A 54,727-nucleotide genomic window follows, 5' to 3' on the forward strand; every position below is an offset into this window, starting at 1 on the left:
AGCAATGCGGTGCGACAAGACAGACAGCAGCTTTGAAGCGATGATCTATCTCGCCACCGCCGTCATCCATTCTAGATGAATCTCAACAGACCCTAATACAGCAGTTTCTCGGCCGATTTCGCCACGAGCTGCGATCGCCTGCGCGGGCCGCGCTCGACGAACAAGAGGCTCTGGCCGAAGATGAAGCAGTAGAACAGGAAGGCCTGTGCGTCGGCCTCCTCGGCCATGAGCCCGGTGGCGCGATAAAGTTCGGCGACGTGCTTCAGCCGCGCCGTATCCACGCCGGCAACCGCGGCGGCCGCGTTCTCGTCCGAACGGGCCCATTGCCGGATCGCAAGCTCGATCGCCATGCCCTCCGGGTTCAGCCGCTCCGAATAGAGGTGGATCAGCGCCTTCAGCCGCTCGCGAGGTTCTTGTCCGTCGAGGCTCGTCTGCTGGGCGATCGCCGCCGCGCGGCCCTCGCGCCAGCGCCCCAGCATGGCATCCAGCAGCGCGGCGCGGTCGGCGAAGCGACGGTAGAAGCCGCCCTTGGTGACCCCCAGGTTCTTGGCGAGCACCTCGACCCGCACCCCCTCGACCCCCGATTTCGCGAGTTCGGCAAACCCGGCCTCGACCCAGACATCGCCCCTGCCGTCGCTCATGAAGGAAGCCTCACCGGTTCTTGATACGGTGCCGTATTGCTAACGCGTCCCGGCATTGATACGCTACCGTATCAAAATCAAAAGGGCAGGAATTGCGATGGCTGCGTTCGAGCCGAAAAACCCGGGCTATCGCGCGGCGGCCATCGCGATGTTCGACGGCCAACCGGCGATGCGCACGCTCGGTATCGTGATCGTCCGCCTTGGGCCGGGCGAGGTCGAACTGGCAATGCTGCATTCGCCCGCCTTCACGCAGCAGAACGGATTTGTCCATGCCGGCATCATCACCGCAGGGCTCGACAACGCCTGCGGCGTCGCCGCCTTCACTCTGATGCCGAGCGAGGCCGACATCCTCACCGTCGAGTTCAAGACCACGCTGCTCGCACCCGCCCGCGGCGAACGTTTTGTGTTCAAGGCGGAGGTCGTCAAACCCGGACGTACGCTCACCTTCTGCGAGGCCAAGGCGTTTGCCGAGCACGAGGGCAAGACCACGCTCATCGCCACAATGACCGGGACGCTGATGGCGATGCTGCCCCGCGTCGCGGCTCCAAGAGCCGGGACGAAAGTCCACGCATAGTGCGGCAATTGACAAGGCCCGCGGCGCATTCCTTGATGCGTCATGCTTGCAAGTCTCAGCCTCATCCTGCTCTGCCAATTGATCGGCGAGGCCGTGGTCCGCGGTCTCGGCCTGCCGCTGCCGGGCCCCGTGCTTGGCCTGCTCTTGCTCCTGATCCTGCTGCTTGCGCGCGACCGTTTCGCCCTGCTCGCGCGCGGGCCGCTACGAAACGACGGCGTGGAGAGCGCGAGCAAGGGCCTGCTGGCTCATCTCTCGCTGCTGTTCGTGCCCGCCGGCGTCGGCGTCGTGCAGAAGCTCGACCTGCTCGCATCCCACGGCGTCGCGATCATCCTTGTGCTCGCGCTCTCGGTGATCGTGACCTTGCTCGCAACCGTCCTGACCTTCCGCCTGGTCAGCCGCCTGCTCAGGCAACAGGACGCGCGATGACGGACAATCCGTTCTCGCTCTGGGTCTATCTCTCGCAGTCACCGCTGCTCTGGCTGACCGTGACGCTATCGGTCTACGCGACCGCGGACGCCGTGTCGCTGGCGACGCGGCGCCATCCGCTCGCCAATCCTGTGCTGCACGCGATGTGGATCATCGGCGCGTTCCTGCTCGCGACCGGCACGTCCTACTCCACCTATTTCGCCGGCGCGCAGTTCGTGCACTTCCTGCTGGGCCCCGCCACCGTCGCGCTGGCCGTGCCGCTCTATGAGAACCGCCAGCGCGTGGTTGCCTCCATCGTGCCGATGCTGATGGCGCTGGTTGCAGGCTCGGTGACGGCGGTAGTGTCGGTCGTGGTGCTGGCCGAACTCGCCGGTCTGCCGCGCGATGTGGTGCTGTCGCTGGCGCCGAAATCAGTCACGGCCGGCGTTGCCATGGGCATCAGCGAATCCCTGCACGCCGATCCCTCGCTGACCGCGGTCTCGGTCATTCTCACCGGCATCATGGGGGCGATCATCGTGACGCCGTTGATGAACCGCACCGGCATCACCGATTTCCGCGCCCGTGGTTTTGCCGCCGGCCTTGCCGCGCACGGTATCGGCACGGCCCGCGCCTTCCAGGTCGACGAGATCGCGGGCGTATTCTCCGGCATCGCCATGAGCTTGAATGCTTTGGTGACCTCGTTTCTGGTGCCGATCGCGGTGACGCTGCTGGTGCGATGACATCGCGGCCGCGACACTCTATATGGTCTGTAACAATTCCCGGTCCTGGGCCGTATTTGCGGCGATGGGACCGAAACGGGGCGAGATATGACTGGATTCGGGAATAAGGGCTTTGGGCCCACGCGCCGTGCCGCGCTGACGCTGATCGGGGCCGGTGCGCTGGCTGTCGGTGGAGCCACCTTCGCGCGTGCGGCCACCGACGATGATGAGGTGCTGACCGAAACCCGGGTGCTGCGCGATCCCGATGTTCCCGTCGCCGGCAATCCGGACGGCAACATCAGCATTGTCGAATGGTCCGATTACAACTGCCCCTATTGCAGGAAGCTCGAACCCGAGCTGCGCCAGGTCGTCCAGGATGACGGCAAGGTACGGCTGGTGATGAAGGACTGGCCGATCCTCGGTCCTGCCTCCGTTACGGCCGCGCGGATCGCGCTCGCGGCTAAATATCAAGACAAGTATCATCAGGCCCATGACGCCATGATGGGCGTCAGCTCGCGCCTGACCGAGCCGCGCATCAACGAGCTGCTCGCGGCTGCCGGCGTCGACATGAACCGCCTCAAGGGCGACCTCGCGGCGCATGGCAAGGACATCGACGCCATCCTCAAGCGCAACAACGACCAGGCCGAGGCGTTCGGCTTTCGCGGCACCCCGTCCTTCATCGTCGGCAAATACCGCGTGCCCGGCGTATTGAGCATGGCCGAATTCGAGCAGGTCATCGCCGACGCCCGCAAGGCCAAGATGAACTGACGCGCGAAGCGCTGATCGCAGCCAGCACAAAGGCGCCGCCGCAGACCGCGACGGCGCCTTGTTCATTGCCGGCCGAAATTATTTCGACGAGATCCGGACCCAGTCCTTGTGCGCGCGATCCTGCAGCGCGTTCCAGTCGGCCTTTGCGACATCCCAGTTCACGATGGTGCGATTGGCGGTTGCGACCTCGCCATTGGCGACCGACGACGTCTGCATGGAGTCATAGACATACACGCCGCAGCCGAGCAGCAGCGCGCCCAAAATCATTCCGAAAAAAGTCTGCATGGCGAACCTCCGGTGACGGGCGGATAACGTCGGCCCGGAGTGATGGTTCCGCGGCAGTGCGGCACAGGTAAGGACGGTTCGTTCATCCCCCATTCAGCCATTGCAGCAAGTCCGCGTTGATCTCGCGCGGATAGGCGTGGCTGAGGTCGTCGATCTCGCGATAGATGACGTCGGCGCCGGCAGCCGAAAGTGCGGCCCGGGTCTGTCGCGCGGTCTGCACCGGAAACATCCAGTCGAGCTTGCCATGGGTGATGAAGATCGGCAGGCCCAGTAGGCGCGTAGCATCGGCCATCTCCGCCATCAGCGGATGGAAGGTCGCCGACACCGGCGCGAGATGGGTAAAGGGCGAAGCGCCATCGAGCCCGCTGACGTAGCTGAAGGTGCCACCGTCGCTCATTCCGGTCAGCAGCAGGCGCGAGGTATCGATGGACCAGCGGCCGCGCACGGTTTCCAGGACGCGCATGAGATTTGGCGTATCAGTATCGTCGCCCATCAGTGCCCAGGTCTGGCCAGTCGCAGTCGGTGCCACCAGGATCGCACCAAAGCTGCGGGCATCGCGCAGCCAGCTCCACAGAAAGCCGCGGCCGTTGCCGCTGCCGCCATGCAGCGCCATCACCAAAGGCCAAGCGTGATCGCGCGTGTAATATTCGGGCACATAGACCGAGAAGCCGCCGCGACTGCCGGGCTCGTTGTGATCGTGGAAGATACCGGTGTGCTCGCTCGCGCCCGTCTCCAGCCGCGCCAGCAAGTTCGCATCGTCGCGCGTCGCGGCGTTGAGAAAGAAGTTGCTCACCGGCGGAAACTGCACCGCCAGCGGATACAGTGCCTCCTGCGCGCGGGGCACGTGGCGCAGGGTGCGGAAGACCGCGACCAGATCGCCATTGCCGCGCTCGACCTCGCGCAGGCCGGCGAAGGCCGCGAGCGTTTCGTTGCAGGCCTCATCGAGCCGGTTGCGCAAGCCGACAAATTGTTCGGGCCATTCGCCGATCGCCGCGCGCGCCGTTTGCAGCGCTTCGTCTGGCGCGCCGATCGCGTTCATCACGGAAGCGAAGGCCGGCGGATGCAAATGCCGGGCGAAGAAGCCGAGCGCTTCCAGCGCATTGAGCAACGGCGGCAGCACGGCCACGATGTCATCGACCACGGCCTCGGTCATTGCCGCTTCCTCTGCTTGGAATCAGTGCAGCTTCGGCGCCTTCAACAGCTTGAAGCGATCGGTCGACGTCACCGTGACGTCGAAGGTGACGCCTTCATGATGCGCGGTGCCTTGATGATGCACGGTGAGCGGCACGTCGACGCCGGCGGCGCCGAGCCCCCACATCTTCTTGTAGAAAGCTGTCTGGCTCGTGACCTTCTCGCCGTCCACCGCAAGGATGACGTCACCGGTCTTGAGCTCGGCGCGGGCGGCGGGACCGCTGGCGGAGATCCCGATCACCACCACGCGGTTGTCGATCTCTGTCGAATAGAGCCCGAGCCACGGCCGTGCCGGCTTGTTGACGCGGCCGAACTTGCGCATATCGTCGAGGATCGGCTTCAACAGATCGATCGGCACGATCATGTTGACATGCTCGGCCTTGCCGTCGCGTTCACGCTCGAGCTGGAGCGAGCCGATGCCGATCAGCTCGCCGCGCGCGTTGATCAGTCCCGTGCCACCCCAATTCGGATGGGCCGGGTGGGTGAACAAGGCCTCGTCGAGCAGATACTCCCAGTAGCCGGCGAACTCCTGCTTGGCCACGATCTGGCTCGCGACCGATCGCGTCCGCCCGCCGGCGCCGCCGACCACGACGCGATCGCCGAGCCGGGTCTCCGCCGACGAGCCGAGCGGCAATGGCTCGATGTCGAGCCGGCCGAGCGCCTGCACCAGGCCGAAACCGGTGACGGCATCGAAGCCGAGCACATGTCCTTCCACCACGCGCCCATCACCGAGATGCAGCCATACTGACTCTGCTTCGGTGATGAGATAGCCGATGGTCAGCACCAGCCCGTCGTCGATCACGACGCCATTGCCGGCGCGTTCGGTGCCCAGCGTCTCGGCGCTGAAGGCGTCCGGCGGGATGATGGCATGCAGGCCGACGACGGAGGCGAGCGCACGGTCGAGATCGAAGCCGTAGTCGCTCGCACGCGGCTGATTGGCCGGCGGCACTCTCCATTCGGTCAGAGCGGGCATCGAGTTCTCCTGGCTGAGAGCATCGCTCCGCCATTGCTGCGGAACGAGGCGCGAAGCACACATAATTTATGCCGGAGGCGGCCGTCTTGAAAGCCTCGACCCCCAACTATTCCGGATGTCGCCGTATGAAACTGTCAAAAAAGACAGGAACAGCGCGCAAGCTCGGCAGGTATCCCTCACGCGGCATCGCTCGCATGGCTGATGTCCAGCCAGCCGCTGGTCGTTCTCCAATGAAGCTGCTAACCATTGCCGCCTCGTTTTGACCAAGAGATCATGGACCGAAGCATGGACAACCGCAGCGATATCTGGCGTGGCATCGACACGATCAAGGCACGTTTCATCGACCTCAGCGACAAGGTCTGGGGCATGCCCGAAGTGTGTTACACTGAGGCGCGGTCGGCCGCCGAGCATCTCGCCGAGCTGCGCCACCAGGGTTTCCGTATCACCGAGAACGTCGCCGGCATCCCGACCGCGGTGATGGGCGAATGGGGCAAGGGCGGACCGGTCATCGCCTTCATGGGTGAATACGACGCGCTCCCGGGTCTCAGCCAGGAGGCGGGCGTCGCCGAGCACCGTCCGGTCGAGACCGGCGGCCACGGCCATGGCTGCGGTCACAATCTGCTTGGCTCCGCCGCGCTGCTCGCCGCGACCGCGGTGAAGGACTGGCTGACCGAAAACAAGGTGCCGGGCCGCGTGCGCTATTACGGCTGCCCGGCGGAAGAGGGCGGCGCTGCCAAGGCCTTCATGGTGCGCTCCGGCGCATTCGAGGATGCCGACATCGCCATCACCTGGCATCCGCACAGCTTCTGGGAAGTCGCGGTGACGCCGTCGCTCGCCAACACGCGGGCCGATTTCATCTTCACCGGCCGCACTTCGCATGCGGCGGCTTCGCCCCATCTCGGCCGCTCCGCGCTCGATGCGGTGGAGCTGATGAATGTCGGCGTGAACTACATGCGCGAGCACATGCCGAGCGACGCGCGCGTGCATTACGCGCTGCTCGACACCGGCGGTATCGCCCCCAACGTGGTGCAGGCCCATGCGCGGGTGCGCTACTCCATTCGCGCCCGTGATCTCCCCGGCATGAACGAGCTGGTTGGGCGCGTGAACAAGATTGCCCAGGGCGCAGCCCTGATGACCGAGACCAAGATGGAGATGAAGATCATCTCCGCGGTCTCCAACATCCTGCCGAACACGCCGCTGGAGCAGGCGCTGCACCGGGTCATGGAAGAGCTCGGACCGCCGCATTTCGACGACGCGGACAAGAGCTTTGCCAGCCAGATCCGCGCGACGCTGACCGACAAGGACATTGCCTCCATCTATTATGCAATCGGCATGGAGCCGACCGATCGGCCGCTGGCCGACTTCCTGGTGCCGCTCGACGCCAAGCGCAATCCGCTGGTCGGCTCGACTGACGTCGGCGACGTGAGTTGGGTGGTGCCGACCGTGCAGGTCCATGCACCGACGGTTGCAATCGGCACGCCGTTCCACACCTGGCAAGTGGTGGCGCAGGGCAAGAGCGCGCACGCCCACAAGGCCATGGTGCAGGCGGCCAAGGCGATGGCCGGCCTCGGCATCAAGGCGTTGACGGAACCGGAGCTGATCAAGGCCGCGAAAGCGGACCTCGAGAAGCGGACGGCCAAGACGCCTTATGTTTGCCCACTGCCGGACCACGTCGCGCCGCCGCTCGACATGTCCGTGGCGTAGAATTTCGTCTCGATACTTCGTCTGATCTGGCGAACAAATTTTTCGCAGTGCAATGCGGTTTCCGGCGTGTTTTGACGCCGGAATGCTGAACGCTTGGGCTGCGGAACGCGGTTTTGCCCAACTGACAGCCAGAACACCGTTTGCATACACACGGTCGCAGTTGACGTGTGCCCTATTCGGTGTGCCATCTACCGCCAGCCAAAACCCGGCGGCCGACTTGCGGCCGCCTGCATCCATACGGGAACCAGACGGGGGACAACCATGCTGGATAAAGAACTGCGTTCGATGATCGGCGACGTGAAGGACGGACGGATGGATCGTCGCGCCTTCATCCAGCGGCTTGCCGCCGTCGGCCTCACCGCTCCCCTCGCGAACCAGATCCTCGCCATCGGTGGCGTCGCCATGGCCCAGAGCCCGTCTCCCTATCCCCCAACCAAGCGCGGCGGCGGCGGCCCTCTCAAGCTGTTGTGGTGGCAAGGGCCGACCTTGCTCAATCCGCATTTCGCTACCGGCACCAAGGATCAGGACGGCTCGCGCATCTTCTATGAGCCGCTCGCGAGCTGGGACGTCAACGGCCATCTCAATCCGATCCTCGCCGCTGAAATTCCGTCGATCCAGAACGGCGGCCTGTCCGCCGATGCGAAGTCTGTGATCTGGAAGCTGAAGCCCGGCGTCAAATGGCACGACGGCAAGCCCGTCACCGCCGACGACCTCGTGTTCAACTGGGAATATGCCAGCGACCCCGCAACCGCGTGCGTCTCGATCAGCACCTATAGCGGCCTCACCGTCGAGAAGGTTGACGACCTCACCATCCGCATCACATTCAAGGACCCGACGCCGTTCTGGGCCAACGCCTTCGTCGGCGCTTACGGCTGCATCATCCCGAAACATCTGTTCGCCGAATTCAAGGGCAGCAAATCCCGCGAGGCGCCGAACAATCTGAAGCCGGTCGGCACCGGCCCCTACAAATTCGTCGAGTTCAAGCCGGGCGACATGGTGCGCGGCGAGATCAATCCCGACTACCACATGGCCAACCGGCCTTATTTCGACAGCGTCGAAATGAAGGGCGGGGGCGACGCGGTCTCGGCGGCGCGCGCGGTCATCCAGACCGGCGAATATGACTTCGCCTGGAACATGCAGGTGGAAGACGAAGTTCTGCTGCGCCTGGAAAAGGGTGGCAAGGGCAAGACCCTCTACGCCGTCGGCGGCGACATCGAGTTCATCGCCATCAACTTCACGGATCCCAACACCGAGGTCGACGGCGAGCGTTCGTCGATCAAGACCAAGCATCCAATCCTGTCAGACCCGGCGGTGCGCCAGGCGCTCGCGCTGCTGGTGGATCGTGACTCCGTCAAGAAAGCGATCTACGGCCGCGCCGGCCGCACCACCGCTAACTACCTCAACGGCCCCGAGGAGTTCGTGTCCAAGAACACCAAATGGGAATTCAGCATCGAGAAGGCGAGCGCGCTGCTCGAGAAAGCCGGATGGAAGACCGGCGCCGACGGCATCCGCGAAAAGGACGGCAAGAAGCTGAAGCTCGTGTACCAGACCTCGATCAATGGCCCGCGCCAGAAGACCCAGGCGATCGTCAAGCAAGCCTGTCAGAAGGCCGGCATCGACGTCGAGCTGAAATCGGTCGTGGCCTCGGTGTTCTTCTCTTCCGACGTCGCCAACCCCGATACCTATCCCAAATTCTACGCCGACATCGAGATGTTCCAGATCCCGATGACGCAGCCCGATCCGGGCCTGCACATGCGTCGCTACCATTCGCGCAACGTCGCCACCAAGGAGAACAAGTGGCAGGGACAGAACTTCCCGCGCTGGGTCAACAAGGAGTTCGACGCGGCGGTCGATGCTGCCGACACCGAAATCGATCCGATCAAACGGGCGGCGCTTTACATCAAGTGCAATGATCTGATGTGGCAGGATACGGTCGTCATTCCTGTGATGCACCGTCTCGCAGTGGAGGCAAGTGCCAACACGCTTCGGCCGGCGCTGTCGGGCTGGGCCAACCAAACCGACAATCTGCAGGACTGGTACCGCGAGGGCTGAGGACGGACGGTTAAGCGGATTGTTCGCTCATGAGTCAGTACGTCCTGCGTCGTCTGATGATCGCGATTCCGAGCCTGCTCGGAATCTCGCTCGTCCTGTTCGTCGTCCTCGCGCTTGCGCCAGGCGACCCATTCAGCGAGCTTGCCACCAATCCGAACGTGCCGCCCGAGGTGCAGGCCGCGCTTCGGGCCCGGTTCGGCCTCGATGATCCGATCTACCTTCGCTACCTGCACTGGCTCTCCGCGATGGCGCATGGCGATTGGGGCTTCTCTTTCGTCAGCCGGATGAACGTCGATCAGCTCATCCTCCAGCGCCTGCCGGCCACCCTCTACGTGATCGGCTCGGCGCAGATCCTGGCGCTCCTGATTGCGATTCCGGTCGGCGTCTATGCGGCCACAAAACCCTATTCGCTGTTCGACCAGGTCGCGAACACGCTAGCCTTCGTCGGCTTCTCGCTGCCGACCTTCTTCACTGGCATCCTGTTCATCCTGATCTTCTCGGTCACGCTGGACTGGCTGCCCTTCGTTTATACCACCGACATCAAGGGTACCGGCATCCACTGGGTGCTCGAGATGATCCGTCAGGCGATCATGCCGGTCGCGGTGCTCGGCCTGTTCCAGGCCGCGTCGATGACGCGCTTCGTGCGCTCGGCGATGCTGGATGTGATCAGGCTCGATTATGTCACCACGGCGCGTGCAAAGGGCCTTGGCCAGACCAAGGTGATCGTCAAGCACGTCATGCGCAATGCGATGATCCCGGTCGTCACGCTCATTGCGTTGCAAATGCCGGCGGTGTTCGGCGGTGCCATCGTCACCGAGCAGATTTTTCGCATCCCCGGCATCGGCTCGCTGCTGATCTCCTCCATTCTCTCCAATGACACCCCGGTCGTAATGGCAGTGACCTTTGTGTTCGCCTGCCTGGTGGTGCTCTTCAATCTCATCGCGGATGTGCTGTATGGCTGGCTTGACCCTCGCATCTCCCTCCGCTGAGCGGCGGGTCTACTCGCCGTGGCGCGAGACGTGGCGGCGCTATAGCCGCCACAAGCTTGCCGTCGTCAGTGCTTTCCTGCTTCTCGTCCTCATCCTCGCCGTTGTGGTCGGGCCTTTCATCTGGCGCGTCAAGATCGACGATATCGACATCGTGGCCGGCCTCCAGGGGCCGTCGCTGGCGCATCCCTTCGGCACCGACGATCTCGGCCAGGACATTCTCGCACGCATGATCTACGGCGGGCGCATCTCGCTTGCGGTCGGCCTCGCCGCGATGCTGGTGTCGGTGTTCGTCGGCACGCTGATCGGGGCGCTCGCCGGCATGTCACGTGGCGCGCTCGGGCACGGATTGATGTGGCTCACCGATCTCTTCCTGTCGCTGCCGCAACTGCCGCTGCTCCTGCTGCTGATCTATCTCTTCCGCGACGGGCTGAAGGCCGTGTTCGGTCCCGAAGGCGGCATCTTCGTGCTGATCGTGCTCGTGATCGGCGGCCTGCGCTGGATGCCGGTCGCCCGCCTCGTGCGCGCGCAGTTCCTGTCGATCCGCGAAAAGGAGTTCGTCGAAGCCGCGCGCGCGCTTGGCGCCAGCCCGGTACGGCAGGTGGTGAAGCACATCCTGCCCAATGCACTCGGTCCGGTGATCATCGCCGGTACCATCGACGTCGCCGCCGCGATCATCGCGGAGTCGACGCTGTCCTTCCTTGGCCTCGGCTTTCCGCCGGATACGCCGACCTGGGGCCGGTTGCTGTACGATGCCAAGGATTTTCTCGACATCGGCCCGCACTGGGCGCTGTTTCCGGGCGGCGCGATCTTCATCGCGGTGGTCGCCATCAACTTCATCGGCGACGGCCTGCGTGACGCGCTCGATGCGCGACGGGTGATCTGATGGCGCCGCTGCTCGAGATCAAGGGCCTGAAAACCCACTTCTCCACCGACGACGGCATCCTCCAGGCCGTCGACGGCGTCGACATTTCCATCAACAGGGGCGAGACGCTCTGCGTCGTCGGCGAATCCGGCTGCGGCAAGACCGTCACCGCGATGTCGATCCTGAAGCTGATCGCGATGCCGCCTGGCCGCATCGCGGCGGGCGAGATCATCTTCGAGGGCCGCGATCTGGTGCCGCTGACGAGCAACCAGCTCGACGAGATCAGGGCCAAGGAGATCGGTTTCATCTTTCAGGAGCCGATGACCTCGCTCAATCCGGTGCTCACCGTCGGCGAGCAGATCGCCGAGAGCCTGCGCCGGCATGAAGCCGTGACCAGGAAGCAGGCGATCGAGCGTACCATCGAGATGCTGAAGCTGGTGCAGATCCCGAACGCTGAAGGCCGCGTCAATAATTATCCGCACCAGTTCTCCGGCGGCATGCGCCAGCGCGTGATGATCGCGATGGCACTCGCCTGCAAGCCCAAGCTGATCATTGCCGACGAGCCCACCACCGCGCTCGACGTCACCATCCAGGCGCAGATCCTCGATTTGCTCCAGGACATGAAGGAACGCTTCGGCATGGCGGTGATGCTGATCACCCATGCCATGGGCGTCGTGGCCGAGACCGCTCAGCGCGTCGTCGTGATGTATGCCGGCAAGGTGGTGGAGGAGGCGGGTGTCGACGATCTCTTCGCCGCGCCCGGCCATCCCTATACCCAAGGCCTGATCCGCTCGATCCCGCGCATTGATCTCGACAGCGAGCACAAGATACGGCTTGAGGCGATCGGCGGCACAGTGCCGATCCTGATCAACCCGCCGGTCGGTTGCCGCTTTGCGCCGCGCTGCCGTCACGCCATGAGCATCTGCAGCGAAAAGGAGCCGCTGCTGCGCGAGATCGCGCCCGGCCACCGCATGGCATGTCACTTGGGAGATTCGCATCTGGGAGACGCGGCATGAGCGAACCCCTGCTCCGCGTCAGCGGCCTGAAGAAACATTTCCCCGTGCTCGGCGGCCTGCTGTCGCGCCAGGTCGGCAGCGTCTATGCGGTCGACGGCGTATCGTTCTCGGTCAATCGCGGCGAGACGCTCGGCCTCGTCGGCGAATCCGGCTGCGGCAAATCGACGACGGGGCGCTGCGTGCTGCGCCTGATCGAGCCGACCGACGGCGAGGTCACCTTCGACGGCCAGGACGTGCGCAAGCTCAGCGGCAACGATCTGCGCGCGATGCGACGGAACATGCAGCTGGTGTTCCAGGATCCGTTCGCCTCGCTTAATCCGCGCATGACGATCGGCGCCATCCTTGGCGAAGCCCTTATCATTCACAATCTCGCGCCGTCTGCGAAGGAGCGCGAAGAGCGTGTCGCAAGCCTGCTCGTGAAGGTCGGACTTAAAGCCGAGCATATGCGCCGCTACCCCCACGAATTCTCCGGTGGCCAGCGCCAGCGCATCGTGATCGCGCGCGCGCTTGCGGTCGAGCCGAAGCTGATCGTCTGCGACGAGCCGGTGTCTGCGCTCGACGTCTCGATCCAGGCACAGGTCATCAACCTGCTGGAAGATCTCCAGGCCGAGTTGAACCTGACCTATCTCTTCGTCGCGCACGACCTGTCGGTCGTCGAGCATATCTCCGACCGCGTCGCGGTGATGTATCTCGGTCGCATCGTCGAGCTTGCGAAAGCCAGCGACCTCTACCGCAACCCGCAGCATCCCTATACCAAGGCGCTGTTGTCCGCGGTGCCGGTGCCCGATCCCAAGTTCAAGCGCAATCGCATCCGGCTCAAGGGCGACGTGCCGAGCCCGATGAACCCGCCGAAGGGCTGCCACTTCCATACCCGTTGCCCGGTCGCCGAGCCGCGCTGCGCGGAGAGCGCGCCGGAGCTGAAGGAAGGCGCCGGCGGGCATTTCGTGGCGTGCCATCTGGCCTGAAGCGGTGAACTATAGGGTGGGCAAAGCGAAGCGTGCCCACCATTGCCCGAGGCTGGAGCTGGATGGTGGGCACGGCGCTTGCGCGCCTTTGCCCACCCTACGATCCGGTGCGCGGTCTACCCCTCCAGCGTGAACCCGACGCGGAGCGTCACCTGGTAGTGGCGCACGGCGCCGCTCTCGATGTGCCCGCGCGTCTGGGTAACCTCGAACCATTTCATGTCGCGGATGGTCTTGGCGGCTCGGCTGATCGCGTTCTTGATCGCATCCTCGATCGACGTCTCGGACGATCCGACCAGTTCCAGGATCTTGTAGACGTGATCCTTCTCGGCTGTGGGCATTGTGGGCCTCCCTCGGTTGCGCCGCGGCGCTCGCCGCCGCGTGGCCTCCCATCTGAACGGGCGCCGCCCCTTCCGGTTCCGTCGTGCACGTGCCGGACGAAGTTACGCGGGCTCGCCGTGCAGGCGGACCGCCGCAGGCTTGGCGCCGCGCAGCAGGAACCACAGCAGCATCGCTAGCACCACCATAAGCGCGAATCCGCCGACCGCTGGCGTCATATAGCGCTCCAGGCCGCGCGCGCTGACGTTGTCCGCGGCCAGTCGCGCCGATTGCAGCAGCCCGTAGGCGTTGGCCAGCAGGATGGCCCCGTAGATCGCGCCGCGTTCGCGCGGGCTCGTCAGGCTGGAAAGGTCGGGAAGCAGCAATGCGAGGCCGATCCCCACGATCGGCAGGTCATAGTCGTAGGCGTACGGGCTGATCATCACGGAAGCGACCGCGACGACGCCGAGCGCGAAGCGTGGCGACGGTCCGCGAACGACGGCGAGTGCGACAGCGACGAGCGCGAGGCCTGCCATAACCATCTGCCCCCAGAACGCCCCGGCGGCGGGGAGGCCGGCGTTGTACAAGGCCGCATACGCCGAGATCATCCGAAACAGCTGGTAGCGGCCTTCCTCCAGATAGCCCGTGGCTTCACGGATGCCGCCGAGCCACGCGATCCAGATCTGCGGGCCGAAGAGGAGCGTACAGACGAGCGAGCTTGCGACCACCACCGCCGCGGCCGTCAGGACCGCCGGCCAGCGGCGCGTCAACAGCATGTAGATGCCGGCTGCAATTGCCAAATGCGGCTTGATGACCATCACGCCGAGTGCGATGCCGGCAAGCGCCGGGCGCCGTTCCGCGTTGATGCAGACCAGTCCGATCAGGGCTCCGGTCAGCAGACCGTTCTGGCCGCCCCCGATCGTGATCGCGATGGCCGGAAACAGGATGACGAGCAAGAGCGCAAAATTGTTTCCCGCGATGGCGCGAAGCGTCATCAGGTAGGCTGCGAGCGTGATCGCCGTGAAGAGAAAATAGGCGGCCCAGCCCGGCAGGAATGCGAGGGGCGCAAGAAGCAGGTCGAATTGCGGCGGGTAGGTCCAGGGCATGAGGCCGGTCGTACCGCCGGCTGCCGCGAGCTGCATCTTCGTGAACGACGAGAACTGGTAGGTCAGGTCGAGATCGCCAAGCCAGATCCGCTGCGCGACAATATGAAATGCGGCGAAGTCAGCGGTCTGGCCGCCGTACCAGAGTCCTCCCTCGAAGAACCGGAAGGTCTTGAAGGCGAGTATGACTGCCAGCAGCGTGAGAGTGACGCAGACATAAATAGCTCGCTTCCGTGGCGAGGTTTGAATCTGCTCCAACGTTGCGGTGAGCATGGGATGGAACGACCTGGCTCGGTTTGACAGAGGATCGAAAAACGGAGAGCGCCGTGGCGCATGGGGGGCGAGCTTGCCGCCTGAGGCTTAACGGACGGTAACGGATCGTTCATGCACCCCCAGAATCGCGGTGACCCGTAACAATGAGGCCCCGGCGTTTATCGCCGTTAACGAAATGCTGACGCAATGATCCGGCGCGCGCTGGCGGAAATCCGCGATTAAACTCTTGATTGTATTGGCTACGGAGGGCGAGCGCCGGGGACTGTCATGGGCTCGGCTTGGACTGAGGGGAGAGTTATGTGACGATTGCCGTAAATCATTGCGATCGCCTCAAGCAGATAGGCGGGCTGTCGTCCGCGAGCTCCGGCGCCGGTGTGTGGACCCGTCCTTCGACCGTAGCCGTGCTGCTTTGGTTGGTGCTGTTTGCGGCGGAGTTCGTCGCGATCGTGGCGCAGTGCGACTTCAGGCTCGTCTTCGCGCTGGACGACGCATATATCCATCTCGCGGTGGCCGACCAAATCCTCTCTGGCGGATATGGTGTCAACGTCGGCGAATATTCGTCGCCAAGCTCCTCGATCATCTGGCCGTATTTTCTCGCGTTGACCGAAATGTTCCACCTCGGTGCATTCGGCCCGCTGCTGATCAACGGCGCTGCCGCATGTGCAACGGTGTTTGCTCTCCTGCGCGTGCTGGAAACGAGCGGGCTGTTCGATGACGCCAGCGACCGTCCGTTCAGCTATCTGATCGCGCTGCTCGTCGTTTTCAACGTCAGCGCCGTCGCGCTGCCCATGACCGGCATGGAACACAGCGTTCACGTGTGGGCGTCCATCGTAACCTTTGTCGGCCTCGTCGCGGCGGCTCGCGGATGCGCGCCAACGCCGCTGCACTTCGTCGCTCTCGTGCTGCTTCCCCTGATCCGCTTCGAAGGAGCTGCATTTGCCTGTGCGGCAATTGCCGGCTTCGCGCTCCTTGGCCAGCGGCGCTTCGCCGCGGGCGCCGCGATCGTCATCATCGTCGGCCTGTCTGGCTATTTCGCGCTGATGGCATCGCGCGGGCTTCCGCTGCTGCCAAGCTCTGTACTGCTGAAAGGCTACCTCGCCAATCTTGATGAGTCCGCGAGCACGTTGCCTGCAGTCGTCAAGAATCTGATGCGGAGCATAACCAGCTCCTATGGCCTGCGGCTCATTCTACTTGGTCTTGCCCTCGCCGGTTACGCCTCCCGGCTGCGGGCCGATCGCAAGGCGTTGATTGTCTGCCTGACCGTTATCGCAGCTATCGGCGCGCATCTGGTGTTCGGTCAATATGGCTGGTTCAACCGGTATGAGGTCTATATCATGGCGCTTACGGTGGCCGCGCTGCTTTGGGCGGCCGCGCAGGTTAGGCCGCGCTTGCCAGCGCTGCAGTGGTCGTTCACGAAGGCCGCGCTGGTCCTTGGGCTCGGCGTCGCGGCAATGCCTTACGTGACGACCGCGCTGGTCACGCCGATCGCTGCGAGCGATATCTACGAGCAGCAATACCAGATGGCTCGCTTCGCCCAATCGTTCTACAGGCGTGCGGTCGCGGTCAACGATCTTGGCCTGGTCGCCTACGGCAATACCCACTATGCCTTGGATCTCTGGGGCCTTGGTTCGGAACAGGTGCGGAAGGCAAGGACCGCGGGGCAGTACGGGCCCGCGGAAATGGAAGCCCTCGTCAGCGATCACGGCGTCGGCCTGGTGATGATCTACGACGCCTGGTTTCCGAAAGGCGTACCGTCGAGCTGGACGAAGGTCGCCGTGCTACGAACGCCAACGGTGACCTTGTCGCAACGGGACGTCACTTTCTACCGCACGCAATTGGCCGATGCGGCGGAGGTGACTTCAGCGCTTGAGGCATTCAAAGCGACAATTCCGCCGCGGGACAGGCTGGACATCATCGCGCCGTAACCCCGTCGCATCGCTCTTGCCCGCTCGAAGCGGGACGAGTTATTCTCGCTGCGTTCCCCCCGGGATGTTCGATGTGCGGCGATGATCGATCGTTGGACGAGGAGCGCTTTGGTCGCGATCTGGTTGCTCCTGGCGTCGGCGCCGGGTGTCGCGCAGGACGATCTCGATGAAGCGCCAGCCAGTATATCCCTGCAAGTGACGACCGATCCATCCACGATCGAATGCCGCAAGCTCGAGACGGTCAATCCCGGCTCGCTGATCTTCCTGCCGCTGCGGCGGACCTTCAACGAGGATTTCGACGAGCATCCGCTATCGAGCGGACGCTGGGTGTCGCATTACGCCGGCGGCGCGGCCTGGCCGGAGGCCCGCTACTGGGGTGGTGACGGCTCCGACTTCAAGCGCAAGACCAGCGCCAATGGCGAGCAGCAGATCTATGTCGATCCGCGCTATGCCGGCCGCGCCACGACGCCGCTCGGGCTCGATCCGTTCAGGGTGAAGAACGGCGTGCTGTCGATTGTGGCAACCCGCACGCCACCAGATCTTAAGCCGGTGCTGTTCAACAATGAGTACATCTCGGGCATCCTGACCACGCAGGGCGCGTTTTCACAAAAGCACGGTTATTTCGAAATCCGCGCCAAGATCCCGGTCGGCCATGCGGTGTGGCCGGCGTTCTGGATGCTGGCGGATGACGGCGGCTGGCCGCCGGAGGTCGATGTGCTGGAGGGCCGCGGCGAGCGGCCGGGCGACATGGTGATGACGACGCATTGGCGGATTCCATCGACCCAGAAGATCCAGTCCTGCGGCTTCGATTTTTCGGTTGGCGACGCGTCGGGCACATTCCACAATTACGGTGTGCTGTGGGAGGAGGATCGCTTGGTCTATTTCATCGACCGCAGGCCGGTCTCCGACATCAAGGTGCCGATCGGTTTCGACGATCCCATGTACATGATCGTCAATCTTGCGATCGGATCGAAATTCTTTGTCGGTGTCGGTCCGGTCGACGCGGAATCGCCGCCGACCGTCGTCTTCGAGATCGACCGGATTTCCGCCTATCAGATCGATATGGAACAGGCGCAGAGGTGACGATGTTGGCTTCCTTCTCGCGCCGCTCCATTGCGAAGCTCGCCGGCCTTGCTGCGCTCGGCTTGACGGCGCGCGCCGGCGCCGCCCAGAGCGAGACGCCGCCGCCCGCGCCCTTCCCGAAAGATTTTTTGTGGGGCACGGCGACCTCGTCCTACCAGATCGAGGGCGCCGTCGACGAGGACGGCCGCGGCAAGTCGATCTGGGATACTTTCAGCCATACGCCGGGCAAGATCGAGGACGGCTCAACCGGCGACCGCGCCAACGAGCATTATCGTCGCTACAAGGACGACGTCCGGCTGATCCGGGAGCTCGGCGTCAAGGCTTATCGTTTCTCCATTGCATGGCCGCGCGTGTTTCCGGACGGAACGGGCCGGCCCAATCCAAAAGGGCTCGATTTCTACAACCGCCTCGTCGATGAGCTGCTCGCGAACGGCATCGAGCCTTATGCCACGCTCTATCATTGGGACCTGCCGCAGGCGCTTCAGGATCGCGTCGGCGGCTGGCAGTCGAGTGATACGTCGAAGGCCTTTGCCGACTACGCCGGCTATGTCGCCGCACGCCTGACCGATCGCGTCAAAAACATCTTCACCGTGAACGAGGTCGGGCGCTTCGTCAATTTCGGCTATGGCTGGGGCATCGACGCGCCCGGTCTCAAGTTGCCGATGGCGCAGCTGAACCAGGCCCGCCATCACGTTGCGCTCGGGCACGGCCTCGCCGTGCAGGCGATCCGCGCCTCGGGGCGCGCTGGTACAAGGGTCGGCGCGGCCGAGAACATCGCGGCCTGCGTGCCCGCGATCGCGACGCCAGAGAACATCCGCGCCGCCGAGATCGCGACGCGCGAGCTCAATGCCGGCTTCCTCGGCGTGGTGCTGGAGGGCAAATACACCGACGGCTTCCTCGCCTATGCCGGCGCGGCCGCGCCGAAGTTCACGGCAGAGGAGCTGAAGATCATCGGCACGCCGACCGACTTCGTCGGGCTGAACATCTACGCGCCGCAATTCTACGTCACGGCGTCCGACCGCGCGCCGGGCTTCAACGTGCTGCCGTTCCCGGCCTCGTTCCCGCACATGAATTCCGATTGGCTGCGGGTCGGGCCCGAGGTGATCTACTGGGCGCCGCGCATAGCCGCGAAAATCTGGAACATCGAAAACATTTACATCAGCGAGAACGGCACCTCCTCGGAAGACAAGCTCGCCGCCGATGGCCAGGTCTACGACCTCGACCGCATCATGTTCCTGCGCAACTACCTCACCCAGATGCAGCGCGCCATCGCCGAGGGCGTGCCGATCCGCGGCTATTTCCTGTGGAGCCTGATGGACAATTTCGAGTGGATTTTTGGCTACGGCAAGCGCTTCGGCCTCTACCACGTCGACTTCGAGACGCAGGCAAGGGTGCCGAAGCTCAGCGCGGCGTTCTATCGCGACGTGGTGGCGCGCAACGCGATCGGGGTGTGAGGCGTAACGCCACCCCTACGGATCCAGCTCCGTATCCCAGTAGAGATAATCCAGCCAGCTGTCGTGCAGATAGTTCGGCGGGAACAGGCGGCCGTTGCGGTGGAGCTGGTGCACGGTCGGCGCGAAGGCGTGCTGGCGCGGAAACATTTTTGCTTGCGCCGGCGTGAGATTGCCCTTGCGCAAATTACACGGCGAGCACGCCGCGACCACGTTCTCCCAGGTAGTCTGGCCGCCTTTGCTGCGCGGGATGATGTGATCGAAGGTGAGGTCCTCGGGCGAGCCGCAATATTGGCAGTTGAAGCGGTCGCGCAGGAAGACGTTGAACCGGGTGAAGGCGGGGTGGGTGGTCGGCTTGACGAAGGATTTGAGCGAGACCACGCTCGGCAGCTGAATCTCCAGCGTCGGGCTTCGCACCGCCTGATCGTAGTGCGCGACAATGTTGACGCGATCAAGAAACACCGCCTTGATCGCGTCCTGCCACGACCACAGAGACAGTGGGTAGTAACTCAGCGGCCGGAAGTCCGCATTCAGCACCAACACCGGCCAACTGCCTTGCGAGACATGTGCGTTCAAGTAACGCTCCCGGCCTCCATGTACGCTGCGAAGCAGCATGTATTGACATACTACATGCAGCGTGACGGGATTGTGAAGCCCGTTGAGCGACTTATTCAGGCGCAAGCAATGCGGCGGCGGGGTGGCAGAGCGCTCAAAAACGCCGCGATTTGGGGGATCCATGCGAGGGTGGCTCGCTATGCTGCTTGTGGCCGTGCTCGCTGCGGCGTCGATTCGGTTCGCCGCGGCCGAAGACTATCCCACGCGTCCCGTCACTATGATCGTGCCGTTCCCGGCGGGCGGCGCCACCGATACGCTGGCGCGGTCCCTCGGCGAGCGCCTGAACGCGGTGCTGAAGCAGCCCATCGTGATCGAGAATGTCGGCGGCGCCGCCGGTTCGCTCGGTGTCGGCCGCGCGGTGCGCGCTGCTCCCGACGGCTATACGCTGTCGATCGGAACCTCGACCACGCACATGCTGACCGGCGGGCTCTATGCCCTGTCGTTCGATCTGTTGCGCGATCTCGAGCCGGTCATCCTGATCGGCAGCGAGCCGCTTCTGATCGTCGGCCGCAAGGATCTGCCCGCCGATGATCTCAAACAATTGATCGTGTGGCTGAAGGCCAATCCAGACAAGGCGTCAGTCGGCATCGCCGGCGTCGGCGCCACCGGCCACCTCGCCGGCATTGCGCTCCAGAAGGAGACCGGCACGCAATTCCAGTTCGTGCCTTATCGCGGCAACGGGCCGGCGATGCAGGACCTCGTTGCCGGCCAGATCGATGCGATGATCGAACCGGCCTCGAACTTTAGGGCGTTGGTTGCGGCCAGCAGCATCAAGCCGTTCGCGGTCACGAGCATGTCGCGCTCGCCATCCTGGCCGGACATTCCGACGGCCGACGAAGCCGGGCTGCCCGGCTATTCCGCTTCGCTCTGGTACGGCCTGTGGGTGCCGAAGGGCACCTCGAAAGACATCGTCGCGCAGCTCAACGCTGCGATGGTGCAGATCCTGGCAAGCCCGCAGGTGAAGCAGCGTTTCGCCGAACTCGGCATCCAGGCCTCTCCGCTTGCGCAGCAATCGCCGGAAGCGCTGCGTGCTTACCAGAAGGAGGAGGCCGAGCGCTGGTGGCCGATCATCAAGGCGTCAGGGATCAAGGTGGAGTGAGGGGGTGGTCTATTCCCGTACCCGCTCCAGCTTTTGCAGACACCGCGTCGCGCGTACCGCGGCCGGCATCTCCTCGTCCGGAAAGCTCGTCTTCCAGTTGGTGACGCCGACCTCGCCGACATAGATGTCGCCTTTCGAGTCCAGCGCGATGCCGTGCGGTGCCAAAAACTTTCCGCTGGCAACACCCGGACCCTCCTCGCCGCCGAGCCGCGCGATGCGTTTGCCTTGCGCATCGACGATCGACAGCCGTGGGCCAAGATTGGGCACATTGCGGTTGATATCGAGGCCAGGGCCGAGCTCACCGATGACGAAGGTCGGACTCTTGCCGCCGCCACAGCAGCACAGCGCGCAGGGCCGGTGCAGGTTGTTCCATTGCGTTTCGTATTTGCCCTCGCCATTGAACACCTGCACGCGATGGTTCTCGCGGTCGGCGACGTAGACCCAGCCGTCGGCGTCGGTCGCGATATTGTGCACGATGTTGAACTGGCCGGGGTCGGTGCCGGGCTCGCCCCAGCTCTTGATCAGCTTGCCGTCCGGCGTGAATTTGTGCACGCGCGCATTGCCATAGCCGTCGGAGACGTAGATCTCACCCTTCGGCGACAGCGCGGTGTGGGTGCAGCGGTGGAAGGGATCGCCGCTCATGAACGGCGCCGGCTTTGCGGGGATGCCGATCGTCAGCAACACCTTGCCGTCGGTGGTGCATTTGCGCACGGTGTGGTCGCCGTCATCGGTGCAATAGAGATTGTCGTCGGCGTCGATGTGCAGGCCGTGCGCGCGCGAGAACAGGTCTTCGCCAAAACTGCGCAGAAAATTGCCCTCGCGGTCGAGCACCACCATCGGATGGGCGCCGCGGTTGAAGACGTAGACGCGGTCCTTGCCGTCGACCGCGACGGAGGCGACGTCGGTGAGCTGCCAGCCGTCGGGCAGCTTCGCAAAATTTTCGACGACGCGGTAGCGGTGCTCGCCGGTGCCAAGAATGGCTGGCATTGGGCTCTCTCCTTCTGTCATTCCGTGGCGCGCGAAGCGTGAGCATCCATCGGGCCGCGTATTCCGGGGGTGGATGGATTCTCTGATGCGCAATTGCGCATCATAGTTCGCGCTGACGCGCGTCCCGGAATGACGAGTGCTTTACGTCCGCTCCAAAATCCCTTCCTCGATCGCCTTGATCTGGAGCGCGAGATATCTTGAATTGATCCGGCACTGCGCGAGGCTGCCGGCGATGAACCACAGGCCGGGCTGCTTCGTGCGCGCATACATGTTGCGCAGCTCGAAGCCGTCGCCAAAGCCCCAGACCGGGCCGACGCGGTCGGCGATGCCGTCGCCGAACAGTTTTCGCACCAGATATTCCTGTGGCTTGTAGCCGGTGGAGAGCACGATGAGATCGGCGGTGATGGTCGCGCCGTCCTTCATCCGCGCACCCTCAGTGACTAAGCCCTCAATGTCGGCAAACTGCTTGAGCTTGATCGCGCCCTCGGCGATGAGGTTGGAGCAGCCGACGTTGAAATAGTAGCCGCCGCCGCGAGTGAGGTATTTGAACTGCCAGCCGGTGCCGGCCTCGCCGAAATCGAGCCTGAAGCCGACGTGCCGCAGGCCGTCGAGCAGCTCCTTGTCGAGCTCCTTCGACTGCTCCGTCAGCATCACATGGGTCTTCTTCGCGAGTGGCGTCGGCATCGAGGTCGCGATCAAATCGTTGTCCTCGAGCGTGCCCTCATTGTAGGTGGCATACGCCAGCTGCGCCGAAGGCTCGATATTGGTGACCAGCGTCGGCGAACGCTGCATGAGCGTCACCTCGGCGCCGCTGGAGTAGAGGTCCTGCGCGATGTCGTGGCCGCTGTTGCCGGTGCCGATGACGATGGCGCGCTTGCCCTGCCAGTTCTCGCCGTCTTCGTAGCGGCTGGAATGCAGCAGCGTGCCCCTGAAATTGGTGAGGGTCGGGATGTCCGGCACATTGGCGATGCCGCTGACGCCGGTCGCCATCACCACGTGGCGTGGAAGCATGGTGTGTCGGCTGCCGTCGGCGCGGCGCAGCGTCACCGTCCAGTGGCCCTTGGCGTCGTCGTAAGCGCCGTCCTCGAATTCGGTGCCGGTCCAGAAGTTCAGCTCCATCGCATCGACATAGGCCTCGAACCAGTTCGCGAGCTTGTCCTTGGGAATATAGGTTGGCCAGTTCGGCGGGAACGGCATGTAGGGCAAATGATTGACCTGCACCTGGTTGTGCAGCGTCAGTGCGTGATAGCGCCTGCGCCAATTGTCGCCGATCCGCGTCTCGCGATCGACGATCAGCGTGTCGACCCTCAACTGTTTCAGCCGGGCTGCGATGGCGAGCCCGGCCTGGCCGCCGCCGACCACCAGCACAGCCGGATCGCGATCGGCGTAGTCACGCGATGCGTTGCGCAGATCGAGCCAGTTCGGCCCGCGGAAGTCACGTGAATAGGCCTGGCCGCGCGGGCGCGATGTGCCGAGCTGTTCTTCAAATCCCTTGAGCTCGTCGAGTGCGGTGAGCAGCGTCCATGCCTTCAGCCGGTCGCTGTCTGCCGGATCGGGCACGAGTCGCACGATGCCACTGCCGCGGCCAAGCGCGGTTTCGAAATCGAAGATGGCCTCGATATTGTTGGTACCGGCGCGGATCACCCAGCGCGGCAGCGCGCGGTTCGGTGCGATCTTGAAATTGGCCGGTACCGCCTTGGACGCGAGCGAAATCAACGCTTCCGTGACTGCATCGCGACCGGCGGACGTTTGCAGGTTCCAGCTCAGCGCCAGGACATCGCGCCAGAAGCATTCGGCAACGAAGAGGTGGTCCAGCGCAGCGCGATCGGGTTTGCCAAGTGCACGCTCGAACGTGTCGAGCCAGGCTTGCGCGGAGACGGCAATATCCTTCGTCCTGTCCAGCATACGCGACCTCGTGGCCGTCTTCGCGGCGTTTCCTTTGAGGTCGAACGCTATACTGGATCAGCTTACGTCGAAAGCGCTTTACCCGAGCAGTGAAAGCATGTGGCCCTGCTCAGGCGGAATGCGCCCCTTCAGCGTGTCGAGATAGACCTGCCGCACCGCCTCCGGTCCGCGGCTTTCGACGATGGAGAGGCATCTCTCCAGTCGCGGCGCGAAGCCCGACCATGCCGCGCCAAAGCGCTGCTCGATGCCGCCCGGACCCCATTGCTTGGCGCGCTTGCGGATCTGGTCGGGTGCGAAGAACCAGCGTGGCTTTGCGCCGGGCAGTTCGCCTTCGGCGGGTTCGGTGGCGCGATGGGTCAATCCGACGCGCACGGAGCACTTCATCTGGTCGCCGAAGTGCCGGTGCAGTTCGGCACGCAACGCGCTGTTGCCGGCCATGTCGACGAAGGCGACCGGCGTATCTGACGGCATCGACGTCACGCGGTCATAGGTGGTGACGTCGTCATAGCAGCCGAGTGACGAGACGAAGCCGGTATTGCCGGCCGATGTCAGGCCGATCACCTTGCGCCCGCGCGTGTGCAGGAGATGCGCGAGCCCGAACGCAGTCTTGCTCGAGGCGCTCGAGAGCAGCACGGTGCGCGCGCCGAAATCATCGTTTTCGGCAAGGAAGTCATCGACCAGGAAGGACAGCATGAACAGCGGCCGCAGCAGCGCCTGGTAGTCGCCCTGCCGCCCGGCATAGGCGGGATCGCCGCTGACGCGCGCATAGGCATTGTAGACCGGCGCCACGCCCTGCCTGTGCGCGGCACCGTCGCGCAAGCCTCGCTTGCTGACGTCGGTGGCTTCGATGACGAGATGGCTCGCCATCGGGAAATAGCCGAACAGCCGCTCGCCAACAGCGACATTTTGATGTTTCGAGGCGATCACCAGACCGAAGCCCCATACCGGAATGTTGCCGAAGCCGTGTGGTGCGGGAAACAGCTGCCAGTATTTCAGCTCGTCGCCGAGCGCGGCATAGGTGATGTTATTGGCGGTGAGGGCGAAGCGGTCCACCTTCACCAGCAGCGCATCCTGCGGCAGCGCGTCGCTCTCGGGAAGCGAGGTTGCGATCGTCTTGCACGTTTCGAAATCGTCTCGTGCAACGATGAAGTTGGTGGATGTCATGGTTCGATCCCGGTTCTTGCCCGCGCCGGCATCTCATCGGTCACGCGCACGCCGTTTGCAACAGCAACATAGTTTTAAACGTTGTTCGGCAGCTCTCACGCCGTGAGCACGCCCTCGCGCTTCTTCACCGCGCGGTAATAGCTCCACCACAGATGCGCAGCCGCGCCGCGCAGGGGACGCCAGGGTTCGGCGAGCGGCGCCATCTGCTTCTCCGTCGGCCGCGCCTGCAAGCCCAGCCCGACGCGGATGCCTTCCTGCACGGCGAGGTCGCCCGCCGGCCAGGCATCGCCATGGCCCAGACAAAACAGGAGATAGACGTCCGCGGTCCACGGCCCGATTCCGGGCAGCGAGATCAGCGTGTGATGCGCGGCATCCGCATCTTCTTCGGCGAGCACGTCGAGGTTCAGCCGCTCCGCGATGATCTCGCGCGCGAGATGCTTCAGGGTCTTGATCTTCGCGGCGGAGAGGCCGAGCCGCCCCAGCCGGTCGGTGCGGGCGCGGCGCACCGCCTCATGATCGAACGGATCGAAGGCAGCCGACAGCCGTCCCCAGATCGCCGCCGCGCTCGCGGTCGAGAGCTGCTGCCCACAGACGATGTGGGCAAGCCCCGCAAAGCCCGGCTCGCGCCGCCGCAACGCCGGCATGCCCGCGATCTCAAATACGGGTTTGAGGCGCGGATCGCGCTTGATCAGCGTGTGGACGGCCTCTTCGAGGTCGGATTGGGATTCGAGGTGGATGGTCATTGTCGCCTAACTCGTCATGCGCGGGCTTGCCGTCTCTGCTAAAGCTTCGCCGGCCCAACACCAAAAAGCCCGCCGAAGCTTTCGGCGAAGGCGAGACTCGCGCATTCATCTCCTATCGTAACAGAGTCCTGGAAGACGGATTGCTGGATCAGGCCTGGCAATGACGAGTACCATGAAAGCGATGCCACCCGTTTTCCGATTTGCCCCCAGCCCGAACGGCTACCTGCATCTCGGCCACGCCTATTCCGCGCTGCTCAACTTCGATCGTGCACGCGAGACCGGTGGGCGGCTCCTGCTCCGCATCGAGGACATCGACGCGACGCGCTGCCGGCCGGAGTTCGAGACGGCGATTGACGAGGACCTCGCCTGGCTCGGGATTGCCTGGGAGACGCCGGCGCGGCGGCAGTCGGAGCATTTTGCCGATTATCGCGCCGCGCTGGAAAAACTCTCCGCGCTCGGCCTCGTCTATCCCGCCTTCGAAAGCCGCGCCGAGATCGCAAAGCTCGTGGCTGCGCGCGAGGCCGATGGCCTCTGGCTGCGCGATCCCGACGGCGCTCCGCTCTATCCCGGCGATGCGAAATCGCTGCCCGCCGACGAACGCGCGCGGCTAATCGAGACCGGCGTGCCTTACGCGCTCCGGCTCGACATGGCGGCCGTCTGCCGCTGCGTCGCCGGCCTGACCTGGAGCGAGCTGGGCGAGGGTCCCGGCCGCGAGCATGGACTCGTCGCGGCGCGGCCGGAGGCCTGGGGCGATGTGATCCTGGCCCGGAAGGAGACGCCGACGAGCTACCACTTGTCTGTGGTCGTGGACGACGCGCTCCAGGGCGTGAGTGAGGTGGTGCGGGGCCAGGACCTCTTTCATGCGACCTCGGTCCACCGCCTGCTCCAGGTTCTGCTCGATCTGCCGGCGCCCACCTACCGCCACCACGCCCTGATTTGCGACGAAGCCGGCCGGAAGCTGTCGAAATCGAGCCGCTCCACCGGCCTGCGGGAGTTGCGCGTGGCCGGTGCCTCGCCCGTCGATATCCGTGGGTTGGTGGGATTAGGTTAAGTTTCTCTGGGGGTTAGCAAAACGTCGCCGTGACTCCGGGGGTTCCTCCGTGCCATGCTCGCCTGAGAGCCCGGGGTTCGAAGGGATACTTCGAAGGGGATTTATGGCGGCGAAAACGCGCACTACGCGGACGTCCAGGCGACCGCCTCGGAAGCGGTCCGGGGCGGCCGGCAAGGTGCGCAAGCGCGGCGCCAAGGCGGACGCACCGGATGTGGTCCAGGCGGCACTCGCCGCCTTTGCCCACGAGGTCCGCACCCCCCTGACCGGCATTCTGGCGATCAGCGATCTGCTCGCGACCTCCGATCTCGGCGAGCGAGAGCGGCGCTGGGCCGATACCATCAAGGCCGGCGCCGAGCATCTGGCGAGCCTTGCCACCTTGTTCGTGGATGCCGCCAAGACCGGCAAGGGGGCCGGGAAGGGCGGCAGCACGCTGCGGCAGGACTTGTTTGACTTGCGCGCGCTCGCCCGCAGCATCGGCGACTCCCTCGCCGGACGCGCCGCGGCCAAGGGCCTTCAGGCCGAGGTCGAGATCTCCGAAAAACTTGCCGGTCTCGTCGTCGGCGATCCCGTCCGCCTGCGCGCCGCGCTCGAGAACCTGATCGACAATGCCGTCAAATTCACCGACCAGGGCGGCGTGGCGATCTCGGCGACGCCCTGGCGTCCCGCCAAAGACCGCGGAAACGGCAACGCGAAGGACAAGCGCAGCGTCGGCGTTGCCTTCGCGGTGTCCGACAGCGGCATCGGCCTGACCATGGCCGAGATCAAGCGGCTGTTCCGCCCGTTCACCCAGGCCAATGTCACTATTGCCTCGCGCTTCGGCGGCGCCGGACTCGGGCTGTCCTCGGTGAAGCAACTGGCGCGCGCGATGGGCGGCGACATCTCGGTCGCGCCGCGGCGCGGCGGCGGCGCCACCTTCACGCTGACGGTCTCGCTCGAAGCGGCCGGACCAGCGAGGTCCCGTAAGTCGGGCGGCGGCGAGGCGGAGGCGCTGGTGGCGTTGCGCGTGCTGAGCGTCGAGGACAATCCGTTCGGCCGCGTCGTGCTCAACACCATTTTGACCGAGCTCGGCCATCATGCCGAATTCATCGGGCGCGGCGAGGATGCGGTGGACCGGCTCGCGCAGGGCGCCTTCGACGCGGTGTTGATGGACATGGTGCTGCCGGGCATCGACGGCGTCGAGGCGATCAGGCAAATCCGCAACATGCAGACGCCGCTCGCTCAAATCCCCATCATCGGGGTTTCCGGTCGCGGCGAGGACGAGGCGGCCTCACGCGAAGCCGGCGCCGACGCGTTCCTGGTCAAGCCTGTGTCCCCGCGGGCCTTAGCGACTGCGCTGCTTGAAGCGACACGCCGTGAGGAAGTCGCGACTTGATGATCGCGGCGTTGAGCTCGCCGCCGAAAACGAAGATCGCGGCGATGAAATACAAAAACACCAGCGCGATGATCACCGAGGCGAGCCCTGCATACATCGTCACGTAATTGTTGGCGAAGCGCGCCAGGTACTGGCCGAACACGATGCCTGAGATCAGCGACGCCACGATGGTGAAAACGATGCCGGGCAGGATCTGGAGGAAGCCGCGCCGTCCCGCCGGCAGCCATGCGTGCAGGATGAGCAGCGCCACCACCAGCGCGCCGACGGTGATGCCGTAGCGCAGCCAGGTGAGGATGCTCTCGTTGGACTCGACGACAAGGGGGATGTGGCGCCGCGCCGCCTCGATGAAGAGCGGGCCGAGCACGATCAGGAAGGCCATGGCGAGCGCAGTGAAAGCCGCGACCAGCGTGTAGCCGATCGATTCCAGCCGCAGCCAGTACCAGCGCCGCATCTCCACCACCGCATAGGCGCGGTTGAGCGCAACCCGAAGTGCCTCGACGCCGTTCGAGGCGAAATAGACCGACAGGACCGCGCCGATCGTCAGCACGCCGGTGCGGGTGGTGGTCAGCACGTCGTGGATTTCGCCGGACAGCGAGTCGGCGACCTGCTTGGGCCAGACCTGGAGCATCAGCCCGGCCGCCTGGTCGGCGAGTTCCTTGGAGCCGAAGAAGCCGGCGAGCGATGTCAATACGATCAGGAACGGGAACAGCGCCATCAGCGTAGACAGCGCGATATGGCTCGCAATTGCCCAGCCGTCATCGGCCAGGAACGTGTAGAACGCATCCATCACGACGACGTAGATGTAGCGGATTGCTTTCACGCGCCACCTACACCGCTGCTCATGCTCCCTCTCCCCGCCTGCGGGGAGAGGCGAGGAAATCGGGCAATTGGCGCAAATCGGAAATCATCCCGCTACCTTCTGATATTATTGGCCTAAAAGCCAGATCGCGAAGCGCCATCGTCGTCATTCCGGGGCGCGCGCAGCGCGAGCCCGGAATCCATTCGGCCACGGCGCAAGCGGGAAGATGGATTCCGGGCTCGATGCTTCGCATCGCCCCGGAATGACACTGGTGGCCGAAGCGCCGCCGTAGCGAACCGGCGCACACGGTGTTATCTACCGGCGATGGCATCCCTTTTGAGTACCTTCATCCTGCCGGTGGCAGCCGGCGCCGTGGCGATTGTGCTGCTGCTCGGTCTCGTCAACATGATGCGCGGTGGTTCGCCGAACACCTCGCAGAAGCTGATGCGCTGGCGCGTGCTGCTGCAGTTCGTGGCGATCGTCATCGCCATGCTCGCGGTCTGGGCGATGGGGCGTTAGGGCATGATCCTGACCCGAAGGGCCGCGTTAGCGCAAAATGTGCAGCGGTGTTCCGACAAGATCATGCCCTAAGATCAAGGAGGCCATCATGGTCACGTTGAACCGCATCTATACGAAAACCGGTGACGATGGCACGACGGCGCTCGGCTCGGGCGAACGCCGTCCGAAATACGATCTGCGCATCGCGGCCTATGGCACGGTCGATGAGACCAATGCCGCGATCGGTGTGGTGCGGCTCCACACCAGGGATGCGCCCGAGCTCGATGCAATGCTCGGCCGGATCCAGAACGATTTGTTCGATCTCGGCGCCGATCTCGCGGTGCCCGAACGTGAAGGCAAGGAAACCAAAAAGGCAGAACGGCTGCGGGTGGTGGCGGGCCAGGTCGAGCGGCTCGAGCGCGATATCGACGCGCTTAACGACAAGCTGGCGCCGCTGACCTCTTTCGTGCTGCCGGGCGGCACGCCGGCCGCCGCCTACCTCCACGTCGCCCGCACCATTTGCCGCAGGGCGGAACGAGTGATGGTGGAACTGGCGGCCCAGCCCAATGAGCCGGTCGGCGCGCCTGGCATCCAGTATATGAACCGCCTGTCGGATTTCCTGTTCGTGGCGAGCCGTGCCGCCAACTATGATGGAGCCGGCGACGTGCTCTGGGTTCCGGGCCAGAATCGCTGACCCATTGAGCGGCGCATTTCAGGGGGCTAAAATTAGACCCCTTCGCGCGTTGACCGGGCCGGATCAGGCCTTTAGGTTCCGCGCCAGTTGATAACCCCCTCCCAGATTGAGTGAAAGAGGATCGATGAAGGTCTTGGTGCCGGTAAAGCGGGTGGTCGATTACAACGTCAAGGTCCGCGTCAAGAGCGATGGATCGGGCGTTGAACTCGCCAACGTCAAAATGTCGATGAACCCGTTCGACGAAATCGCGGTCGAGGAAGCGCTGCGCCTGAAGGAAGGCGGCAAGGCCACCGAGGTCGTGGTTGTCTCCATTGGACCCGCGCAGGCGTCGGAGACGATCCGCACCGGTCTCGCCATGGGCGCCGACCGCGGCATCCTGGTGAAGGCCGACGGCATCGTCGAGCCGCTCGCCGTCGCCAAGATCCTGAAGAAGGTTGCTGAAGAAGAGCAGCCCGGCTTGATCATCCTCGGCAAGCAGGCGATCGACGACGACAGCAATCAGACCGGCCAGATGCTGGCCGCGCTGCTCGGCTGGTCGCAGGCGACCTTCGCCTCCAAGCTCGAGGTCGAAGGCTCTGACTTCAAGGTCACCCGCGAAGTCGATGGCGGCCTCCAGACCGTGAAGCTGAAGGGACCGGCGATCGTCACCACCGATCTCCGTCTCAACGAGCCGCGCTATGCGTCGCTGCCCAATATCATGAAGGCCAAGAAGAAGCCGATCGCGGACAAGACCGTCGCCGACTACGGCATCGACATCACCGCGCGCCTCGAAGTTCTGAAGACGACGGAGCCCGCGGGCCGCAAGGCCGGCGTCAAGGTCAAGGACGTCGCCGAGCTGGTGTCGAAGCTCAAGAACGAAGCCGGGGTGCTCTGATGACGACGTTGCTGATTGCCGAACACGAACACGAGGTCCTCAAGGACTCCACCAACAAGGCGCTCACCGCGGCTTCCCAACTCGGCGGCGACGTTCACGTGCTGGTCGCCGGCGGCGGGCAGGGCACCAAGGCTGCGGCCGATTCTGCCTCGAAGCTTGCTGGCGTTGCCAAGGTGCTGGTCGCCGAAGGCGAGACTTACGCGCACGATCTCGCCGAGCCGCTGGCCGCGCTGATCGTTTCGCTGGCGCCCGCCTATGATGCGATCGTGGCGCCCGCGACCTCGCGCTTCAAGAACGTGATGCCGCGCGTCGCCGCGCTGCTCGACGTCATGCAGGTCTCGGAGATCACCAAGGTGGTCGCACCCGACACCTATGAGCGTCCGATCTATGCCGGCAACGCCATCCAGACGGTGAAGTCGAAGGACGCCAAGAAGGTCATCACGGTCCGTACCTCGACCTTCGCTGCGGCAGCTAGCGGCGGCACCGCGCCGGTCGAGAGCGTCGCGGCTGCGGCCGATCCGGGCCTGTCGTCCTTCGTCGGCGAGGAAGTTGCCAAGAGCGACCGCCCCGAGCTGACCTCGGCGAAGATCATCGTCTCCGGTGGTCGCGCCATGCAGAGCCGCGAGAACTTCGCCAAGTACATCGAGCCGCTTGCCGACAAGCTCGGCGCCGGTGTCGGCGCCTCGCGCGCGGCGGTGGACGCCGGCTATGCGCCGAACGACTGGCAGGTCGGCCAGACCGGCAAGGTCGTGGCCCCCGAGCTCTATGTCGCGGTCGGCATTTCCGGCGCGATCCAGCATCTGGCCGGCATGAAGGACTCCAAGGTGATCGTCGCGATCAACAAGGACGAGGACGCGCCGATCTTCCAGGTCGCCGATTATGGTCTGGTCGCCGACCTCTACCAGGCGGTTCCGGAGCTCACCGAGGCGCTCGGCAAGCTCGGCAAGTAAAAACGCGGTAAAAACACCGGCCGGAGTGGTACACTCCGGCCGGTGTTTCTTTTTTGCGGCGTTTTCTTTGGCGTGGGGCACGCCGGGGAAGCGATCCAATCTAGGTTTCGAGCCAAGATTCTGGTTAGATCAAGGTTCTGATTAAATCAGATTTCCCGGCTTGGGGGATTAGGCAGGCGCGGTATGCGCGCCGTTCCGGTGGATGACATTATGGCGGCAGTGATCAAGAAGGTCGGCGTGATCGGCGCGGGGCAGATGGGCAATGGCATCGCGCATGTCGCGGCGCTGGCCGGCTTCGACGTGGTGCTCAACGACGTCTCGTCCGATCGCCTCAAGTCGGGCATGGCCACCATCAACGGCAATCTGGCGCGCCAGGTCTCCAAGAATGCCGTCAGCGAGGACGACAAGGCCAAGGCGATGGCGCGCATCAAGCTCGCCGAGAAGCTCGACGACCTTGCCGATTGCGATCTCGTGATCGAGACTGCGGTCGAGAAGGAAGAGGTCAAGCGCAAGATTTTTCACGAGCTCTGCGCGGTGTTGAAGCCGGAGGCGATCGTCGCCTCCGACACGTCCTCGATCTCGATCACCCGGCTTGCCGCCGCCACCGACCGCCCCGAACGCTTCATCGGCATTCACTTCATGAACCCGGTGCCGCTGATGGAGCTGGTCGAGCTGATCCGCGGCATCGCCACCGATGATTCGACCTTCGAGGCGTCCAAGGAATTCGTCGCCAAGCTCGGCAAGCAGGTCGCGGTCTCCGAGGATTTCCCGGCCTTCATCGTCAACCGCATCCTGCTGCCGATGATCAACGAGGCGATCTACACGCTGTATGAAGGCGTCGGCAACGTCGAGGCAATCGATGCCGCGATGAAGCTCGGTGCGCACCATCCGATGGGCCCGCTGGAGCTCGCCGATTTCATCGGCCTCGATACTTGTCTGTCGATCATGCAGGTGCTGCATGAGGGTCTGGCCGACTCCAAGTACCGCCCGTGCCCGCTGCTGGTCAAATACGTCGAGGCCGGCTGGCTCGGCCGCAAGACCCAGCGCGGCTTCTACGACTACCGCGGCGCCAAGCCGGTGCCGACAAGGTAAGGCAGTCTCGTGCCCCGGACACAGCGCAGCGCTTTCGCGATGCGCTGCTGAGCCGGGGCCCAGAAGCGGCGAGCATGCTGAAGCATGGGTCCCGGCTCTGCGTCGCGTCATTGCATGCCGCGTCCGGGACACGGACAGCGCCACCCTACGCGCATCCGCTCTGTGACAATTCATGTCGCGTTAACCGATCGCGCCTAGGTTACGGGCGCGTACGAGGATTTGCGTAATGGATACGATGGCGATGGTCAGCACCATGCTGGCCGCTCAGCAAGGCGCGCTGCAGTCGAATATCTCGGCGACGCTGATGAAGCAGAACGCGGATGCGGAGAAATCCACCGTCCTGACACTGCTCGGCGCCGGTCAGCCCTCGCTCGCCAATGTCGGCGCCGGTGTCGGCGGCAATTTGAATATTTCGGCTTAAAGAGCTGCCGCGGCGGGGCCCAGTGCCGCCCGGATTAGTTTGAGCGCGTCATCGCTCGCCCATTCGGCAGGTCCCGCGATCGTCGCGATCTCGCAGCCCTGCGGGTCGACCAGCACCGATGTCGGCATGCCCAAGGCCCGGCCTATCGCCTTAAGATCCTGGAAAACCTTGGCTTTCTGGTCGTTAAAATAGCCGAGCCGGGTCAGGCTGGCGTCTTTCAGGAAATTCTTCGGCTTCTCCGGGTCGCGGGTGTCGATATTGATGGCCACCACCTCGAAATTCGGACCCGCCAGCTTGGCCTGGAGCGCGTCCAGCGCCGGCATTTCCTTGCGACAGGGCACACACCAGGTGGCCCAGAGGTTGACCAGCAGGGTCTTGCCGCGGAAATCGGACAGCTTCTTCGGCTTGCCGTCGGCATCCTCGAAGGCGAGGTCGGGCAGCTTCAGGGGCGCGCTCGCCATGGTCAGCGCCGCGACCTCGCCATGGGCGAGCGGGGCGATCCTTGAGGCGGTCGCGACCGCCGCCCGGCAGGCCGGATCGCCGGCGGGCGCCCGGCTCAGGCCCAGCCCGTACAGCGCAGCGAAGCCGGCCAGGCCCCCGACCACCACGGTGGCGATGACGAGGGGGATCCGGCGCGTGGCGGAAGGCTTTGGATCGAGCATATCGTTTGTCATCCGGTCGCAGATATGGCTATCAGGGGCCTCTTAGTACGGCTGGCTCCGGCCAGCAAACGTGCGGCACCGGCCGCGTGGCGACAAGCAAGGCGCGAGCAGGGGATCATGAGCAACAAGATGTGGGGCGGCCGGTTCTCGGAACGTCCCGATGAGATCATGGAAGAGATCAACGTCTCCATCGACGTCGATCGTCACCTCTTTGCCCAGGACATTGCCGCGTCCAAGGCCCACGCCGCGATGCTTGCCGCGCAGGGCATCATCACGGCCTCTGATGCGAAAAATATCGGCAAGGGTCTAGACACGATTTTGTCAGAGATCGGCAAGGGCGGCTTCACCTTCAAGCGCGCGCTCGAGGACATTCATATGAATGTCGAGAGCCGCCTCTCGGAGCTGATCGGACCCGCTGCCGGCCGCCTGCATACCGCGCGCTCGCGCAACGACCAGGTCGCGACCGATTTCCGTCTCTATGTCCGCGACGTTCTCGACGAGACCGATGCCGCGCTCGCTGCGTTCCAGCAGGCGCTGGTCGAACGCGCGCTGGAACATGCCGCGACCGTGATGCCTGGCTTCACGCATCTCCAGACCGCGCAGCCAGTGACCTTCGGCCATCATCTGCTCGCCTATGTCGAGATGGCCGCGCGCGACCGCGGCCGCTTCCAGGATGCGCGCAAGCGGCTCAACGAGTCGCCGCTCGGCGCCGCCGCGCTCGCCGGCACCTCGTTCCCGATCGATCGCTACGCCACGGCGAAGGCGCTTGGCTTCGACCGTCCGATGGCGAACTCGCTCGATGCGGTCTCCGACCGCGACTTCGTGCTGGAGACGCTGTCGGCGGCCTCGATCTGCGCCGTGCACATGTCGCGTTTTGCCGAGGAGATCGTGATCTGGACCTCGCCGCTGGTCGGCATGATCCGGCTCAGCGACAAGTTCACCACCGGCTCCTCGATCATGCCGCAGAAGCGCAATCCGGACGCTGCCGAGCTGGTGCGGGCGAAAACGGGCCGTGTGATTGGCGCGCTCAACGGCCTGCTGATCGTGATGAAGGGCCTGCCGCTCGCCTATCAAAAGGACATGCAGGAGGACAAGCAGGGCGCCATGGAGGGTTTTGCCGCGCTGTCGCTGGCGATCCGCGCCATGACCGGCATGGTCCGCGATCTCGTGCCCGACGAGGCCAAGATGAAGGCGGCTGCGGGCGAGGGCTACGCTACCGCGACCGACCTCGCCGACTGGCTGGTGCGGACATTGAAGATGCCGTTCCGCGAGGCCCATCACGTCACCGGCCGCATCGTGGCCAAGGCCGCCGAGGGCGGCGTGGCGCTGCATGAGCTGCCGCTCAAGGAGATGCAGGCGATCGAGCCGAAGATCTCGAAAGACGTGCTCGGCGTGCTCTCGGTCGAATCGTCGGTGAAGAGCCGCACCAGCTTTGGCGGCACCGCGCCGAAGAACGTGGCCACCCAGGCCAAGGCCTGGCTGAAGCGGCTGGAAAAAGAGCGAAAATTGGGCTGAGGGCAAAATTTCGCTTATGTTTCATGGTCATCCGGCTCTCGCCAGAGCGCGCCAATCTCTGTATGGTGCGCGCCGCGTAGTGGGGATTTCGTCGTGACGTCAAAGTTTCGCCCGGCCGGCTCGGGGTGGGCCATCATTGTCTTGAGCCTGAGCGCGCTCGCGCTTGCCGGCTGCGGCCGCAAAGGCCCGCTCGACCTGCCGCCGACCGCCTCCAACGCGTCCACGGCCAATGTCGCAGCGCCAACCGACACCGAGACCGAAGCCCAGAAGACGCCGAGCGTGTTCAATCCCACCTATGGCGCGGACGCCCCGCCTGCGGCGACCAGGGGCAAGAAAAAACCGTTTATTCTCGACCCGCTCCTGGACGACAAGCCCAGCAAATAGGCTGGGGCAACTGAGCCAACGCCATGAACCATTTTGACTACCGCAACGGCGTGCTGCACGCCGAGGCGGTGAACCTGTCCGAGCTGGCCGCGACCGTCGGCACGCCGTTCTATTGCTATTCGACCGCGACGCTTGAGCGCCACTACCGCGTCTTCACCGAGGCCTTTGCCGGCGAGAAGGTGCTGGTCTGCTACGCCATGAAGGCGAACTCCAACCAGTCGGTGCTGCGGACGCTGGCCAAGCTCGGCGCCGGCGCCGACGTGGTCTCCGGCGGCGAATTGAAGCGCGCGCTGGCCGCCGGCATCCCCGCCAGCAAGATCCTGTTCTCCGGTGTCGGCAAGACCGAAGAAGAGCTGCGCGCCGCGCTTGCCGCCGACATCCTCTGCCTCAACGTCGAATCCGAGCCCGAGCTCGAACTGCTGTCGCGGCTTGCGACCGAGATGGGCAAGACCGCTCGGATCTCCGTGCGCGTCAATCCCGACGTCGATGCCGGCACGCACGCGAAAATCTCGACCGGCAGGTCCGAGAACAAGTTCGGCATCCCGATCGTGCACGCCCGCGAGGTCTATGCGCGGGCAGCGAAGCTGCCCGGCATCGAGGTGACCGGCACCGACGTGCATATCGGCAGCCAGATCACCGATCTCTCCAAGATGGAGACGGCGTTCCGCATCCTCTCCGAATTCGTGCAGACGCTGCGCGCCGACGGCCACAACATCTCGCATGTCGATTTCGGCGGCGGTCTCGGCATTCCCTATTACATGGACCGCGAGGCGCCGCCGGCGCCCGATGCCTATGCCGCCATGGTCAAGCGCGTCAGCCACAATCTCGGCTGCACGCTGATGTTCGAGCCTGGCCGCATGATCGTCGGCAATGCCGGCATCCTGGTCGCGAAAGTGATTTATGTGAAGTACGGCGACGGCAAGAATTTCGTCATCATCGACGCCGCCATGAACGATTTGATCCGGCCGACGCTATACGAAGCCCATCACGACATCCTGCCGGTCACGCAGCCGGCCAAGGGCGCAGCCACGATCACGGCCGATGTCGTCGGCCCGGTCTGCGAGACCGGCGACTACCTTGCGCTCGACCGTACCTTGCCAACGCCGAAGGTGGGCGACCTCCTCGCCATCATGACCGCCGGCGCCTATGGCGCCGTGCAGGCCGGCACCTACAACACGCGGCCGCTGGTGCCGGAAGTGCTGGTGAAGGGCGACCAATACGCGGTGGTGCGTCCGCGTATCGAGGTCGAGCAGCTCATCGCGATGGACACGCCGGCGCCGTGGCTGTGATGGCGCGTGAGTGATGCGACGCTTTTTCAACTAACTTGGTGTCGTCCCGGCGAAGGCCGGGACCCATAACCCCAGGGAGTGGTTATGGCGCGAAGCGGGTAACTCCGAGTCCCCGTAGTCAAGTCCACCTGTGGTTATGGGTCCCGGCCTTCGCCGGGACGACGGCGGAGAGTGGGGCGCTCACTTCCCCGCCAGTCCACCCGTCTTCCCGCCAACCACCACTCCCGCCTTCTTCTCGATCGGCTTGATCGCCGCGGTGAAATCGGAGTCTGCACCCTCCGCGCTGATCACGGTTTCCCAGAGACGCCCGACCGCGTCGGCGACCTCCATCGACAGCCCGAGCTGCTTCATTTCCTCCAGTGCCAGCCGCACATCCTTCACCATCAGTCCCGTGGCAAAACCGAAGTCGAACGTCCGCGGCAGCACCGAGCGCGGAAACTTGTCGCGGCTCGCGGTGTTCATGCCGGAGCCGGAATTGATGACGTCGATCATCACGGCGGGATCGAGCCCGGCTTTCACGCCCATCACCACGGCTTCCGAGGTTGCCACGATCGCGGTGGCCGACAGGAAATTGTTGGCGAGCTTCATGGTCTGCGCTGCGCCGGGCTTCTCTCCGATGAAGAACACCTTTCCGATCACGTCGAGTGCCGGCTTCAACAGCTCGAACTCCGCCTTCGGCCCGGACACCATCACCGCCAGCGTGCCCTTCTCCGCGCCGCCAACGCCGCCGGAGACGGGGCTGTCGATCTGAACGATGTTACGCTTGGCCAATAGGCCATGAATCTTTGCCGCCATCTGCGAGCCGACGGTCGACAGATCGATGAAGCGCGTGACGCGCTTGCCCTCGATCACGCCGTTCGGCCCCGTTGCGACCTCGAGCGAGGCTTGCAGCGACGGTAGGCTCGCCATCACTGTCTCGACCTGGTCGGCAACGTCCTTCGGCGACGCCGCCGCGGTGGCGCCGCGTGCCACCAGTCTGTCGACCACCTCCTTGCGCGTGTCGAACACGACAAGCCGGTGCCCCGCCTCGACCAGCCGCCGTGCCATCGGGAAACCCATGTTTCCGAGGCCGATGAATCCGATGTCCATGGTGTTTCCTTGCTTGGTTATTCGTTATTGGTAAGGAGAGGTGCGCGCCAAATCCCCCACTGTCGTCCCGGCGAAGGCCGGGACCCATAACCCCAGGGAGAGGTTGTGGCGTGAAGTGGCAACTCCGAGTCCCCGTAACCACATCTGTCTGTGGCTATGGGTCCCGGCCTTCGCCGGGACGACGGAGGAGAGGGATATTGCGCCCCTCACCCCCGGCATGCCCTCACGCCTTCCCATCGAGCTCCGCAAGCACCTCGCGCGCGATCCTGAAACTGTCGACCGCAGCCGGCATGCCGCCATAGATTGCGACCTGCATCAGAATTTCGCGGATTTCGTCGCGGGTGACACCGTTGGTCAGCGCGCCCTTCAGATGCGCACGGAATTCGTGCTGGCGGTTGAGGATCGCGATCATCGCGATGTTGAGCATGCTGCGGGTCTTGCGCGGCAGTTCCTCGCGGCCCCACACCGTGCCCCAGCAATATTCGTTGAGCATCTCCTGGAACGGACGGTTGAAGTCGTCGACGTTCTTCAGCGCGTTGTTGACGTAGGCCTCCCCCAGCACCGCTTTGCGGACTTCCAGGCCCTTGTCGTGCATCTTCTTGTCCATGGCGTTTCCTTTATTTCCCTTGCATGTCCCTTGAGTGGCGCCGCGGAAACTACGGGGTTGAGCTGGAGCAGTCACGTCCTCGTGTTATGCGGGAAAAGGGGGATGTCCCGTACAGGAACGGATGCCTCAGTGCTGCCGTTGTGATACGCTTCGCTCTGCCGGGTAACTTGGAGAGTTGATTGAACGGTGTCACCCCCGACCCGTCAGACCCGATCCGCAACAGTGACGCTCTGTCGCGGCTGAAGCTGGCGCAGGCCCTCGATCGGGCGACTTATGCCATCGCATGGGAGCGTGCCTGGCCGAATCTGGCGCGTGTTCTGACCGTCGTCGGCCTGTTCCTGGTGGTGTCCTGGGCCGGTCTCTGGCTGGCACTCCCGTCCGTCCTCCGCGCCATCGGTCTCGTTATTTTCGCCGGCCTTGCCGCCGCCGCCCTGTTCCCCCTGGTTCGTTTTCGCTGGCCGAGGCGTGAGCAGGCGCTCGCGCGGCTCGACCGCGGCTCGGGTATCCGCCACCGCCCGGCCACCACGCTCACGGACACCCTGACCTCGCAGGACCCGGTCGCGAAAGCGCTTTGGCAGGCACAGCGCGAGCGCACGCTGGCCTCGCTCAAGCGCATCCGTGCCGGATTGCCGCAGCCGAGGCTTGCCATCCATGACCCCTGGGCGCTGCGCGCGCTGGTCATGGTGATGCTGGTCGCGACCTTCTTCGCCGCCGGCGACGAGCGCGCGATGCGACTGGGTGCCGCGTTCGACTGGAACGGCGTGCTGGCGCCCACGAACGTTCGCGTCGACGCCTGGGTCACCCCGCCGCTCTACACCGGAAAGCCGCCGGTCATCCTGTCGGCCGCCAACAAGGAGGCCGCGGCATTGCCCGCCAGCGGCCCGCTCGGCGTTCCTGCCGGCTCGACCCTGATCGTGCGCTCCTCCGGCGGCAGCCTCGATGTTGCCGTCTCCGGCGGCCTCAAGGAAGTCGCGCCCGCTGAAGCCACGCCCAAGGGCACCAACGAGAAGCATTTTACCATCACCGGCGATGGCACTGCGCACGTCCGTGCGCCCTCGGGCCAGCCGCAATGGGCATTCACGGCGACGCCGGACCGTCCGCCGACGATTGCACTCGCCAAGGATCCGGAGCGCCAGGCGCGCGGCGCGCTCCAGCTCGTCTACAAGATCGAGGACGATTACGGCGTCACCGGTGCCGAGGCGCAAATTGCTCCGCGTTCCAACGACGCAAAAGACGGCAGCAAGGACGGCGATGCCAAGGCCGCCGCGCGGCCGCTGTTCCAGCCGCCGCAGTTTCCGCTGGTGCTGCCGAACGCGCGCACCCGCAACGGTGTCGGTCAGACGGTCAAGGATCTCAGCGAGGATCCCTATGCCGGCGCCGATGTTACGTTGACGCTCACCGCCAAGGACGAGGCCGGCAATGAGGCGAAAAGCGAGCCGTTCAATATGCGGCTGCCGGAGCGGCTGTTTACGAAGCCGCTCGCGCGCGCGTTGATCGAGCAGCGCCGCATCCTCGCGCTCGACGCCAACAGGAATTCCGACGTCTACGCCGCGCTCGACGCGCTGATGATCGCGCCTGAATTGTTCACGCCGGAGACAGGGCAGTATCTCGGCCTCTACAGCGTCGCGCGGCAGCTCGAGGCGGCGCGCACCGACGACGCCATGCGCGAGGTCGTGGCAAGCCTGTGGGCGCTCGCGGTGACGATCGAGGACGGCAACATCTCCGACGTCGAGAAAGCGCTGCGCGCGGCGCAGGACGCGCTCAAGCAGGCGCTGGAGCGCGGCGCCAGCGACGAGGAGATCAAGAAGCTCACGCAGGATCTGCGGGCGGCGCTGGATAATTTCATGCGCCAGCTCGCCGAGCAGTTCCGCAACAACAAGGATGGCCAGCAGCTCGCTCGTCCGCTTGATCCCAACACGAAGATTCTGCGCCAGCAGGACCTCCAGAACATGATCGACCGCATGGAGCGCCTGTCACGCTCCGGCGACAAGGATGCCGCCAAGCAGTTGCTCGACCAGCTCCAGCAGATGCTGGAGGGCCTACAGATGGCGCAGCCGGGGCAGTCTGGCGAGAGCGACATGGAGCAGGCGCTGAATGAGCTCGGCGACATGATCCGCAAGCAGCAGCAATTGCGCGACAAGACCTACAAGCAGGGTCAGGACTCCCGGCGCGACCGCATGCGCGGCAAGCAGCAGCCGGGTGATCAGTCGATGTCCGATCTCCAGCAGGACCAGCAGGCGCTGCGCGACCGCTTGAAGAAGCTGCAGGACGAAATGGCCAAGCGCGGCCTCGCGCAGAAGGGTCAGAAAGGCCAGCAGGGACAGAAGGGGCAACAGGGTCAGCAAGGCGACCAGGGACAGCCCGGCCAGGATGGCGATCAGGACGCTGACCAGGGCGATGATGACGGTGGGCTCGACGCCGCCGACGGCGCCATGGGCGATGCCGGTTCGAAGCTCGGCGATGGCAATGCCGACGGCGCCGTGGACTCCCAGGGCAAGGCGCTGGATGCGATGCGCAAGGGTGCGCAGAAAATGGCGGAAGCGATGCAGCAGGGCGACGGCGACGGCCAGGGCGATGGTCCCGGCAATCGCGCCGGCCGCCAGCAGAGCGGCGGCAACCAGACCGACCCGCTCGGCCGCCCGCTGCACGGCCGCGAATTCGGTGACGATTACACGGTCAAGATCCCCGGCGAGATCGACGTCCAGCGCGTTCGCCGCATCCTCGAAGAACTCCGCCGCCGCCTCGGCGACCCCTCGCGTCCGCAGATCGAGCTCGACTATATCGAGCGGCTGCTGAAGGATTTTTAGAGGCGGTCAGGCGTTGGCGTCCGAGTCGCCCTAACGCGCATTGAAGCGCGATGCCTCCCCAATGTCGTCCCGGCGAAGGCCGGGACCCATAACCACAGGGAGGTGTTTGGCGAAGACTCGTCGCCCGTACTGCGGTCAATCGCTAACGGATAGATCACGCGGTATGGGTCGCAGCCTTCGCCGGGACGACACCAGTGTTGTCGTGGCAGGACTCCTGCCCACTCCAAAAGATGCTGCGAGTTCGTCCCCCGCTACCCCTTCTTCGCCGCGAGCGCATCCGCCACCGCGGTGCGGATGTCGGCGACCGAGAACGGTTTTGTCACGACGTCGTGCACCAGCGCGTTCAAATTCGAGGCGCGTTCGCGCTGGTCGGCATATCCGGTCATCAGCAAGATGGTCAGGTCGGGGAAATCGCGTGCGGCGGAGAGCGCCAGCGCGATGCCGTCCATCACCGGCATCTGGATGTCGGTGAGCAGCAGATCGAATGCGCCGTCCTCGCGAGTCAGGATCTCCAGCGCCTCGGCGCCGTCCTGCGCGGTGACGATCTCGTGGCCGTCCATGGCGATGGCGCGCGCCACCAGCTGGCGCATCGAATCCTCGTCGTCGGCGATCAAGACTTTCGGCATGAGACTTACCTTAGGACCAACCTCCCGCGCGGGACCCGGCGGAGCCGATTATACGCTGCCGCCGGCGATGTCGCGCCGGTTGAAGAAACGAACGTCGATATTGCGGCCTTCCGGCGGCGGCGAAGCCAGGCGCGACCTGAAGAAGGCGCGCTCGCCGGGCTGCAGCACGGTTTGCTCCAGCACCGTATTCCAGGCGTAGATCTCGGCACCCTGCGCGTCGCGCACCGCAAATCGCAGCCGCGGGATATCGAGCGGCCTCTTTCCCTGGCCGACGATCACGCCCTCGATCACCAGCACCTGCTTACCGTCCACGGTCTCGCTCGAGAGCTTGACGTCCTTGAAGGCCAGCCCGCGCAGATTAACTTCGAACCCGACCATCTTGTAGAACGCTGCCGTCTGCGGCAGCAGCCGGACCATATCGCCGCGCCAGATCACCAGGGCCAGCACCAGCGCGCCCATGGCGGCGCAGGCGGTCGGCAGGCCGAAATAGGATTTTCGCGGAGCCCTGGTGGCAGCCGGGCGGCTGACCCGCGCGCCGCGACGGCGGAACAGGCCCTGGAACCAGGATCTGTGCTCGACGCCGTCGCCGGTGAGGTCGTCCTCGGCGGAGCGGGCCGCCGTCGACCAATCGTCCTCGGTTTCCCCGGCGTCCTCGGTCGGCCAGTCGCTGGCGATCGAGGGGCTCTCGACCTCCGGGGTTTCGGCCACGCTGTCGTCCTTGGCGTAGGAGTTCCACTGTTCGGCGAGGTCGGCCTGGTCGTCGGCCTGGCTTACCGCCGCCATGGCCGGCACGGGGACCTCCTCGATGGCATCTTCGGGACGCGCCATCCAGGTCTCCTTGCACCGGGAGCAGCGCACCGTCCGCCCGTTGGCCCCAAGGCTCGCAAGCTTGATGGCATAGGATGTCGTACAATGGGGGCAGACGATATGCATGGACGAGCCTTGATGCATGGAGAATCTTGGCGATGACCCAGTCGCTCAGAACCGGGCGCCAAGGAGGCTACCGAGGATGCTACAGGGCGACCGTTAACGAACCGGAAACCATAACGGTCGCACAACCCCTTGATCGCATGCGGCGAAACCTCGCGGCGCGCGCCGCGTCCCCTCTCGAACGGAGCTGAGCTTGGTTCGGTTCGAAAATGTCGGATTGCGTTACGGTCTGGGGCCGGAGATTCTGCGCGACCTCAATTTCCAGATCCCGGCGCGTTCCTTCCAGTTCCTCACCGGCCCGTCCGGCGCCGGCAAGACGTCGTTGCTGCGCCTGTTGTTCCTGTCGCATCGGCCGACGCGCGGCCTCGTCAATCTGTTTGGCCACGACATCTCGCAGCTCGGCAAGGACGAGATCGCGGACCTGCGCAAGCGCATCGGCATCGTGCTCCAGGATTTCCGCTTGCTCGACCACATGACGACGTATGAGAACGTGGCGCTGCCGTTCCGCGTGATGGGGCGCAGCGAGTCGAGCTATCGCAAGGAGGTCATCGACCTCCTGAAATGGGTCGGACTCGGCGAGCGCATGGATGCGCTGCCGCCGATCCTGTCGGGCGGCGAGAAGCAGCGCGCGGCGATCGCGCGCGCGGTGATCTCGCGGCCGCAGCTCCTGCTCGCGGACGAGCCAACGGGAAGCGTCGACCCGACGCTCGGGCGAAGGTTGCTGCGCCTCTTCATCGAGCTCAACAAGTCCGGCACCGCCGTCATCATCGCGACCCACGACATCGCGCTGATGGATCAGTACGAGGCGCGCCGCTTCGTGCTGCACCAGGGACGATTGCACGTCTATGAGTAGGACTGACGAGCGCGGCGTGCTGGTCGACCTCGGACAGGAACGTCCGCAGCTTCCGGCCAGGGCGCGCAACATGTCGCCGATCGTGCCGCGCGCCTCGATCCACGGCCGCGCGCTGGTCGCCGTCGTCGCCATCATGACCTTCCTCGCCTCGATGACCACGGGCACGGTGCTGCTGGTCAGTGCCTCCGCCGCCGAATGGCAGTCGGATGTCGCGAGCGAGATCACCATCCAGGTCCGTCCGCAATCCGGACGCGACATCGAGCGCGACACCGTTGCCGTAACCGAAGCGATGCGCGCGCAAGCTGGCATCGTCGAGGTCAAGCCGTTCAGCAAGGAGGAGAGCGGCAAGCTGCTCGAGCCCTGGCTCGGCACCGGGCTGTCGATGGACGACCTGCCGGTGCCGCGCATGATCATCGCCCGCGTGCAGCCGGGCACGGCGCTCGATCTCGGCGCCTTGCGCGCCCGTGTAACGCAGGTTGCGCCAAGCGCGAGCGTCGACGATCACCGGGCCTGGATCGAGCGGATGCGCTCGATGACCAACGCCACCGTGCTCGCCGGCATCGGCATCCTCGCGCTCGTCATCGTTGCGACCATCATCTCGGTCTCGTTCGCGACCCGCGGCGCGATGGCGGCGAATCGCCCGATCGTCGAAGTCCTGCATTTCGTCGGCGCCGGCGACCGCTACATTGCCAACCGCTTCCTGCGGCATTTCCTCAGGCTCGGCCTCGAAGGCGGCGTGATCGGCGGCGGTGTCGCCATGCTGGTGTTCGGCTTCTCCGAGTCGATTGCCGGCTGGTTTTCGGGCACCCCCGTCGGCGACCAGTTTGCGGCGCTGCTCGGCACCTTCTCGCTGCGGCCGTCGGGCTATATCGTGCTCGCGGTGCAGGCGGTCCTGATCGGCGCGATCACCGCGGTGGCCTCGCGCCAGACGCTGTTCGCGACACTGAATGACGTCGATTGAGTTGCCGCAGCGAGGTTGCGTTGAGTTCGCACCGAGCGGCACTTCTTTCCCTTCTCCCACAAGAAGGGAAGAGGGTGAATAAACCGGACTCCACTTCGCCTCAAAACGTCTTAAAATCATCCGGGGAAGGGATCACCGACATCGCATGACCTCGCCGACCGACGATCAATCGCCGAACCTGCCGCGCGGCTGGCTGCGCGCGGCCGTCGTGTCGACGGTCGCGTTCGTTTTCGTCGGCGCAGCAGCGGGCTTCGTCGCGTTCCTGTCGCAATTGCGCGGCGCCGAGATCGCGCCGGCCCGCAAGGCCGACGGCATCGTGGTCCTCACCGGCGGCTCCTCGCGGGTGTCGGATGCGATGGAGCTGCTGGCTGCCGGCTACGGCAAAAGGCTCCTGATCTCGGGCGTGCACCCGACCTCTACGGCGAACGACATTTCCCGGACGCTGCCGGAGAACCAGTCCTTCATGAGGTGCTGCGTCGACCTCGATCGCACCGCGCTCTCGACCCGCGGCAACGCGGCGGAAGCGCGGCGCTGGGCCGAGGGGCGCGGCTTCAAATCGCTGATCGTGGTCACCTCGAACTATCACATGCCGCGCGCGCTGGTGGAATTCTCGCATGCGATGCCGGAGACTATTCTGGTCCCGTTCGCGGTGGTCGGCGACAAATGGCGCGAGGAGCCGTGGTGGACCTCGGCCTCGACGCTGCGGTTGTTGCTGTCGGAATATGTCAAGTACATCGCCGCCGAGCTCAGGGTCCGGTTGGAGGATTTCGGGATTGACCTTTCGCCCGAAGTGTCGGAGCAGCCTGCGGGCATGCAATCGAAGCGGCCCGCCACCGCACAGGCCAATTGATCGGATTGCTGATGTTCCTGATTTTCCTGCGTTCGCTCGTCTTCAACGTGCTGTTCTACGCCGTGCTGGTGTGCCTCGCGATCGTGGCGTTGCCGACCTTCCTGATGCCGGTCCGGGCGCTGCTGACGGTCGCGGGATGGTGGGCGAAAGCGAGCCTGTTCCTGATGCGCGTGGTCTGCAACATCAAGGTGGAGTTCCGCGGCGTCGAGAAAATCCCGTCGGGTCCTCTGGTGGTGGTCGCGAAACACCAATCGTTCTGGGAAACGTTCGCGCTGATGCCGTTTTTCGATCGTCCGATCTTCATCCTCAAGCGCCAGCTCATGCACATTCCCGTCTTCGGCCAGTTCCTGGCAAAAACCGGCATGATCTCGATCGACCGCGGCGCCGGCGTGAAGGCGCTGCTGGACATGACACGGCGAGCGCGCGCCGCGGTGCGCAGCGGTTGCCAGCTCGTGATCTTCCCGGAAGGCACCCGCCGACCGCCCGGCGCGGCGCCGGACTACAAGACCGGCTTTGCCCAGATCTATTCGGCTTGCGGCGTGACGTGTCTGCCGATCGCGCTGAACTCCGGCCTGTTTTGGCCGCGCCGCACCTTCATGCGCTATCCGGGAACGCTGGTGGTGGAATTTCTGGATCCGCTGCCGCCGGGCCTTCCGAAGGACGAGTACATCACGCGCGTCCGCGACGAGATCGAGGGCGCGACCGGCCGCATCGTCGAGGCGGGGCGGAAGGAGCAGGAGCGATTGATCGGCTCCGCACCGAGTTACGCCGCCTCCGGCGGCTAGCGATTCTCCCGGTCTTCAGTCGGAGCCGGAGCGCGCAGTGCATGCGCTTCGCCGTGCAGCATCGTCGCGAGCTGATGCAATTGCGTGTCGCGAAAGCCTTCGGCCTCGATCGCCTTCACGGTCGCCGTCACGTAGTCACGGTTGGCACCGGACTGGCCGTGGCCCTGGAGCACGTGGCGGTGCTGTTCGGTGAGCGACAGCCGGCCGGCATATTGCACATGACCGCGGTCGACGACATAGGCGAGCGCGGAGACACGCTGCCGCGCATCATTCTCGAGCCACACCGAGCGCATCACCTCGCGATAGACCGAAGTCACCTGTTCGCGCGCCCGCAAATAGGCCACCACGTCGGCGCGGTTTGTCTCGGCGACGCGGAAGGCAATGCCGCGGCAGGCGCCGCCGCGATCGAGCCCGAGCACCAGGCCCGGCTGCTCCGGCGTGCCGCGATGCACGAAGGAATAGACGCAGAGCGCGCGATGCTCGCCGACCAGCCGCGCCGGGACGCGTTCCCTAAATTCGAAGCCCGGCCGCCACATCAGCGAGCCGTAGCCGAACACCCAGAGGTCGCCCTTGGCTGATGTGACGGAGGGGAGGGTGATTTCCGACATTTCGGGCACGGCTAGCAGAACCGCGCCCCCAAGCGAAGCGAATTCTCCGCCTTTCGTCGCGGGGCGACCTCGCTTACATTTGACAAAATCTGGGGTCAAAGGGTCGCCGCATGTCCGATATGACCGTTGCCGCAGGCCGGCGCTCCCGTTGGGGGCTCTTCATCGCACCCGTCCTCCTCCTGTTCCTCGCAGTCGCCTGGAGCGGCTTCTGGTTCTATGCCGCCTCGCAGGCCGAAGTGGCGGCGGACGCCTGGCGCGCGCAGGAGGCCAAGTCCGGCCGCATCTATGACTGCGCCAAGCGTTCGATCGCGGGCTTCCCGTTCCGCTTCGAGGTCCAGTGCTCCGGCGCCAGCGTCGCCCTGGTGTCGCAGAATGCGAGCAAGACGCCGTTCACGGCCAAGCTCGACAACATCCTGGTCGTGGCCCAGGTCTATGATCCCAAGCTCGTCATCGCCGAATTCTCGGCGCCGGCAACGTTGACCGACGGCGTTACGCAAAACACCTTCGCGGTGAACTGGAGCAAGGGCCGCAGCAGCGTGGTCGGCCTGCCGGCAGTGCCGGAGCGCGCCTCCATCGTGTTCGACGATCCCACGATCAACCGGCTCGACGGCAGCGTGCAGGTGCCGCTTGCGCGCGCCAAGCAGGTCGAATTGCACGGCCGCCTCGCGGATGGATCGACGTCCGATCATCCCATCATCGAGACCGTGCTCCAGATCACGCAGGGCAGCATCCAGGGCGTGCACCCGCTGCTCGCCGAGCCGTTCGAGGCCGATACGCGCGCGAAGATCACCGGGCTGTCCGATCTGACGCCCAAGCCATGGCCGCAGCGCTTCCGCGAGATCCAGGCCGCCGGTGGCCATATCGAGATCGTGCAGTCGCGGATCCAGCAGGGCGAGATGATCGCGGTCGCGGCCGGCACGCTGGGCCTCTCGGCCAATGGCCGACTCGACGGCGAATTGCAGATGACGGTGACCGGCCTCGAGCGCGTGATCCCGGCGCTCGGCATCGAGAAGATGCTGGAAGAGGGCGTGCCGCAGGCAACGCTCGATCGCGTCGCGCCCGGCGTGAAGTCGCAGGACCTCAACAGTCTGTTCGGCGCGCTCGACCGCGCCGTTCCCGGCCTCGGCAAGGTCATCAAGCAGAACGCCAATGCCGGCGTCGCCGCCGGCATCAACTCGATCGGCACCGAGAGCACGCTCGAGGGCAAGAAGGCCCGCAGCTTCCCGCTGAAGTTCGTCGACGGCGCCGTGCTGCTCGGCCCAGTCAAGGTTGGCCAGATTCCGCCGCTCTACTGATCGGCGGTCACGGCGCCTTCGCGCCAACGTGATGGTGAGATGGCTTCGCATCGGGAATGCGGAGCCGCAAAACCCAGTCTCTCTCCTTGTCGGCCGCACGATGAGGCGGTCCACTCAGGCAGGAGAGAATTCCATGACGAAGTCCAAGCTGTTCGTTGCCGCCATCGCCGTCTCGACCGCACTCGCGACGCCCGCGCTCGCGCAGTGGCAGTCGCAGGAGCCGGCTGCCTTTGAAGCCCAGTATCCGAACGGCGACCGCAACCTCGCGAGCCCCGCAACGCGCGATACGATGGCGTACGTGCCCTCCGCGAAATCACCGCGCCCCACGGTGATCCGCACGACCAAGGGCAAATAGAGCCGTCGTCGACCCGAAACGTTGCGCATGCGGAGTTGGGCCCGGTCATGCCCCGGCCGGGCCCAATGCGCGCTGTCGAATCTGTGCGCGACAATCGCGCGCGTGCGGATCGGCCAGGCAGCGAGAAAATTCCGAATATGACCGTCAGGAAAACGTGATGCAGAAAGCCAGCGTCGCCGAGAATAACCGCAGCCTCATTCACATCACTCCACACCAGGGAAGCATGCATGCGCCGGAGCAGGCGCGACCAATCGGACCTGCTTCCCAAGTGGAGGGAGGTTCACGTGCGGATCATCAATTACGGACTGATGCTGGGCATTCTCGCTGCCTGTTCAGGGCAGGCGCATGCCGACGACAATGTCTCAACCGAAATCGAGTCGCTGAAGGCCAGGCTGAAGGAGCTTCAGCAGCGGGTGGATTCGGAGGCACGTAAGACGCGTCAGGTCGAAGCGGCGCAGTCGAAAGCCGTTCCACTGCCGGCGACCTACAAGGCTCTTCCCGTCGATCCATGTGCGGCCGGCAAGGTCTGCTACAAGGGTATTACGCTGACATTTGGCGGCTGGGTCGATCTCACCGGCATCTACCGGTCGCGCAATCTCGCCTCGGACACCGGATCGATCTACAATTTCATCCCCTATCCGCAGAGCAGGAACTACTACTTCCCGGAAACGCGCTTCTCAGCGCGCCAGAGCAGGTTCTCGGTGCTCGCCGAGGGCAACGTCGATGCCGATACGCATCTGGCGGGCTATGGCGAAATCGACTTCGAAGGTGCGGCGCAGACGGCGAACTCCGTGACGACCAACTCCTTCAACCCGCGCATGCGCCAGCTCAGCGTGGAGGTCGACCGAAGCGATCTCGGCCTTCACTTCCTCGCTGGACAATCGTGGTCCCTCAACACACCGAGCAAGGCGGGCATCGATCCCCGCGGTATCGATGCGCCGGGTGTAATCGACTTCGAATTGGTCCCGGGATTCCTCGCGGCACGGCAGCCCGGTTTCCGCGTCTGGCAGGATATCGGGCCCGAGTTCAAGATCGCCGCGTCCGTCGAAAATCCGCAGACCGCCTTCTTCGGCGGCAACGTGCCGACGGTCGGCACGCCGGCGGTCGGCCCGCAGGGCGTGCTCAACCCGAACCTTCAGGTCAATCTGACCGGGCCGGGCGGCAGCTTCTTCAACAACCTCAACAATGTCAGCTTGAACCAGGTGCCTGACGTCACCGTCAAGGCGGCGTGGGATCCAAGGCTTGGGCCCTACAAGCTGCACGTCGAGGCCTGGGCGCTCTATCGCCAGCTGTTCGATCGCTTCAACTCCACCAACCACAGCTACGACACCGGCAGCTTCGGTGGCCACGTCTTTGCCGAGCTGATTCCGAAGACCCTCGATCTTCAGCTCTACGGTGCGCACGGCGTGCTCGGACGCTTCACGGCGACGCCGTTCCCCGACGCGGCGGTGGCGCAGGATGGCACGGTGCTGCCGCTGACGATCACGGCCGCCGCGGTCGGCCTGATCTGGCACGCAACGCCGAGCCTCGATATCTACAGCTATGCGGGCCTGGAGAAAGCCAAGGCCAATTTCGCCAACGTCGGATCGGTGCCCTTCGGCTATGGCAATCCGCTCTACAACAACACCGGCTGCTTCACCGAGAACACGCCGGCTGCGAGCTGCAACGGCAACACAAAGGAAGTTCGACAGATCACCGCCGGCATCTACGACACCATCTACCAGGGCAATTACGGCACGCTCAAAGCAGGCGTGCAGTATTCCTACACACAGCGTCTCGCCTTCGCTGGCGTCGGTGGCGCGCCGAAGACCGACGACAACATCGTCATGACGCAGATCCGCTACTACCCGTTCTAGGCACTAAGCCACGCGGACTCGTAGAAGCCCGGATGGAGCGAAGCGTAATCCGGGGTTCTTCGATGCGGCAGGCGGAGTCCCGGATTACGCTTGCGCTCCATCCGGGCTATTCGAGCGCTACTGCTTCTTCAGCTCCGCATGCGGCCGGCCGAAATCGGGCGCAGCGGAATCCTGGCCGATCTCGACGATGCCGCGGCGGATGGCGCGGGTACGGGTGAAGTGGTCGAACAGCGCCTCGCCGTCGCCGCGGCGAATCGCGCGGGTGAGTTTTGCCAGATCCTCGGTGAAGGTGCCGAGCATCTCCAGCACGGCCTCCTTGTTGGCGAGGAAGACGTCGCGCCACATCGTCGGATCGGACGCCGCGATGCGGGTGAAGTCGCGGAAACCGCCGGCGGAGAACTTGATGACCTCCGACTCCGTCACCTGCTGCAATTCGTCGGCGGTGCCGACGATGGTGTAGGCGATCAGATGCGGCAAATGGCTGGTGATCGCGAGCACGAGATCATGATGATCCGGCGTCATCACCTCGACCTTGGCGCCCATCGCGGCCCAGAAGGCGCGTAGATGTGCGACCGCGGCAGCGTCGGTGCCTTCCGGCGGGGTGAGGATGCACCAGCGGTTGATGAAGAGCTCGGCGAAGCCGGAATCCGGCCCCGAATGCTCGGTGCCCGCGACAGGGTGCGCCGGAATAAAATGGATGCCCTGCGGCAGATGCGGCGCCATGTCCCTGACGATCGCGCCCTTGACCGAGCCGACGTCGGAGATGATCGCGCCGGGCTTCAGATAGCCGGCGATCTCCTGTGCCACCGGCCCGCAGGCGCCGACGGGAATGCAGAGGATGACGAGATCGGCATCCTTCACGGCTTCCGCATTGGTCGCCACGACGTGGTCGACGATGCCGAGCTCGAGCACCCGCGCACGTGTCTTTTCCGAGCGCGCGGTGGTGACGATCTCGGAGGCTAAGCCCTGGAGTTTTGCAGCGCGCGCGATCGAGCCGCCGATCAGGCCGAAGCCGATCAGCGCGACGCGCTGGAAGTGCGCAGCCGCGTTCATTTGCCGGCCATGAAGTCGCGCAAGGCCTCGGCCACGAGGCGGTTGGCCTCCTCGGTGCCGATGGTCATGCGCAACGCATGCGGCAGGCCGTAATTCTTCAGCCCGCGCAGCACCAGGCCCCGCTTGGTGAGGTAGGCGTCGGCGTCGTCGGAGGTCTTGCCCTTGTCGGTCGGGAAGTGGATCAGCACGAAATTGGCGACGCCCGGCGTCACCTTCAGCCCGAGCCTGGTGATCTCCTCGGTGAGCCGGTTGCGCCAGGTCTCGGTGAACTGCTTCGACATCGCCTGATGCGCGGTGTCCTCGATCGCTGCGACCGCGGCGTACATCGCCGGCGTCGACACGTTGAACGGACCGCGGATGCGGTTGACCGCGTCGATGATGTGCTCGGGCCCGAACATCCAGCCGACGCGCAGCGCCGCGAGGCCATGGATCTTGGAGAAGGTGTGCGTCACCACGGTGTTCTCGGTGGTGGCGACGAGCTCGATTCCCATTTCATAGTCGTTGCGAGAAACGTAGTCGGAATAAGCGGCGTCAAGTACCAGCAGCACGTGCGACGGCAGGCCGGCGCGCAGGCGCTTGACCTCGTCGAACGGGACATAGGTCCCGGTCGGGTTGTTGGGGTTGGCGAGCCAGACCAGTTTTGTACGCGGCGTTACCGCCTTGAGGATGGCGTCGACATCGCAGGTGAGGTTCGTCTCTGCCGCGACGACGTTCTTGGCGCCGACCGCCATGGTCGCGATCGGGTAGACTAGGAAGCCGTGGGTGGTCGAGATCGCCTCGTCGCCGTGGCTGAGATAGGTGTGGGCGAGCAAATTGAGGATCTCGTCCGAGCCGGCGCCGCAGATGATACGGTTGGGGTCGAGGCCAAAGTTGCGGCCGATGGCTTCGCGGAGCACCCGCGAGGTGCCTTCCGGATAATCCTCCAGGTGATCAGCCACGTGCTTGAACGCCTCGATCGCCTTCGGCGAGGGTCCGAACGGCGTCTCGTTGGCCGACAGCTTGAACACCTTGCGGCCCGGCTCCGCCACCGGGCTCTTGCCCGGCGTGTAGGGCGCAATATCGAGAATGCCGGGATTCGGCACGGGGCGGGACATCTTCAACTCCGGATAGGCTGGGCGAGGCTCGCGATTTACGATTTCGACCCGGTCGGGGGCACCGTATAGCGCGTTGCGTGGCTGCCGACGAGGGCCGTGGAGCGCACCGAGGCCCCCGCTTCGATCAGGGCAGCCTTGATCTTGTCGAGGCTGCTTGCCGCGGTGACCGAGATCAGCAGCGCCGCGCCGTCAAAGGCGGTATCGGGGACCGCCACGATCTCGGCGAGCGGCGATAGCGCCCGCGCGACCTCGGCGTTCCACCCCGACACGCGCACGCTGAAGGTCTCGACCTCCGTCACCAGGGCGCTGTCGGCGACGCGCGAGACCGCGAACACGGGCAGCGCGGCCGGATGGTCGGCACGCTCGACGAAGGGCAACCGCGCGATGATCTTGGGCGCGCCGGGCTCCTCCAGCGACAGCCACCACGGCGTGCGGCTCGAGGTCGCCGAGACCAGCGCCAGATCGCCTTTGGATTTCGCCACCGCCTCGACTGCGGCCTGTGCGCTGAAATGCGCGACGTAGGGCACGGTGAAGCCGAAATGGAATCGCGCGGAATCGCGCATCGCGGGCTCGCTCACCGAGACGTCCGCGTGCACCGCGAATGGCGCCTGGACGTAAGTGAAGGTCGAGATGATGACGCGCCAGATGCTCTCGACCGTGTCAAGCGGCAGGATGCCGCGATGACGCTGCACGAGGTCACGCATCATGGCGGCCTCGCGTGCCGGGCGGAACGCGGAGCCGACCTCCTGGGTCTGCTTCACCTGGATCAGGCGGTCGATGATGTCGCCGCGCTGCATCAGCAGGCGATGCATGCCCTCGTCGATCGCGTCGATCTCCTTGCGCAATTCCTGCAACGATGGTGGCGCGGGCGGGCGTTGGGACATATCTGACATAGGCTGTTGAGAGGCGTTCCAATGCGGATCGGCCAAGGAGATTGGTAAGGTCGGATCCGCTGCGATCGACGTCCTGATTAGGCAGGATGGACGGTGAAAGCAAAGAGAAATGCAAAGGGAAATAGGGCCTGTTGGGCTGACGATGCAGAGCGGATTTTGGTTAATCCGGACCGTGACTTGACGAAAACACTCCAAGCCACTACATTTTGCCTGTTCCGTGGTCATTTGAGCCGGCCGGCTTGCAGCCACGTTAAAAAACTCGCTAAACAGGCCGGGGACGTTTTCGATCCCGGCCGAACCTATCGTTCAGGCCGGGTTTTTCATGGCCTGATGTCAGTGGCGATCTGAAGTCCGATCGCAAACGAGGACGATGGTCAGAGATGGTTGGCGTCAAGTCGATTCCAAGTCCCGCGATCAGTGCCGACGAACGGTCGCACGAGGTGGATCATCCGAGTTCGCTCGTCGCGCATTTCGGCGCTGACCAGCCGCTTCGGCTCGATTGCGGGGTCGATCTCACCCCGTTCCAGATCGCCTACCAGACCTACGGTGAGCTCAATTCGGACCGCTCCAACGCGATCCTGATCTGCCATGCGCTGACGCTCGACCAGCACGTCGCCAATGTGCATCCGCTGACCGGCAAGCCGGGCTGGTGGGAAA

General features: G+C 64.7%; 55 protein-coding genes and 1 riboswitch (1 of these 56 cut by a window edge). Of the genes, 34 read left to right on the top strand and 21 right to left on the bottom strand.

Going from position 1 to position 54,727, the window contains the following annotated elements:
• Window positions 1–92 precede the first annotated feature (92 nt).
• Window positions 93–641 carry a TetR/AcrR family transcriptional regulator gene (locus tag ABIB73_RS26935; protein ID WP_354228863.1) on the bottom strand — a complete coding sequence of 183 codons (549 nt, stop codon included), beginning with the start codon at window positions 639–641 and terminating at the stop codon, window positions 93–95.
• 97 nt (window positions 642–738) lie between these two features.
• Between ABIB73_RS26935 and ABIB73_RS26940 the strand changes: the two genes are divergently transcribed.
• The 4 genes from ABIB73_RS26940 (at window position 739) to ABIB73_RS26955 (ending at window position 3,107) form a co-directional block, all read left to right on the top strand.
• Window positions 739–1,215, top strand: a complete 477-nt coding sequence (locus ABIB73_RS26940) for a PaaI family thioesterase (protein WP_354228865.1) — start codon at window positions 739–741, stop codon at window positions 1,213–1,215.
• A 42-nt stretch (window positions 1,216–1,257) separates the two neighbouring features.
• Window positions 1,258–1,641, top strand: coding sequence for a CidA/LrgA family protein (locus ABIB73_RS26945; RefSeq protein ID WP_354228867.1), 384 nt, complete (start codon window positions 1,258–1,260; stop codon window positions 1,639–1,641).
• Window positions 1,638–2,360: an LrgB family protein gene (locus ABIB73_RS26950; protein ID WP_354228869.1), complete on the top strand. Its 723-nt coding sequence runs from the start codon at window positions 1,638–1,640 to the stop codon at window positions 2,358–2,360. The genes ABIB73_RS26945 and ABIB73_RS26950 overlap by 4 nt, the downstream gene beginning before the upstream one ends.
• 87 nt (window positions 2,361–2,447) lie before the next feature.
• Window positions 2,448–3,107: a DsbA family protein gene (locus ABIB73_RS26955; RefSeq protein WP_354228871.1), complete on the top strand. Its 660-nt coding sequence runs from the start codon at window positions 2,448–2,450 to the stop codon at window positions 3,105–3,107.
• Window positions 3,108–3,185: 78 nt separating this feature from the next.
• Here ABIB73_RS26955 and ABIB73_RS26960 read toward each other — a convergent pair whose 3' ends face one another.
• The 3 genes from ABIB73_RS26960 to ABIB73_RS26970 all read right to left on the bottom strand — a co-directional run bounded on the left by ABIB73_RS26960 (window position 3,186) and on the right by ABIB73_RS26970 (window position 5,556).
• Complete coding sequence (locus tag ABIB73_RS26960; protein ID WP_045005422.1) at window positions 3,186–3,392, bottom strand: hypothetical protein; 207 nt, start codon at window positions 3,390–3,392, stop codon at window positions 3,186–3,188.
• A gap of 82 nt (window positions 3,393–3,474) precedes the next feature.
• Window positions 3,475–4,545 carry a carboxylesterase family protein gene (locus ABIB73_RS26965; protein WP_354228873.1) on the bottom strand — a complete coding sequence of 357 codons (1,071 nt, stop codon included), beginning with the start codon at window positions 4,543–4,545 and terminating at the stop codon, window positions 3,475–3,477.
• A 21-nt stretch (window positions 4,546–4,566) separates the two neighbouring features.
• Complete coding sequence (locus ABIB73_RS26970) at window positions 4,567–5,556, bottom strand: S1C family serine protease (RefSeq protein WP_354228875.1); 990 nt, start codon at window positions 5,554–5,556, stop codon at window positions 4,567–4,569.
• A 285-nt stretch (window positions 5,557–5,841) separates the two neighbouring features.
• On the opposite strand from ABIB73_RS26970, the gene ABIB73_RS26975 reads away from it, so the two are divergent.
• The 6 genes from ABIB73_RS26975 (at window position 5,842) to ABIB73_RS27000 (ending at window position 13,144) form a co-directional block, all read left to right on the top strand.
• On the top strand, window positions 5,842–7,260 hold the full coding sequence (locus ABIB73_RS26975; protein ID WP_354228877.1) for a M20 family metallopeptidase: 1,419 nt from the start codon (window positions 5,842–5,844) through the stop codon (window positions 7,258–7,260).
• A 261-nt stretch (window positions 7,261–7,521) separates the two neighbouring features.
• Complete coding sequence (locus tag ABIB73_RS26980) at window positions 7,522–9,312, top strand: peptide ABC transporter substrate-binding protein (protein WP_354228879.1); 1,791 nt, start codon at window positions 7,522–7,524, stop codon at window positions 9,310–9,312.
• A gap of 29 nt (window positions 9,313–9,341) precedes the next feature.
• Window positions 9,342–10,301 (top strand): ABC transporter permease, encoded by a 960-nt coding sequence (locus ABIB73_RS26985; protein ID WP_354228880.1) that lies wholly within the window; start codon window positions 9,342–9,344, stop codon window positions 10,299–10,301.
• On the top strand, window positions 10,267–11,184 hold the full coding sequence (locus ABIB73_RS26990) for an ABC transporter permease (RefSeq protein WP_354228882.1): 918 nt from the start codon (window positions 10,267–10,269) through the stop codon (window positions 11,182–11,184). Before ABIB73_RS26985 ends, ABIB73_RS26990 begins: the two co-directional genes overlap by 35 nt.
• Entirely contained in the window at window positions 11,184–12,179 is a 996-nt protein-coding gene (locus ABIB73_RS26995; RefSeq protein WP_354228884.1) for an ABC transporter ATP-binding protein, read from the top strand. Before ABIB73_RS26990 ends, ABIB73_RS26995 begins: the two co-directional genes overlap by 1 nt.
• Window positions 12,176–13,144, top strand: a complete 969-nt coding sequence (locus ABIB73_RS27000; protein ID WP_354228886.1) for an ABC transporter ATP-binding protein — start codon at window positions 12,176–12,178, stop codon at window positions 13,142–13,144. The genes ABIB73_RS26995 and ABIB73_RS27000 overlap by 4 nt, the downstream gene beginning before the upstream one ends.
• A gap of 116 nt (window positions 13,145–13,260) precedes the next feature.
• Here the strand turns inward: ABIB73_RS27000 and ABIB73_RS27005 are convergent, their stop codons facing one another.
• The gene (locus ABIB73_RS27005) at window positions 13,261–13,482 is read right to left on the bottom strand and encodes a dodecin (protein WP_354228888.1); all 222 of its coding nucleotides are present in this window, start codon (window positions 13,480–13,482) and stop codon (window positions 13,261–13,263) included.
• 102 nt (window positions 13,483–13,584) lie between these two features.
• Window positions 13,585–14,835: a glycosyltransferase family 87 protein gene (locus ABIB73_RS27010; protein WP_354228890.1), complete on the bottom strand. Its 1,251-nt coding sequence runs from the start codon at window positions 14,833–14,835 to the stop codon at window positions 13,585–13,587.
• 608 nt (window positions 14,836–15,443) lie between these two features.
• Between ABIB73_RS27010 and ABIB73_RS27015 the strand changes: the two genes are divergently transcribed.
• The 3 genes from ABIB73_RS27015 (at window position 15,444) to ABIB73_RS27025 (ending at window position 19,297) form a co-directional block, all read left to right on the top strand.
• Entirely contained in the window at window positions 15,444–16,760 is a 1,317-nt protein-coding gene (locus ABIB73_RS27015; RefSeq protein ID WP_354229190.1) for a DUF8728 domain-containing protein, read from the top strand.
• A gap of 81 nt (window positions 16,761–16,841) precedes the next feature.
• Window positions 16,842–17,843 carry a glycoside hydrolase family 16 protein gene (locus ABIB73_RS27020; RefSeq protein ID WP_354228892.1) on the top strand — a complete coding sequence of 334 codons (1,002 nt, stop codon included), beginning with the start codon at window positions 16,842–16,844 and terminating at the stop codon, window positions 17,841–17,843.
• A gap of 2 nt (window positions 17,844–17,845) precedes the next feature.
• The gene (locus ABIB73_RS27025) at window positions 17,846–19,297 is read left to right on the top strand and encodes a GH1 family beta-glucosidase (RefSeq protein ID WP_354228894.1); all 1,452 of its coding nucleotides are present in this window, start codon (window positions 17,846–17,848) and stop codon (window positions 19,295–19,297) included.
• A gap of 15 nt (window positions 19,298–19,312) precedes the next feature.
• Here ABIB73_RS27025 and ABIB73_RS27030 read toward each other — a convergent pair whose 3' ends face one another.
• A complete protein-coding gene (locus tag ABIB73_RS27030) occupies window positions 19,313–19,870 on the bottom strand; it encodes an HNH endonuclease (RefSeq protein ID WP_354228896.1) in 558 nt (185 codons plus the stop codon).
• 178 nt (window positions 19,871–20,048) lie between these two features.
• On the opposite strand from ABIB73_RS27030, the gene ABIB73_RS27035 reads away from it, so the two are divergent.
• A complete protein-coding gene (locus ABIB73_RS27035) occupies window positions 20,049–21,008 on the top strand; it encodes a Bug family tripartite tricarboxylate transporter substrate binding protein (protein WP_354228898.1) in 960 nt (319 codons plus the stop codon).
• 9 nt (window positions 21,009–21,017) lie between these two features.
• Here ABIB73_RS27035 and ABIB73_RS27040 read toward each other — a convergent pair whose 3' ends face one another.
• The 4 genes from ABIB73_RS27040 to ABIB73_RS27055 all read right to left on the bottom strand — a co-directional run bounded on the left by ABIB73_RS27040 (window position 21,018) and on the right by ABIB73_RS27055 (window position 25,807).
• Window positions 21,018–21,995 (bottom strand): peptidyl-alpha-hydroxyglycine alpha-amidating lyase family protein, encoded by a 978-nt coding sequence (locus ABIB73_RS27040; RefSeq protein ID WP_354228900.1) that lies wholly within the window; start codon window positions 21,993–21,995, stop codon window positions 21,018–21,020.
• A gap of 141 nt (window positions 21,996–22,136) precedes the next feature.
• Window positions 22,137–23,900: a flavin-containing monooxygenase gene (locus ABIB73_RS27045; protein ID WP_354228902.1), complete on the bottom strand. Its 1,764-nt coding sequence runs from the start codon at window positions 23,898–23,900 to the stop codon at window positions 22,137–22,139.
• Between the two features lie 78 nt (window positions 23,901–23,978).
• Window positions 23,979–25,064 carry a DUF2855 family protein gene (locus tag ABIB73_RS27050; RefSeq protein ID WP_354228904.1) on the bottom strand — a complete coding sequence of 362 codons (1,086 nt, stop codon included), beginning with the start codon at window positions 25,062–25,064 and terminating at the stop codon, window positions 23,979–23,981.
• Window positions 25,065–25,159: 95 nt separating this feature from the next.
• Window positions 25,160–25,807 carry a DNA-3-methyladenine glycosylase family protein gene (locus tag ABIB73_RS27055; RefSeq protein WP_354228906.1) on the bottom strand — a complete coding sequence of 216 codons (648 nt, stop codon included), beginning with the start codon at window positions 25,805–25,807 and terminating at the stop codon, window positions 25,160–25,162.
• Window positions 25,808–25,988: 181 nt separating this feature from the next.
• On the opposite strand from ABIB73_RS27055, the gene gluQRS reads away from it, so the two are divergent.
• Both gluQRS and ABIB73_RS27065 read left to right on the top strand, forming a co-directional pair.
• On the top strand, window positions 25,989–26,858 hold the full coding sequence (gluQRS, locus tag ABIB73_RS27060) for a tRNA glutamyl-Q(34) synthetase GluQRS (protein ID WP_354229192.1): 870 nt from the start codon (window positions 25,989–25,991) through the stop codon (window positions 26,856–26,858).
• 103 nt (window positions 26,859–26,961) lie between these two features.
• Window positions 26,962–28,230: an ATP-binding protein gene (locus ABIB73_RS27065; protein WP_354228908.1), complete on the top strand. Its 1,269-nt coding sequence runs from the start codon at window positions 26,962–26,964 to the stop codon at window positions 28,228–28,230.
• Here ABIB73_RS27065 and ABIB73_RS27070 read toward each other — a convergent pair.
• The gene (locus ABIB73_RS27070) at window positions 28,157–29,050 is read right to left on the bottom strand and encodes a YihY/virulence factor BrkB family protein (RefSeq protein ID WP_354228910.1); all 894 of its coding nucleotides are present in this window, start codon (window positions 29,048–29,050) and stop codon (window positions 28,157–28,159) included. The genes ABIB73_RS27065 and ABIB73_RS27070 overlap by 74 nt on opposite strands.
• A 303-nt stretch (window positions 29,051–29,353) precedes the next feature.
• Between ABIB73_RS27070 and ABIB73_RS27075 the strand changes: the two genes are divergently transcribed.
• The 6 genes from ABIB73_RS27075 (at window position 29,354) to ABIB73_RS27100 (ending at window position 33,558) form a co-directional block, all read left to right on the top strand.
• Window positions 29,354–29,548, top strand: coding sequence for a twin transmembrane helix small protein (locus ABIB73_RS27075; RefSeq protein WP_354228912.1), 195 nt, complete (start codon window positions 29,354–29,356; stop codon window positions 29,546–29,548).
• Window positions 29,549–29,636: 88 nt separating this feature from the next.
• Window positions 29,637–30,221 carry a cob(I)yrinic acid a,c-diamide adenosyltransferase gene (locus ABIB73_RS27080; RefSeq protein WP_354228914.1) on the top strand — a complete coding sequence of 195 codons (585 nt, stop codon included), beginning with the start codon at window positions 29,637–29,639 and terminating at the stop codon, window positions 30,219–30,221.
• Between the two features lie 124 nt (window positions 30,222–30,345).
• A complete protein-coding gene (locus tag ABIB73_RS27085; RefSeq protein WP_354228916.1) occupies window positions 30,346–31,095 on the top strand; it encodes an electron transfer flavoprotein subunit beta/FixA family protein in 750 nt (249 codons plus the stop codon).
• On the top strand, window positions 31,095–32,045 hold the full coding sequence (locus ABIB73_RS27090) for an electron transfer flavoprotein subunit alpha/FixB family protein (RefSeq protein ID WP_354228918.1): 951 nt from the start codon (window positions 31,095–31,097) through the stop codon (window positions 32,043–32,045). Before ABIB73_RS27085 ends, ABIB73_RS27090 begins: the two co-directional genes overlap by 1 nt.
• Before the next feature lie 210 nt (window positions 32,046–32,255).
• On the top strand, window positions 32,256–33,137 hold the full coding sequence (locus ABIB73_RS27095) for a 3-hydroxybutyryl-CoA dehydrogenase (protein WP_354228920.1): 882 nt from the start codon (window positions 32,256–32,258) through the stop codon (window positions 33,135–33,137).
• Between the two features lie 226 nt (window positions 33,138–33,363).
• On the top strand, window positions 33,364–33,558 hold the full coding sequence (locus ABIB73_RS27100; RefSeq protein WP_354228922.1) for a hypothetical protein: 195 nt from the start codon (window positions 33,364–33,366) through the stop codon (window positions 33,556–33,558).
• Here the strand turns inward: ABIB73_RS27100 and tlpA are convergent.
• Window positions 33,555–34,220, bottom strand: coding sequence for a thiol:disulfide interchange protein TlpA (gene tlpA, locus ABIB73_RS27105; protein WP_354228924.1), 666 nt, complete (start codon window positions 34,218–34,220; stop codon window positions 33,555–33,557). The genes ABIB73_RS27100 and tlpA overlap by 4 nt on opposite strands.
• Before the next feature lie 117 nt (window positions 34,221–34,337).
• Here tlpA and argH point away from each other — a divergent pair, with 117 nt between their 5' ends.
• The 3 genes from argH to lysA all read left to right on the top strand — a co-directional run bounded on the left by argH (window position 34,338) and on the right by lysA (window position 37,408).
• A complete protein-coding gene (argH, locus tag ABIB73_RS27110) occupies window positions 34,338–35,735 on the top strand; it encodes an argininosuccinate lyase (protein ID WP_354228926.1) in 1,398 nt (465 codons plus the stop codon).
• 93 nt (window positions 35,736–35,828) lie between these two features.
• Window positions 35,829–36,119: an LPS translocon maturation chaperone LptM gene (gene lptM, locus ABIB73_RS27115; RefSeq protein ID WP_354228928.1), complete on the top strand. Its 291-nt coding sequence runs from the start codon at window positions 35,829–35,831 to the stop codon at window positions 36,117–36,119.
• Between the two features lie 23 nt (window positions 36,120–36,142).
• Window positions 36,143–37,408, top strand: a complete 1,266-nt coding sequence (lysA, locus tag ABIB73_RS27120; protein ID WP_354228930.1) for a diaminopimelate decarboxylase — start codon at window positions 36,143–36,145, stop codon at window positions 37,406–37,408.
• A gap of 180 nt (window positions 37,409–37,588) precedes the next feature.
• Here the strand turns inward: lysA and ABIB73_RS27125 are convergent, their stop codons facing one another.
• Both ABIB73_RS27125 and ABIB73_RS27130 read right to left on the bottom strand, forming a co-directional pair.
• The gene (locus ABIB73_RS27125; protein ID WP_354228932.1) at window positions 37,589–38,497 is read right to left on the bottom strand and encodes an NAD(P)-dependent oxidoreductase; all 909 of its coding nucleotides are present in this window, start codon (window positions 38,495–38,497) and stop codon (window positions 37,589–37,591) included.
• A gap of 223 nt (window positions 38,498–38,720) precedes the next feature.
• Entirely contained in the window at window positions 38,721–39,104 is a 384-nt protein-coding gene (locus ABIB73_RS27130; RefSeq protein ID WP_354228934.1) for a carboxymuconolactone decarboxylase family protein, read from the bottom strand.
• A gap of 179 nt (window positions 39,105–39,283) precedes the next feature.
• On the opposite strand from ABIB73_RS27130, the gene ABIB73_RS27135 reads away from it, so the two are divergent.
• On the top strand, window positions 39,284–41,911 hold the full coding sequence (locus ABIB73_RS27135) for a TIGR02302 family protein (protein ID WP_354228936.1): 2,628 nt from the start codon (window positions 39,284–39,286) through the stop codon (window positions 41,909–41,911).
• Between the two features lie 251 nt (window positions 41,912–42,162).
• Here the strand turns inward: ABIB73_RS27135 and ABIB73_RS27140 are convergent, their stop codons facing one another.
• Both ABIB73_RS27140 and ABIB73_RS27145 read right to left on the bottom strand, forming a co-directional pair.
• Complete coding sequence (locus ABIB73_RS27140) at window positions 42,163–42,537, bottom strand: response regulator (protein WP_354228937.1); 375 nt, start codon at window positions 42,535–42,537, stop codon at window positions 42,163–42,165.
• 48 nt (window positions 42,538–42,585) lie between these two features.
• On the bottom strand, window positions 42,586–43,470 hold the full coding sequence (locus ABIB73_RS27145) for an MJ0042-type zinc finger domain-containing protein (protein ID WP_354228939.1): 885 nt from the start codon (window positions 43,468–43,470) through the stop codon (window positions 42,586–42,588).
• A gap of 190 nt (window positions 43,471–43,660) precedes the next feature.
• Between ABIB73_RS27145 and ftsE the strand changes: the two genes are divergently transcribed.
• The 4 genes from ftsE to ABIB73_RS27165 all read left to right on the top strand — a co-directional run bounded on the left by ftsE (window position 43,661) and on the right by ABIB73_RS27165 (window position 46,916).
• Complete coding sequence (gene ftsE / locus ABIB73_RS27150) at window positions 43,661–44,320, top strand: cell division ATP-binding protein FtsE (protein WP_354228941.1); 660 nt, start codon at window positions 43,661–43,663, stop codon at window positions 44,318–44,320.
• On the top strand, window positions 44,313–45,281 hold the full coding sequence (locus ABIB73_RS27155) for a cell division protein FtsX (protein ID WP_354228943.1): 969 nt from the start codon (window positions 44,313–44,315) through the stop codon (window positions 45,279–45,281). Before ftsE ends, ABIB73_RS27155 begins: the two co-directional genes overlap by 8 nt.
• Window positions 45,282–45,426: 145 nt before the next feature.
• Complete coding sequence (locus tag ABIB73_RS27160; RefSeq protein WP_354228945.1) at window positions 45,427–46,131, top strand: YdcF family protein; 705 nt, start codon at window positions 45,427–45,429, stop codon at window positions 46,129–46,131.
• Between the two features lie 11 nt (window positions 46,132–46,142).
• The gene (locus ABIB73_RS27165) at window positions 46,143–46,916 is read left to right on the top strand and encodes a lysophospholipid acyltransferase family protein (RefSeq protein ID WP_354228946.1); all 774 of its coding nucleotides are present in this window, start codon (window positions 46,143–46,145) and stop codon (window positions 46,914–46,916) included.
• Here the strand turns inward: ABIB73_RS27165 and ABIB73_RS27170 are convergent.
• Window positions 46,913–47,524 carry a gamma-glutamylcyclotransferase gene (locus tag ABIB73_RS27170; RefSeq protein ID WP_354228948.1) on the bottom strand — a complete coding sequence of 204 codons (612 nt, stop codon included), beginning with the start codon at window positions 47,522–47,524 and terminating at the stop codon, window positions 46,913–46,915. The genes ABIB73_RS27165 and ABIB73_RS27170 overlap by 4 nt on opposite strands.
• Before the next feature lie 110 nt (window positions 47,525–47,634).
• Here ABIB73_RS27170 and ABIB73_RS27175 point away from each other — a divergent pair, with 110 nt between their 5' ends.
• The 3 genes from ABIB73_RS27175 (at window position 47,635) to ABIB73_RS27185 (ending at window position 51,030) form a co-directional block, all read left to right on the top strand.
• A complete protein-coding gene (locus ABIB73_RS27175) occupies window positions 47,635–48,819 on the top strand; it encodes a DUF2125 domain-containing protein (RefSeq protein WP_354228949.1) in 1,185 nt (394 codons plus the stop codon).
• A 133-nt stretch (window positions 48,820–48,952) separates the two neighbouring features.
• On the top strand, window positions 48,953–49,174 hold the full coding sequence (locus ABIB73_RS27180; RefSeq protein WP_354228951.1) for a hypothetical protein: 222 nt from the start codon (window positions 48,953–48,955) through the stop codon (window positions 49,172–49,174).
• A 284-nt stretch (window positions 49,175–49,458) separates the two neighbouring features.
• A complete protein-coding gene (locus ABIB73_RS27185) occupies window positions 49,459–51,030 on the top strand; it encodes a hypothetical protein (RefSeq protein ID WP_354228953.1) in 1,572 nt (523 codons plus the stop codon).
• Window positions 51,031–51,147: 117 nt separating this feature from the next.
• Here the strand turns inward: ABIB73_RS27185 and ABIB73_RS27190 are convergent, their stop codons facing one another.
• From ABIB73_RS27190 to ABIB73_RS27200, 3 genes are read right to left on the bottom strand one after another with little or no spacing between them, the layout of a single operon-like run.
• Window positions 51,148–52,083 (bottom strand): prephenate/arogenate dehydrogenase family protein, encoded by a 936-nt coding sequence (locus ABIB73_RS27190; protein ID WP_354228955.1) that lies wholly within the window; start codon window positions 52,081–52,083, stop codon window positions 51,148–51,150.
• The gene (locus ABIB73_RS27195; RefSeq protein WP_354228957.1) at window positions 52,080–53,177 is read right to left on the bottom strand and encodes a pyridoxal phosphate-dependent aminotransferase; all 1,098 of its coding nucleotides are present in this window, start codon (window positions 53,175–53,177) and stop codon (window positions 52,080–52,082) included. Before ABIB73_RS27195 ends, ABIB73_RS27190 begins: the two co-directional genes overlap by 4 nt.
• 35 nt (window positions 53,178–53,212) lie before the next feature.
• On the bottom strand, window positions 53,213–54,061 hold the full coding sequence (locus tag ABIB73_RS27200) for a chorismate mutase (protein ID WP_354228959.1): 849 nt from the start codon (window positions 54,059–54,061) through the stop codon (window positions 53,213–53,215).
• A gap of 216 nt (window positions 54,062–54,277) precedes the next feature.
• A riboswitch (SAM riboswitch) is annotated at window positions 54,278–54,357 on the top strand.
• 93 nt (window positions 54,358–54,450) lie between these two features.
• On the opposite strand from ABIB73_RS27200, the gene metX reads away from it, so the two are divergent.
• A protein-coding gene (gene metX / locus ABIB73_RS27205; RefSeq protein WP_354228961.1) for a homoserine O-acetyltransferase MetX crosses the window boundary here: on the top strand, window positions 54,451–54,727 show its start. The gene runs 926 nt beyond the window's last position; the window shows 277 of its 1,203 coding nt (coding positions 1–277); it begins with the start codon at window positions 54,451–54,453; its stop codon lies beyond the right edge, outside the window.

Origin of the sequence: Bradyrhizobium sp. F1.4.3 (genome assembly GCF_040548375.1) — a bacterium.
Lineage (GTDB): Bacteria > Pseudomonadota > Alphaproteobacteria > Rhizobiales > Xanthobacteraceae > Bradyrhizobium.

Excerpts from the sequence above, each read along its gene's own strand:
- ABIB73_RS26935 (WP_354228863.1), bottom strand. The coding sequence starts at position 641 with ATGAGCGACGGCAGGGGCGATGTCTGGGTCGAGGCCGGGTTTGCCGAA.
- ABIB73_RS26940 (WP_354228865.1), top strand. The coding sequence starts at position 739 with ATGGCTGCGTTCGAGCCGAAAAACCCGGGCTATCGCGCGGCGGCCATC.
- ABIB73_RS26945 (WP_354228867.1), top strand. The coding sequence starts at position 1,258 with ATGCTTGCAAGTCTCAGCCTCATCCTGCTCTGCCAATTGATCGGCGAG.
- ABIB73_RS26950 (WP_354228869.1), top strand. The coding sequence starts at position 1,638 with ATGACGGACAATCCGTTCTCGCTCTGGGTCTATCTCTCGCAGTCACCG.
- ABIB73_RS26955 (WP_354228871.1), top strand. The coding sequence starts at position 2,448 with ATGACTGGATTCGGGAATAAGGGCTTTGGGCCCACGCGCCGTGCCGCG.
- ABIB73_RS26960 (WP_045005422.1), bottom strand. The coding sequence starts at position 3,392 with ATGCAGACTTTTTTCGGAATGATTTTGGGCGCGCTGCTGCTCGGCTGC.
- ABIB73_RS26965 (WP_354228873.1), bottom strand. The coding sequence starts at position 4,545 with ATGACCGAGGCCGTGGTCGATGACATCGTGGCCGTGCTGCCGCCGTTG.
- ABIB73_RS26970 (WP_354228875.1), bottom strand. The coding sequence starts at position 5,556 with ATGCCCGCTCTGACCGAATGGAGAGTGCCGCCGGCCAATCAGCCGCGT.
- ABIB73_RS26975 (WP_354228877.1), top strand. The coding sequence starts at position 5,842 with ATGGACAACCGCAGCGATATCTGGCGTGGCATCGACACGATCAAGGCA.
- ABIB73_RS26980 (WP_354228879.1), top strand. The coding sequence starts at position 7,522 with ATGCTGGATAAAGAACTGCGTTCGATGATCGGCGACGTGAAGGACGGA.
- ABIB73_RS26985 (WP_354228880.1), top strand. The coding sequence starts at position 9,342 with ATGAGTCAGTACGTCCTGCGTCGTCTGATGATCGCGATTCCGAGCCTG.
- ABIB73_RS26990 (WP_354228882.1), top strand. The coding sequence starts at position 10,267 with ATGGCTGGCTTGACCCTCGCATCTCCCTCCGCTGAGCGGCGGGTCTAC.
- ABIB73_RS26995 (WP_354228884.1), top strand. The coding sequence starts at position 11,184 with ATGGCGCCGCTGCTCGAGATCAAGGGCCTGAAAACCCACTTCTCCACC.
- ABIB73_RS27000 (WP_354228886.1), top strand. The coding sequence starts at position 12,176 with ATGAGCGAACCCCTGCTCCGCGTCAGCGGCCTGAAGAAACATTTCCCC.
- ABIB73_RS27005 (WP_354228888.1), bottom strand. The coding sequence starts at position 13,482 with ATGCCCACAGCCGAGAAGGATCACGTCTACAAGATCCTGGAACTGGTC.
- ABIB73_RS27010 (WP_354228890.1), bottom strand. The coding sequence starts at position 14,835 with ATGCTCACCGCAACGTTGGAGCAGATTCAAACCTCGCCACGGAAGCGA.
- ABIB73_RS27015 (WP_354229190.1), top strand. The coding sequence starts at position 15,444 with ATGTTCCACCTCGGTGCATTCGGCCCGCTGCTGATCAACGGCGCTGCC.
- ABIB73_RS27020 (WP_354228892.1), top strand. The coding sequence starts at position 16,842 with ATGATCGATCGTTGGACGAGGAGCGCTTTGGTCGCGATCTGGTTGCTC.
- ABIB73_RS27025 (WP_354228894.1), top strand. The coding sequence starts at position 17,846 with ATGTTGGCTTCCTTCTCGCGCCGCTCCATTGCGAAGCTCGCCGGCCTT.
- ABIB73_RS27035 (WP_354228898.1), top strand. The coding sequence starts at position 20,049 with ATGCTGCTTGTGGCCGTGCTCGCTGCGGCGTCGATTCGGTTCGCCGCG.
- ABIB73_RS27040 (WP_354228900.1), bottom strand. The coding sequence starts at position 21,995 with ATGCCAGCCATTCTTGGCACCGGCGAGCACCGCTACCGCGTCGTCGAA.
- ABIB73_RS27045 (WP_354228902.1), bottom strand. The coding sequence starts at position 23,900 with ATGCTGGACAGGACGAAGGATATTGCCGTCTCCGCGCAAGCCTGGCTC.
- ABIB73_RS27050 (WP_354228904.1), bottom strand. The coding sequence starts at position 25,064 with ATGACATCCACCAACTTCATCGTTGCACGAGACGATTTCGAAACGTGC.
- ABIB73_RS27055 (WP_354228906.1), bottom strand. The coding sequence starts at position 25,807 with ATGACCATCCACCTCGAATCCCAATCCGACCTCGAAGAGGCCGTCCAC.
- gluQRS (WP_354229192.1), top strand. The coding sequence starts at position 25,989 with ATGCCACCCGTTTTCCGATTTGCCCCCAGCCCGAACGGCTACCTGCAT.
- ABIB73_RS27065 (WP_354228908.1), top strand. The coding sequence starts at position 26,962 with ATGGCGGCGAAAACGCGCACTACGCGGACGTCCAGGCGACCGCCTCGG.
- ABIB73_RS27075 (WP_354228912.1), top strand. The coding sequence starts at position 29,354 with ATGGCATCCCTTTTGAGTACCTTCATCCTGCCGGTGGCAGCCGGCGCC.
- ABIB73_RS27080 (WP_354228914.1), top strand. The coding sequence starts at position 29,637 with ATGGTCACGTTGAACCGCATCTATACGAAAACCGGTGACGATGGCACG.
- ABIB73_RS27085 (WP_354228916.1), top strand. The coding sequence starts at position 30,346 with ATGAAGGTCTTGGTGCCGGTAAAGCGGGTGGTCGATTACAACGTCAAG.
- ABIB73_RS27090 (WP_354228918.1), top strand. The coding sequence starts at position 31,095 with ATGACGACGTTGCTGATTGCCGAACACGAACACGAGGTCCTCAAGGAC.
- ABIB73_RS27095 (WP_354228920.1), top strand. The coding sequence starts at position 32,256 with ATGGCGGCAGTGATCAAGAAGGTCGGCGTGATCGGCGCGGGGCAGATG.
- ABIB73_RS27100 (WP_354228922.1), top strand. The coding sequence starts at position 33,364 with ATGGATACGATGGCGATGGTCAGCACCATGCTGGCCGCTCAGCAAGGC.
- tlpA (WP_354228924.1), bottom strand. The coding sequence starts at position 34,220 with ATGCTCGATCCAAAGCCTTCCGCCACGCGCCGGATCCCCCTCGTCATC.
- argH (WP_354228926.1), top strand. The coding sequence starts at position 34,338 with ATGAGCAACAAGATGTGGGGCGGCCGGTTCTCGGAACGTCCCGATGAG.
- lysA (WP_354228930.1), top strand. The coding sequence starts at position 36,143 with ATGAACCATTTTGACTACCGCAACGGCGTGCTGCACGCCGAGGCGGTG.
- ABIB73_RS27125 (WP_354228932.1), bottom strand. The coding sequence starts at position 38,497 with ATGGACATCGGATTCATCGGCCTCGGAAACATGGGTTTCCCGATGGCA.
- ABIB73_RS27130 (WP_354228934.1), bottom strand. The coding sequence starts at position 39,104 with ATGGACAAGAAGATGCACGACAAGGGCCTGGAAGTCCGCAAAGCGGTG.
- ABIB73_RS27140 (WP_354228937.1), bottom strand. The coding sequence starts at position 42,537 with ATGCCGAAAGTCTTGATCGCCGACGACGAGGATTCGATGCGCCAGCTG.
- ABIB73_RS27145 (WP_354228939.1), bottom strand. The coding sequence starts at position 43,470 with ATGCATATCGTCTGCCCCCATTGTACGACATCCTATGCCATCAAGCTT.
- ABIB73_RS27155 (WP_354228943.1), top strand. The coding sequence starts at position 44,313 with ATGAGTAGGACTGACGAGCGCGGCGTGCTGGTCGACCTCGGACAGGAA.
- ABIB73_RS27160 (WP_354228945.1), top strand. The coding sequence starts at position 45,427 with ATGACCTCGCCGACCGACGATCAATCGCCGAACCTGCCGCGCGGCTGG.
- ABIB73_RS27165 (WP_354228946.1), top strand. The coding sequence starts at position 46,143 with ATGTTCCTGATTTTCCTGCGTTCGCTCGTCTTCAACGTGCTGTTCTAC.
- ABIB73_RS27170 (WP_354228948.1), bottom strand. The coding sequence starts at position 47,524 with ATGTCGGAAATCACCCTCCCCTCCGTCACATCAGCCAAGGGCGACCTC.
- ABIB73_RS27175 (WP_354228949.1), top strand. The coding sequence starts at position 47,635 with ATGTCCGATATGACCGTTGCCGCAGGCCGGCGCTCCCGTTGGGGGCTC.
- ABIB73_RS27180 (WP_354228951.1), top strand. The coding sequence starts at position 48,953 with ATGACGAAGTCCAAGCTGTTCGTTGCCGCCATCGCCGTCTCGACCGCA.
- ABIB73_RS27190 (WP_354228955.1), bottom strand. The coding sequence starts at position 52,083 with ATGAACGCGGCTGCGCACTTCCAGCGCGTCGCGCTGATCGGCTTCGGC.
- ABIB73_RS27195 (WP_354228957.1), bottom strand. The coding sequence starts at position 53,177 with ATGTCCCGCCCCGTGCCGAATCCCGGCATTCTCGATATTGCGCCCTAC.
- ABIB73_RS27200 (WP_354228959.1), bottom strand. The coding sequence starts at position 54,061 with ATGTCCCAACGCCCGCCCGCGCCACCATCGTTGCAGGAATTGCGCAAG.